At 73.2% G+C, this 55,893-nt stretch carries 56 protein-coding genes (2 of these 56 cut by a window edge); 34 read left to right on the forward strand and 22 right to left on the reverse strand.

The window, feature by feature from the left end:
• A partial coding sequence (locus PV410_RS32390; RefSeq protein WP_500329318.1) for a LysR family transcriptional regulator occupies positions 1-852 on the reverse strand: 852 nt, incomplete at its 3' end.
• A gap of 30 nt (positions 853-882) precedes the next feature.
• Between PV410_RS32390 and PV410_RS32395 the strand changes: the two genes are divergently transcribed.
• A complete protein-coding gene (locus tag PV410_RS32395; protein WP_500329319.1) occupies positions 883-1,779 on the forward strand; it encodes a serine hydrolase in 897 nt (298 codons plus the stop codon).
• Between the two features lie 83 nt (positions 1,780-1,862).
• Positions 1,863-2,867, forward strand: a complete 1,005-nt coding sequence (locus tag PV410_RS32400; RefSeq protein ID WP_500329320.1) for an MBL fold metallo-hydrolase — start codon at positions 1,863-1,865, stop codon at positions 2,865-2,867.
• Between the two features lie 29 nt (positions 2,868-2,896).
• On the opposite strand, the gene PV410_RS32405 is transcribed toward PV410_RS32400, so the two are convergent.
• Positions 2,897-3,403, reverse strand: a complete 507-nt coding sequence (locus tag PV410_RS32405) for a DinB family protein (protein ID WP_500329321.1) — start codon at positions 3,401-3,403, stop codon at positions 2,897-2,899.
• An 81-nt stretch (positions 3,404-3,484) separates the two neighbouring features.
• Here PV410_RS32405 and PV410_RS32410 point away from each other — a divergent pair, with 81 nt between their 5' ends.
• Positions 3,485-3,868, forward strand: coding sequence for an ArsR/SmtB family transcription factor (locus PV410_RS32410; RefSeq protein ID WP_500329407.1), 384 nt, complete (start codon positions 3,485-3,487; stop codon positions 3,866-3,868).
• Positions 3,865-4,020 carry a DUF6126 family protein gene (locus PV410_RS32415; protein WP_499509460.1) on the forward strand — a complete coding sequence of 52 codons (156 nt, stop codon included), beginning with the start codon at positions 3,865-3,867 and terminating at the stop codon, positions 4,018-4,020. Before PV410_RS32410 ends, PV410_RS32415 begins: the two co-directional genes overlap by 4 nt.
• 13 nt (positions 4,021-4,033) lie before the next feature.
• Here the strand turns inward: PV410_RS32415 and PV410_RS32420 are convergent, their stop codons facing one another.
• Genes PV410_RS32420 through PV410_RS32430 form a run of 3 tightly spaced genes read right to left on the reverse strand, consistent with a single transcriptional unit; the run spans position 4,034 to position 6,575 of the window.
• Positions 4,034-4,444, reverse strand: coding sequence for an ATP-binding protein (locus PV410_RS32420; RefSeq protein WP_500329322.1), 411 nt, complete (start codon positions 4,442-4,444; stop codon positions 4,034-4,036).
• Positions 4,445-4,455: 11 nt separating this feature from the next.
• A complete protein-coding gene (locus tag PV410_RS32425; protein WP_500329323.1) occupies positions 4,456-4,902 on the reverse strand; it encodes a pyridoxamine 5'-phosphate oxidase family protein in 447 nt (148 codons plus the stop codon).
• The gene (locus PV410_RS32430) at positions 4,899-6,575 is read right to left on the reverse strand and encodes a SulP family inorganic anion transporter (RefSeq protein ID WP_500329408.1); all 1,677 of its coding nucleotides are present in this window, start codon (positions 6,573-6,575) and stop codon (positions 4,899-4,901) included. Before PV410_RS32430 ends, PV410_RS32425 begins: the two co-directional genes overlap by 4 nt.
• A gap of 291 nt (positions 6,576-6,866) precedes the next feature.
• Between PV410_RS32430 and PV410_RS32435 the strand changes: the two genes are divergently transcribed.
• The 3 genes from PV410_RS32435 to PV410_RS32445 are packed head-to-tail and all read left to right on the forward strand — an operon-like array spanning position 6,867 to position 8,052.
• On the forward strand, positions 6,867-7,229 hold the full coding sequence (locus tag PV410_RS32435; protein ID WP_500329324.1) for a TetR/AcrR family transcriptional regulator: 363 nt from the start codon (positions 6,867-6,869) through the stop codon (positions 7,227-7,229).
• Positions 7,148-7,399 carry a hypothetical protein gene (locus tag PV410_RS32440; protein ID WP_500329409.1) on the forward strand — a complete coding sequence of 84 codons (252 nt, stop codon included), beginning with the start codon at positions 7,148-7,150 and terminating at the stop codon, positions 7,397-7,399. Before PV410_RS32435 ends, PV410_RS32440 begins: the two co-directional genes overlap by 82 nt.
• Positions 7,400-7,449: 50 nt before the next feature.
• Positions 7,450-8,052, forward strand: coding sequence for a TetR/AcrR family transcriptional regulator (locus PV410_RS32445; RefSeq protein ID WP_500329325.1), 603 nt, complete (start codon positions 7,450-7,452; stop codon positions 8,050-8,052).
• A gap of 314 nt (positions 8,053-8,366) precedes the next feature.
• On the opposite strand, the gene PV410_RS32450 is transcribed toward PV410_RS32445, so the two are convergent.
• The 3 genes from PV410_RS32450 to PV410_RS32460 all read right to left on the reverse strand — a co-directional run bounded on the left by PV410_RS32450 (position 8,367) and on the right by PV410_RS32460 (position 11,055).
• Positions 8,367-9,224 carry a TIGR03620 family F420-dependent LLM class oxidoreductase gene (locus tag PV410_RS32450; RefSeq protein ID WP_500329410.1) on the reverse strand — a complete coding sequence of 286 codons (858 nt, stop codon included), beginning with the start codon at positions 9,222-9,224 and terminating at the stop codon, positions 8,367-8,369.
• Positions 9,225-9,312: 88 nt separating this feature from the next.
• Positions 9,313-10,062 (reverse strand): glucose 1-dehydrogenase, encoded by a 750-nt coding sequence (locus tag PV410_RS32455; RefSeq protein WP_500329326.1) that lies wholly within the window; start codon positions 10,060-10,062, stop codon positions 9,313-9,315.
• A 240-nt stretch (positions 10,063-10,302) separates the two neighbouring features.
• Positions 10,303-11,055, reverse strand: coding sequence for an SDR family NAD(P)-dependent oxidoreductase (locus tag PV410_RS32460; protein ID WP_500329327.1), 753 nt, complete (start codon positions 11,053-11,055; stop codon positions 10,303-10,305).
• A 362-nt stretch (positions 11,056-11,417) separates the two neighbouring features.
• Between PV410_RS32460 and PV410_RS32465 the strand changes: the two genes are divergently transcribed.
• The 9 genes from PV410_RS32465 to PV410_RS32505 all read left to right on the forward strand — a co-directional run bounded on the left by PV410_RS32465 (position 11,418) and on the right by PV410_RS32505 (position 25,351).
• On the forward strand, positions 11,418-14,327 hold the full coding sequence (locus PV410_RS32465) for a M4 family metallopeptidase (protein WP_500329328.1): 2,910 nt from the start codon (positions 11,418-11,420) through the stop codon (positions 14,325-14,327).
• 128 nt (positions 14,328-14,455) lie between these two features.
• A complete protein-coding gene (locus PV410_RS32470; protein ID WP_500329329.1) occupies positions 14,456-15,475 on the forward strand; it encodes a helix-turn-helix transcriptional regulator in 1,020 nt (339 codons plus the stop codon).
• A 112-nt stretch (positions 15,476-15,587) separates the two neighbouring features.
• A complete protein-coding gene (locus PV410_RS32475; RefSeq protein WP_500329330.1) occupies positions 15,588-17,093 on the forward strand; it encodes an aldehyde dehydrogenase family protein in 1,506 nt (501 codons plus the stop codon).
• Between the two features lie 399 nt (positions 17,094-17,492).
• Complete coding sequence (kdpF, locus tag PV410_RS32480; RefSeq protein ID WP_326579416.1) at positions 17,493-17,582, forward strand: K(+)-transporting ATPase subunit F; 90 nt, start codon at positions 17,493-17,495, stop codon at positions 17,580-17,582.
• Positions 17,582-19,246, forward strand: coding sequence for a potassium-transporting ATPase subunit KdpA (gene kdpA, locus PV410_RS32485; RefSeq protein WP_500329331.1), 1,665 nt, complete (start codon positions 17,582-17,584; stop codon positions 19,244-19,246). The genes kdpF and kdpA (PV410_RS32485) overlap by 1 nt, the downstream gene beginning before the upstream one ends.
• Positions 19,246-21,363 (forward strand): potassium-transporting ATPase subunit KdpB, encoded by a 2,118-nt coding sequence (gene kdpB, locus PV410_RS32490; RefSeq protein WP_500329332.1) that lies wholly within the window; start codon positions 19,246-19,248, stop codon positions 21,361-21,363. Before kdpA (PV410_RS32485) ends, kdpB (PV410_RS32490) begins: the two co-directional genes overlap by 1 nt.
• Before the next feature lie 19 nt (positions 21,364-21,382).
• Positions 21,383-22,006: a potassium-transporting ATPase subunit KdpC gene (kdpC, locus tag PV410_RS32495; protein WP_500329333.1), complete on the forward strand. Its 624-nt coding sequence runs from the start codon at positions 21,383-21,385 to the stop codon at positions 22,004-22,006.
• A 100-nt stretch (positions 22,007-22,106) separates the two neighbouring features.
• Positions 22,107-24,671 (forward strand): sensor histidine kinase, encoded by a 2,565-nt coding sequence (locus PV410_RS32500; protein ID WP_500329334.1) that lies wholly within the window; start codon positions 22,107-22,109, stop codon positions 24,669-24,671.
• A complete protein-coding gene (locus PV410_RS32505; RefSeq protein WP_500329335.1) occupies positions 24,668-25,351 on the forward strand; it encodes a response regulator in 684 nt (227 codons plus the stop codon). Before PV410_RS32500 ends, PV410_RS32505 begins: the two co-directional genes overlap by 4 nt.
• A gap of 109 nt (positions 25,352-25,460) precedes the next feature.
• On the opposite strand, the gene PV410_RS32510 is transcribed toward PV410_RS32505, so the two are convergent.
• Entirely contained in the window at positions 25,461-26,246 is a 786-nt protein-coding gene (locus PV410_RS32510) for a GNAT family N-acetyltransferase (RefSeq protein WP_500329336.1), read from the reverse strand.
• Between the two features lie 192 nt (positions 26,247-26,438).
• Positions 26,439-27,257, reverse strand: a complete 819-nt coding sequence (locus PV410_RS32515; protein WP_500329337.1) for an SDR family NAD(P)-dependent oxidoreductase — start codon at positions 27,255-27,257, stop codon at positions 26,439-26,441.
• Positions 27,258-27,698: 441 nt separating this feature from the next.
• On the opposite strand from PV410_RS32515, the gene kdpB (PV410_RS32520) reads away from it, so the two are divergent.
• Positions 27,699-29,843, forward strand: a complete 2,145-nt coding sequence (gene kdpB, locus PV410_RS32520) for a potassium-transporting ATPase subunit KdpB (protein WP_500329338.1) — start codon at positions 27,699-27,701, stop codon at positions 29,841-29,843.
• 9 nt (positions 29,844-29,852) lie between these two features.
• Here the strand turns inward: kdpB (PV410_RS32520) and PV410_RS32525 are convergent, their stop codons facing one another.
• The 4 genes from PV410_RS32525 to PV410_RS32540 all read right to left on the reverse strand — a co-directional run bounded on the left by PV410_RS32525 (position 29,853) and on the right by PV410_RS32540 (position 32,829).
• Positions 29,853-30,851: a cation diffusion facilitator family transporter gene (locus tag PV410_RS32525; protein ID WP_500329339.1), complete on the reverse strand. Its 999-nt coding sequence runs from the start codon at positions 30,849-30,851 to the stop codon at positions 29,853-29,855.
• A 195-nt stretch (positions 30,852-31,046) separates the two neighbouring features.
• Entirely contained in the window at positions 31,047-31,634 is a 588-nt protein-coding gene (locus tag PV410_RS32530; RefSeq protein ID WP_500329411.1) for a DUF305 domain-containing protein, read from the reverse strand.
• A 47-nt stretch (positions 31,635-31,681) separates the two neighbouring features.
• A complete protein-coding gene (locus PV410_RS32535) occupies positions 31,682-32,332 on the reverse strand; it encodes a thioredoxin-like domain-containing protein (protein WP_500329340.1) in 651 nt (216 codons plus the stop codon).
• A gap of 104 nt (positions 32,333-32,436) precedes the next feature.
• Positions 32,437-32,829 carry a hypothetical protein gene (locus PV410_RS32540; protein WP_500329341.1) on the reverse strand — a complete coding sequence of 131 codons (393 nt, stop codon included), beginning with the start codon at positions 32,827-32,829 and terminating at the stop codon, positions 32,437-32,439.
• Positions 32,830-32,931: 102 nt separating this feature from the next.
• Here PV410_RS32540 and PV410_RS32545 point away from each other — a divergent pair, with 102 nt between their 5' ends.
• The gene (locus PV410_RS32545; RefSeq protein ID WP_500329342.1) at positions 32,932-33,474 is read left to right on the forward strand and encodes a GNAT family N-acetyltransferase; all 543 of its coding nucleotides are present in this window, start codon (positions 32,932-32,934) and stop codon (positions 33,472-33,474) included.
• Between the two features lie 109 nt (positions 33,475-33,583).
• On the opposite strand, the gene PV410_RS32550 is transcribed toward PV410_RS32545, so the two are convergent.
• The 3 genes from PV410_RS32550 to PV410_RS32560 all read right to left on the reverse strand — a co-directional run bounded on the left by PV410_RS32550 (position 33,584) and on the right by PV410_RS32560 (position 35,348).
• A complete protein-coding gene (locus tag PV410_RS32550) occupies positions 33,584-33,811 on the reverse strand; it encodes a hypothetical protein (RefSeq protein WP_500329343.1) in 228 nt (75 codons plus the stop codon).
• Between the two features lie 83 nt (positions 33,812-33,894).
• Complete coding sequence (locus tag PV410_RS32555; protein WP_500329344.1) at positions 33,895-34,551, reverse strand: DUF1707 SHOCT-like domain-containing protein; 657 nt, start codon at positions 34,549-34,551, stop codon at positions 33,895-33,897.
• A gap of 254 nt (positions 34,552-34,805) precedes the next feature.
• The gene (locus tag PV410_RS32560) at positions 34,806-35,348 is read right to left on the reverse strand and encodes a universal stress protein (RefSeq protein WP_500329345.1); all 543 of its coding nucleotides are present in this window, start codon (positions 35,346-35,348) and stop codon (positions 34,806-34,808) included.
• 237 nt (positions 35,349-35,585) lie between these two features.
• Between PV410_RS32560 and PV410_RS32565 the strand changes: the two genes are divergently transcribed.
• The 8 genes from PV410_RS32565 to PV410_RS32600 all read left to right on the forward strand — a co-directional run bounded on the left by PV410_RS32565 (position 35,586) and on the right by PV410_RS32600 (position 44,420).
• The gene (locus PV410_RS32565) at positions 35,586-35,996 is read left to right on the forward strand and encodes an SAV_915 family protein (RefSeq protein ID WP_499509435.1); all 411 of its coding nucleotides are present in this window, start codon (positions 35,586-35,588) and stop codon (positions 35,994-35,996) included.
• A gap of 13 nt (positions 35,997-36,009) precedes the next feature.
• Positions 36,010-37,347 (forward strand): diaminopimelate decarboxylase, encoded by a 1,338-nt coding sequence (lysA, locus tag PV410_RS32570; RefSeq protein WP_500329346.1) that lies wholly within the window; start codon positions 36,010-36,012, stop codon positions 37,345-37,347.
• Between the two features lie 211 nt (positions 37,348-37,558).
• The gene (kdpB, locus tag PV410_RS32575; RefSeq protein ID WP_500329347.1) at positions 37,559-39,718 is read left to right on the forward strand and encodes a potassium-transporting ATPase subunit KdpB; all 2,160 of its coding nucleotides are present in this window, start codon (positions 37,559-37,561) and stop codon (positions 39,716-39,718) included.
• Positions 39,719-39,720: 2 nt separating this feature from the next.
• The gene (locus PV410_RS32580; protein ID WP_500329348.1) at positions 39,721-40,563 is read left to right on the forward strand and encodes a potassium-transporting ATPase subunit C; all 843 of its coding nucleotides are present in this window, start codon (positions 39,721-39,723) and stop codon (positions 40,561-40,563) included.
• Positions 40,560-42,188 carry a potassium-transporting ATPase subunit KdpA gene (gene kdpA, locus PV410_RS32585; RefSeq protein ID WP_500329349.1) on the forward strand — a complete coding sequence of 543 codons (1,629 nt, stop codon included), beginning with the start codon at positions 40,560-40,562 and terminating at the stop codon, positions 42,186-42,188. Before PV410_RS32580 ends, kdpA (PV410_RS32585) begins: the two co-directional genes overlap by 4 nt.
• Before the next feature lie 39 nt (positions 42,189-42,227).
• On the forward strand, positions 42,228-42,779 hold the full coding sequence (locus PV410_RS32590) for a dihydrofolate reductase family protein (protein WP_500329350.1): 552 nt from the start codon (positions 42,228-42,230) through the stop codon (positions 42,777-42,779).
• 64 nt (positions 42,780-42,843) lie between these two features.
• Entirely contained in the window at positions 42,844-43,629 is a 786-nt protein-coding gene (locus PV410_RS32595; protein WP_500329351.1) for an alpha/beta fold hydrolase, read from the forward strand.
• Between the two features lie 347 nt (positions 43,630-43,976).
• Entirely contained in the window at positions 43,977-44,420 is a 444-nt protein-coding gene (locus PV410_RS32600; protein WP_500329352.1) for a VOC family protein, read from the forward strand.
• A gap of 65 nt (positions 44,421-44,485) precedes the next feature.
• On the opposite strand, the gene PV410_RS32605 is transcribed toward PV410_RS32600, so the two are convergent.
• Positions 44,486-45,106, reverse strand: a complete 621-nt coding sequence (locus PV410_RS32605) for a TetR/AcrR family transcriptional regulator (protein WP_500329353.1) — start codon at positions 45,104-45,106, stop codon at positions 44,486-44,488.
• Between the two features lie 203 nt (positions 45,107-45,309).
• On the opposite strand from PV410_RS32605, the gene PV410_RS32610 reads away from it, so the two are divergent.
• The 3 genes from PV410_RS32610 to PV410_RS32620 all read left to right on the forward strand — a co-directional run bounded on the left by PV410_RS32610 (position 45,310) and on the right by PV410_RS32620 (position 47,595).
• Complete coding sequence (locus PV410_RS32610; protein ID WP_500329354.1) at positions 45,310-46,224, forward strand: LysR family transcriptional regulator; 915 nt, start codon at positions 45,310-45,312, stop codon at positions 46,222-46,224.
• A gap of 104 nt (positions 46,225-46,328) precedes the next feature.
• Positions 46,329-47,042 (forward strand): SDR family NAD(P)-dependent oxidoreductase, encoded by a 714-nt coding sequence (locus PV410_RS32615; RefSeq protein ID WP_500329355.1) that lies wholly within the window; start codon positions 46,329-46,331, stop codon positions 47,040-47,042.
• 64 nt (positions 47,043-47,106) lie between these two features.
• On the forward strand, positions 47,107-47,595 hold the full coding sequence (locus PV410_RS32620; RefSeq protein ID WP_500329356.1) for an ATP-binding protein: 489 nt from the start codon (positions 47,107-47,109) through the stop codon (positions 47,593-47,595).
• 39 nt (positions 47,596-47,634) lie between these two features.
• Here the strand turns inward: PV410_RS32620 and PV410_RS32625 are convergent, their stop codons facing one another.
• Positions 47,635-48,516: a GNAT family N-acetyltransferase gene (locus tag PV410_RS32625; RefSeq protein WP_500329357.1), complete on the reverse strand. Its 882-nt coding sequence runs from the start codon at positions 48,514-48,516 to the stop codon at positions 47,635-47,637.
• Between the two features lie 434 nt (positions 48,517-48,950).
• On the reverse strand, positions 48,951-50,228 hold the full coding sequence (locus PV410_RS32630) for an MFS transporter (protein WP_500329358.1): 1,278 nt from the start codon (positions 50,226-50,228) through the stop codon (positions 48,951-48,953).
• A 149-nt stretch (positions 50,229-50,377) separates the two neighbouring features.
• Between PV410_RS32630 and PV410_RS32635 the strand changes: the two genes are divergently transcribed.
• Positions 50,378-51,136 (forward strand): site-specific integrase, encoded by a 759-nt coding sequence (locus PV410_RS32635; RefSeq protein ID WP_500329359.1) that lies wholly within the window; start codon positions 50,378-50,380, stop codon positions 51,134-51,136.
• 60 nt (positions 51,137-51,196) lie between these two features.
• On the opposite strand, the gene PV410_RS32640 is transcribed toward PV410_RS32635, so the two are convergent.
• Positions 51,197-52,030, reverse strand: coding sequence for a class II fructose-bisphosphate aldolase (locus PV410_RS32640; protein ID WP_500329360.1), 834 nt, complete (start codon positions 52,028-52,030; stop codon positions 51,197-51,199).
• A gap of 131 nt (positions 52,031-52,161) precedes the next feature.
• Here PV410_RS32640 and PV410_RS32645 point away from each other — a divergent pair, with 131 nt between their 5' ends.
• Complete coding sequence (locus PV410_RS32645; protein WP_500329361.1) at positions 52,162-52,950, forward strand: DeoR family transcriptional regulator; 789 nt, start codon at positions 52,162-52,164, stop codon at positions 52,948-52,950.
• A 168-nt stretch (positions 52,951-53,118) separates the two neighbouring features.
• Positions 53,119-54,039 (forward strand): SIS domain-containing protein, encoded by a 921-nt coding sequence (locus tag PV410_RS32650; RefSeq protein WP_500329362.1) that lies wholly within the window; start codon positions 53,119-53,121, stop codon positions 54,037-54,039.
• Positions 54,040-54,149: 110 nt separating this feature from the next.
• Here the strand turns inward: PV410_RS32650 and PV410_RS32655 are convergent, their stop codons facing one another.
• Positions 54,150-55,130 carry a ricin-type beta-trefoil lectin domain protein gene (locus tag PV410_RS32655; protein WP_500329363.1) on the reverse strand — a complete coding sequence of 327 codons (981 nt, stop codon included), beginning with the start codon at positions 55,128-55,130 and terminating at the stop codon, positions 54,150-54,152.
• A 172-nt stretch (positions 55,131-55,302) separates the two neighbouring features.
• On the opposite strand from PV410_RS32655, the gene PV410_RS32660 reads away from it, so the two are divergent.
• A protein-coding gene (locus PV410_RS32660; protein WP_499509416.1) for a sigma-70 family RNA polymerase sigma factor crosses the window boundary here: on the forward strand, positions 55,303-55,893 show its 5' portion. The gene runs 3 nt beyond the window's last position; only the first 591 of its 594 coding nucleotides appear in the window; it begins with the start codon at positions 55,303-55,305; its stop codon lies beyond the right edge, outside the window.
• Position 55,893 carries a 1-nt sliver of a hypothetical protein gene (locus PV410_RS32665; RefSeq protein ID WP_500329364.1) on the forward strand. 1,169 nt of this gene lie beyond the right edge of the window, so a 1-nt sliver of its 1,170-nt coding sequence is all that appears in the window; only part of the start codon is in view: it crosses the right edge, with 1 base visible at position 55,893; its stop codon lies beyond the right edge, outside the window. Before PV410_RS32660 ends, PV410_RS32665 begins: the two co-directional genes overlap by 4 nt.

A 55,893-nucleotide genomic window follows, 5' to 3' on the forward strand; every position in this document is an offset into this window, starting at 1 on the left:
GCGCGGGGCCGCGGGGTGCGCGGAGGGGCCCGCGGGCCAGGCGCCGCCGATCCGGCGGGCGAGGGGGCGTCCGGACAGCGGCCGCCAGGCCACGCGTGGCTCCCTGCGGGCGGCGGCGCCCTGGTCGAAGGCGATGCCGCCACCCGCCGCGACGAGGGCGAGCAGGAACTCCGGGCTCGAGGCGTGCCGGACGCCACCGGGGACGAAGCCCGCCGCGCGGCAGCCCTCCAGCAGCCGGTCGTACCAGCCGGGAGCCTCCCCGCGCGGGAACACCACGAGGTCCTGGCCGGACAGATCGGCGAGGGACACCTGCGGACCGCGGGCCACCGGCGAGGCACGGGGTAGGACGACTCCCAGGTCGAAGGCGACCTCCGGGCCGAGCCGCAGTCCGGCCGCCTCCACCGGGCGGTGGACGAGGCCGACGTCGAGGCCGCCCGCACCGAGGAGCCGCAGCTGCTCCGCGGTGGTCGCCTCCCGCAGATCGACCGCCAGACCCGGGGCGTGTTCCGTGCACGCGGCGAGCAGCGCGGAGGCCACCGCCGCCGTGGTGCCGGTGGGCACGGCCGCCCGCAGGGTGCCCAGGCCCCCGTCGGCGGCACGCCGCGCCAGGGCCCGCAGGCGGTCCTCACGGGCCAGGAGTTCCCTCGCCTCCTCCAGCAGCAGCGTCCCCGCCGAGGTCAGCGCGGTACGGCGTCGCGACCGGTCGAACAGCTCCGCGCCGAGTTCCCGCTCCAGCGCGCGCACCGCCTGGCTGACCGGCGGCTGTGCCGTGCCCAGCCGGTCGGCGGCGCGGCCGAAGTGCAGTTCCTCCGCGACGGCGACGAAGATACGCAGGTGGCGCAAGAGATCCACGATCAAGGACCCTACGCGAGGAGGCTGTTGATGGTCGAGGAGGACATCCGGGAGGTGTTCGCGGCGGCGGGCGCCGAAGGGGTGCTGCACGCCGTACCGGTCGGTGCAGGGGCCGGCGACACGGCCGAGGTCGCCGTCGGCGCGGACGAGCCCGTGGTCCTCGCGTCGGTCGTGAAGATCCTCGTGGTGCTGGAGTTCGCCCGCCAGGTGGCCGCCGGCCAGCTCGACCCCCGTGAGCGCGTAAGGGTCACCGCGGCCGACCGGCTCGGCGGCTGGGGCACGGCGGGATGCGCCGACGACGTCGAGCTCTCGCTCCGCGATCTCGCCCACTTCGCGATGTCGGTCAGCGACAACACCGCGGCGGACCTGCTGCTGGCCCGGATCGGACTGGACACCGTACGGCTCCTCACCGAGGAGCTCGGACTCACCGGCATCCGGCTCGTGGGCGGTCCCCGGGACGTGCTGGAGTCGATGCTCGCCGACGTCGGGGCAGGCACCGAGGCGGAGTTCGCGGCCCGTTGGCCCGCCCTGCCGGAGGACCGGAAGCGACGGCTGGCGGTCCTGGACCCCACGCGGACCAACGCCGGCACGCCCCGGGAGATCACCCGGCTGCTCGGGCTCGTCTGGCGGGACGAGGCCGGCCCGCCGCAGGCCTGCGCCTGGGTCCGGGAGCTGATGGGCCGGCAGGTCTTCCGGCACCGGATGGTCTCCGGCTTCCCCGGCGAGGTGACGGTGGCCGCCAAGACCGGCACGCTGCCCGGTCTGCACCTGGAGGCGGGGGTCGTCGGCCACCCGGACGGCGGGCGCTACGCGGTCGCCGTCTTCGCCCGCACCCGCGAACTGACCGCGGTGCGCCCCGCGGTGGACTCCGCGATCGGCGCCGCCGCCCGGATCGCGGTGGACTTCCTGCGGGCCGAACGCCGTTGACCTGCGCTCATAGCGGATCGCGTATCAGGCGTGCGGAATTCCGGTCTTGGACGCGGGCGACTCGGCCTTGATCTCCTGAGGCCATGAGCGACGACAGGGACGTACGAGACGTGAAGAGGTTCGGACGGCGCACGATGCTGCGGGGCGCCGCACTGTCCGCGGCCACCCCGCTGCTGCCGGGCACGGTGCCCACGGCGGCAGCGGCGGCACCCGCGGCCCGGCGCGGGGCCCCGGACGCCGGTGCGGCGACCTTCCGCTGGCTGGGCACCGCGGGCTGGCGCATCGACGTCTCCGGCCGGACCGTGCTCTTCGACCCTTACGTCACCCGGTTCCCCACGGGACTCTTCACCGGCGCCTTCGACCCCGCCACCCGGCTGCGGACCGACGAGACCGCGGTCCGGAAGCGCGTCGGCCACCCCGAACTCGTCCTCGTCAGCCACTCGCACTGGGACCACGTCGCCGACGTGCCGTACATCGCCGCCTCCACCGGCGCCCGGGTCGTCGGCACGGAGACCACGTACCACCTGCTGGTCGCGCTCGGCGTCGACCCGGCGCGGATCTCGGTGGTGAAGGGCGGGGAAGTGCTGGACTTCGACGGCATCGTGGTGGAGGTCGTCGCGAGCCTGCACAGCCGCAACAAGGGGTACTCCTACTTCGCCCCCGGCAGGCACGCCGCACCGCCCCAGGCCCGTCCGGATACCATCGCCGACCTCCCCGAGGGCGACACCCTCGCCTTCCAGGTCACGGCAGGTGCCGAGGGGCCCTCGGCGTTCCTGATGGGCGCCAGTGACTTCAGCGAGCGCGCGGCCCGGGGACTGCGCCCGGACCTGGCCATGGTCGCCGTACCGACCAGTGCCTCGACGCACCGGTACGTCCCCCGGTTGCTGCGGGCGCTCGGCGACCCCGGTGTCGTCGTGCCCGTGCACTGGGACGACTTCGAGCGGCCGCTGGACCTGGAGCCGAGGCGCGACCCGTCGGCGGACGTCGAGGCCTTCACCGCGCAGGTCCGCCGCGAGTCGCCCGCGTCGCGCGTCGTCGTCCCCGACTACCGCACCCTCTACGGCGCGGACATGCGGCCGGTCCCCTGACGGCCGGTTCCCGGACCGCGCGGGGCCGGTCAGGCCCCCACGGTGCCGTCGACACCCTCGCGGAGGAAGTCCGCGTGCCCGTTGTGACGGCCGTACTCCAGGAGCACGTGCACCATGACCATCCGCAGGGAGACGTCCTCGCCCCAGCGCGGCTGGTGCCCGGTCAGGTCCAGTGACCCGGCCGCCTCCTCGATCCGCCGGGAGTTCTCCACCTCGGCCTCCCAGGCCGTGAAGGCCTCGGCGCGGATGGACGCGCCCGCGTCGTAGGCCGCCTGGAAGTCGATCCTGTCGGACCAGACCATGGGCGTGTCGTTGTCCTCGAACACCCGGCGGAACCAGGCGCGTTCCACCTCCGCCATGTGCCGGACGAGCCCGAGCAGCGAGAGCGTGGACGGAGGCATCGACTGCTGCCGCAGCTCCTCGTCCGTCAGCCCCCGGCACATGGCCAGCGTGGCCCGGTGGTAGTCGAGGAACGCCCGGAGCGTCTCGCGCTCCCCGCCGAGCAGCGGCGGGCCCACGCGGTCGTCGTCGGTCACTGGATGCTCACTTCCTGCGGAGCGATACGATTGAAGAGTTCTTCAATTCGCGAATCCTTACAGAAGGTACGGGTGGTCCGGGTGCAGGTTCCGCTCTACCAGGCCAAGGCTGAGTTCTTCCGCATGCTCGGGCACCCCGTGCGCATCCGTGTCCTGGAACTCCTGCAGGACGGGCCCAAGCCGGTGCGGGACCTCCTCAACGCCATGGAGATCGAGCCCTCCAGCCTCTCCCAGCAGCTTGCCGTACTGCGCCGCTCCGGCATCGTGACCGCCACGCGCACCGGCTCCACCGTGGTGTACGAGCTGGCGGGCGGCGACGTGGCGGAACTGCTCCGGGCGGCCCGCAGGATCCTCACGGAGCTGCTGACCGGGCAGCAGGACCTGCTGGCCGAGCTGAAGCAGACCGAGGAAGGCTCCGCCGTCCGTACCCCCGGCCCGCCCGGGACGACCGGTGACGCCGCGTGAGCGCCGGGACCGGCTCCGGTAGGGACACGGGCGGCGAGAAGTACAAGCAGCGGGCGGTACTGCTGCGCGTCCTCGTCTACGTCTTCGTCACCCACTTCATCGCCGGCTTCATCACCCTGCTGTTCTACCTGGGGAAGCACGCTCCCAAGTGAGGGGCCCACGGGTTCACGCCGTGCGCAGCGGCAGGGTGACCCATATGCCCTTGCCACCGGTGCCGGGGTCGGGGAGCACCGTGGCCGTGCCCCCGCATTCGGCGGTGACCTCGGTGACCATGGCCAGTCCGCCGCCGGTCGCGGCGGCCCGGAGCAGGTCCGGCCGGTGGGGATGCAGGTCGTACATGGCGAGGGCGAGCACCCCGCCGCCCGTCGCGTAGACGACGTCCAGGCTGGGGGAGACCCCGGCGGCGTGCCGGACGCTGTTCGCGACCAGCTCGCCGAGGATCAGCAGGGCCCGGCCCAGCACGGTGTCGCCCGGGCCGACGCCCCAGGAGGTGTAGACGTACTCGCCCGTCCTGCGGGCCACGGTGACGGACAGGGGCGCCGTCGGGAGGGTCAGCACGTGGCGGCGCTGCAGCATGGCGCGAGCGGTCACCGGGTGCCGGGCCGGCCGTCGTCACCGGTACGGGCACCCGCGCCCCCGGGGCCGCCGAGCCGGTGCCCCTGGAGCGTGAGGGGGTGGATCCGCAGCAGCGTGTCGTGCGGACCGTGGACCCAGTCGGTGAGCGCGCGCCGGTGGTGGGCGGCCTCGTGGGCGTCGGCGAGGTCCTGGGCGGGTCCGGTGGCCGTGACCGACCAGCCGGTGCCCGAGGTCCGGTGGAACCGGTCGCAGTGGTAGGTCACGTCGCCGCCCCGCGTGACCGTGGTGAGCGGGACGGGTGCGCGGACGACGAGCGCGCCGTACTCCAGGACGTGGACGGCGGGGCGGACGACCACCGTGCCGCGCAGCGGGTACACCAGGCGGCCGTTGCCGGCGCCTTCCAGCAGCCACAGCGCCTCCGCCCCGGTCAGGTCGGTCATGCGGTACGCGGGGCTCATCCGGCGGCCTCCCCCCGCAGCACACCGGCCCGGTGCAACCGGGCGCGCGCCGCGCGGACGGCCTCCGGGGCCGTGGCGTGCACCAGGTCCGCGTCCCGCAGCGCGTCCAGCACGCCCAGCGCGTCCAGCGCGTGCCGCTGCCCGGGCCGGAGACCGGACGCCAGCACCGTGATGCCGCGGCGGTTCAGCCGGTCGATGGCGTCCTTGAGGACCAGGGCGCCGGTGGCGTCGATGTGGGTGACGCGGGAGAGCCGCAGGATGACCACCGACACGTCGGCGACCTCGGTGAGTTCGAGCAGGGAACGGTGGGCTGCGGCGAAGAACAGGGGCCCGTCGATGCGGAAGGCCACGATGTGCTCGGCGAGCAGGGCGTGTTCCCCGGCGCCGTGCCCCTCCGGCGGACCCTCGTGCAGCGGCACCCGATCCAGCCGGACCTGCCGCGCCACGGCGCGCAGCGCCAGGGCCCCGGCCACCACCAGCCCGATGACGACCGCGTACGTCAGGTCCAGGGCCAGCGTCGCGGCCGCGGTCAGCAGCAGGACCGCGCCGTCGGCGCGGGTCGCCCGGGCCGTCGCCCGCAGCGATCCGACCTCGACCATCCGGATCGCGGTGGCGAGCAGCACCCCTGCGAGCGCCGCGAGCGGGATGCTCCCCACCAGCGGAGCGGCGACGAAGACGATCACCGCCAGGACGGCGGCGTGGGTGAGCGCGGCCAACCGCGAGCCCGCTCCGGTACGGACGTTGACGGCGGTGCGGGCGATCGCCGCCGTGGCCGGCACCCCGCCGAACAGCGGGACGACCAGGTTCGCCAGGCCCTGGCCGAACAATTCCCGGTCCGGGTCGTGGCGCTGTCCGCGCGTCATGCCGTCCGCGACGGTCGCCGACAGCAGCGACTCCAGGGCGGCCAGGGCCGCGACCGCCAGGGCGGGCGCCAGCAGCGAGGGGAGCGCGGCCGGGTCGAGGAACCCCAGGGAAGGCGCGGGCAGTCCGGACGGCAGGTGCCCGATGCGCGCCACGGGAAGGTCCGTGGCCTCGGCGGCGATCGTGACCACGACGACGGCCGGCAACGAGAACGGCACGCGCGGGCGCCACCGGGCACCCGCCAAGATGGCGCCGGCCACCGCCGCCGAGAGTGCGAGGGGCGCCCAGTGGGGGTGGGCCAGGAACGCGCGTACGGCCCGCAGGGCCACGGCCGCGGCCTTCTCGCCGTCCGGCGTGGGCACCCCGAGGGCCGCGGGCACCTGCTGCAGCCCGATCACACATGCGATCCCGAGGGTGAAGCCCTCCACCACGGGCGCCGGTACGTAGCGCATGTACCGGCCGGCGCGCAGCAGGGCCAGCCCGATGAGCAGCGCACCGGCCATCAGACCCACGGTCAGGACTCCGCCGGGCCCGTACCGGGCGACGATGGGGACCAGCACCACGGTCATCGCCCCGGTCGGCCCGGAGACCTGCACGTCCGATCCACCGAACAGGGCCGCCACCGCCCCCGCCACCACGGCCGTGGCCAGTCCGGCCTCCGCCCCGAGCCCTGAGGAGACTCCGAACGCCAGCGCGAGCGGCAGGGCCACCACCGCCACGGTCAATCCGGCGAGCAGGTCGCGACGGGGCTGCCGCCGCATCGCCGTCAGATCGCCCCGCGCGGGCAGCAACGCGCGTACGGGGCCCCACATCCGCCCTGCCAGCCAAGTCACCGTGCGAAGACACCGGCCCCGTCGTCCCTCGCCCCGGCCGGTTGCCGGGGACGGCCCCGCTGCCGTGCCCCGCGCTTCCCTTGACGGCACAGCGGGATCATCATGTAGTGAATTGAAGATTTTTGCAATTTGTGGATCCGATGGATTGGGCCCTCCGGCGGCGGACGGGCGGCGGCGTAAAGGGACCGTTAGGTCAAGAATCCGTGTCATCGACGCCATGGCGCGTCCCAGGAGCTTCGACGAGCGGCAGGTGCTGCGACTGCCCGAGAGGTGTTCTGGGCCCGTGGCTACGCCGCGACGTCCCTGGAGGACCTGACGGGCGCCACGGGGCTGGGCAAGGGCAGTCTGTACGGGGCGTTCCGCGACAAGCGGCAGCTCTTCCTGCGGGTCCTGGACGACCACCGCGCCGAGCAGCTCGACGGGGTCCGGGAAGCGCTGGGCGGCCCCGGCGGGGCGGTCGCGCGGCTGACCCGTCTGCTCGAAGTGCGGCGGCGGGCTACGGGGCCGACCCGCACCGGCGCGGATGCTTCCTGGTCAACAGCACCTTCGAACTGCACGGCCAGGATCCGGACGTGGTCGAACGTTCCCGGACGACCTACCGGGAGGTCGAGGACCTCCTCGCCGCGTGCGTGAAGGAGGCGCAGCGCGAGGGAGACCTGGATCCGGGGGCCGACCCGCAGGAGCGCGGCCGGCTGCTGCCGGCCGGGCTGCAGGGGATGGAGTTCCTCGCCAAGACCCGCATGGACGCTTCGGGGCTGCTGCAGAGCGGCCGGGCGGCGCTGGCCCGCCTCCCGCGCCCCTGACCGGCGCGGTATCATAACGGTCGTTACAGATCGCCGGGCAGGAGGCCACCATGGCGGGAGGACGACCGAGGGCCTTCGACGTCGACGAGGTGCTGGACCGGGCGCTCGAGGTGTTCTGGCGCCAGGGCTACGAGGGCACCGGGATCTCGGACCTGACCCGGGCCATGGGCATCAACCCGCCGAGCCTGTACGGCGCCTTCGGCAACAAGGAGGAGCTGTTCAAGCGGGTCCTCGACCACTACGCCGACGGCCCTGCCCGCTACATCCGCGAGGCGTTCGCCGAACCCGGCGCGCGCCGCGTCGTCGAGCGGCTGCTGCACGGCGCCGCGGACGCCACGACCCGGCCCGACTGCCCTCCTGGCTGCCTCACCGTGCAGGGAGGCCTCGCCGCGTCGCCCGGGTCGGAGAGCGTGCGCGCCGAGCTCACCGCGCGCCGGGCGTCCGGCGAGGCGGCGCTCCGGCTGCGCTTGGAGAAGGCGCGGGCGGACGGGGAACTGCCCGCCGACGCCGATCCGGCCGATCTCGCCCGCTACTTCATCGCGGTGTACCAGGGCGTCGCCGTGCAGGCCGCGGGCGGCGCGACCCGTGAGGAGCTGCACCGGGTCGTCGATCTCGCGTTGGGCGCCTGGCCCGCGGAGCCGGCGGCCGGCTGACCATCGCCGAAGGGCAGGTCCGCGGGCGTGACCGCCAACGGCGGGCTGACCAGGCCCGTGGTCATCGGCGCTGTCCGGGCGACCTGCGGGGGCCCGGACAGCGTCGAGTCCCGACGTGCGGTCGAGGACGGCAGGCTCCTCCGGCTGCACCCCTGCCCGCCGAACGCTGGCTGTCCCGTCGGCCACGGCATCGGTCCCGCCCTGCGGCCCGTGCACGGCGGACTCCACCAGGGCGTCGTGCACGAACCCGCGTCCACCACCATCGCCGACCTCCCGCCACACGCTCGCCCGGCGGCGCCGACCAGCCCCCTGGTTCAGCGGGCGAGGGCGGCGAGTTCCCGCCACTGCGCCAGCGGGAGTGCGGAGTCCGCGGTGATGACGTGGAGGCACACGTGATCGGCGCCGGCCTGGTGGTGGGCGCGGACGCGGGCGCCGATGGCCTCGGTGTCGCCCCAGGCCACGACGGCGTCGATGAGCCGGTCGCTGCCGCCTCCGGCCAGGTCGTCCTCGGTGAAGCCCTGGCGGAGCAGGCTGCGGGCGTAGTGGTCCATCGCGAGGAACGTCCCGAGGAAGTCCCGGGCGGCGGCACGGGCCCTGGCAGGGTCGCGCTCCGGCACGACCGCCTGATAGGGCGCCAGGAGGGGGCCGGGTCCGAGCAGTTCCCTGGCCGCCGCCGAGTGCTCGGGGGTGACCATGAACGGGTGCACACCCGCGGTGCGTCGTCCCGCGAGCCGGACCATCTTCGGGCCCAGAGCGGCCATGACGCGTTCCCCGGCCGGTACGGGGGCCGGGGCTCCGTCGAGCTCGTCCAGGTAGGCGTCCATGTCCGACAGGGGCCGGTAGGGGCGCCCCGCGCCGCGTGCGGCTGCCGCGTCGCTGACGCCGAGGCCGAGGAGGAGCCGGCGGTCGTACCGCTGCTGCAGCCGCGCGTGTCCTGCCGCCATCTCCGCCGCCCGGTGGCGCCAGATGCTGAGCACTCCGACCGCGACGCGCGCGGTGCGGGTCGCGCGGAGCAGCCGTTCGGAGTCGCCGAGGATGTCGCCGCCGCCGAGTCCGGGGATCCACAAGGCACCCCAGCCCATCGTGTCGAGTTCGGCTGCGGCGTCCTCGATCGCTCCCGGATCGGCCGTGCGCAGCTCGATGCTCCAGATCCCTGTTCGTCCCATGTCCATCGCGTGTGTCCCGTCCGTGCTGGTGGTTCCGGTGCGTACGGCTGTCACCGAGGCCTCCCCGCCGTGGACGGGGAGGCCTCGGCGGGGGTCAGACCTGGTTGGTGCCGCCGTCGACGAAGAGTTCGATGCCGGTGATGAAGGTGCTCTCGTCGGAGGCGAGGAAGACGGCCGCGGCGGCGACCTCCTCGGGCCGGCCCATCCGGCCGAGCGGGATCTGGCCTTCGAGGTAGCCCTTGAGCTGCGCCCTCTGCTCCGCGTCCGCGGCGAGGCCGTCGATGCCGGGTGTGTCGATCGTGCCGGGGCTGATGGAGTTGACCCGGATCGAGCGGCCCCTGAGCTCGTTGGCCCAGGTCCTGGCGAAGGAGCGCACCGCCGCCTTGGACGCCCCGTAGACGCCGAAGGCCTCGTTGCCGACCGAGCCCGCGGTGGAGCCGGTCAGGATGACCGAGGCGCCGTCGTTGAGCAGCGGCAACGCCTTCTGCACGGTGAAGAGCAGGCCCTTGACGTTGGTCGCGAAGATCTCGTCGAAGTGCTGCTCGGTGACCTGCTCCAGGGTGGAGAAGCTGCCGCCGCCCGCGTTGGCGAAGATCACGTCGATGCGCCGCCCCTGTTGGGCGACGGCGGCGTAGAGCCGGTCGAGACCGGCCAGGTCGGAGACGTCGCTGTGGACACCGGTGGCACGGGGGCCGATCTCCGCCACGGCGGCGTCGAGCGCGTCCTTGCGGCGGCCGGTGACGAACACGTGCGCGCCCTCGGCGGCGAACCGCCGCGCGGTGGCCAGGCCGATGCCGCTGGTGCCGCCCGTGACGATGGCGGTCCTGCCGTCAAGCTGTCCCATGGTGTTGCTCCGATCGCGATGAGTGATCGCCACAGCCTCCGGTGTAACAAGATCTGTTACGTACTGCCGCAGGGGATGCCCTCCCGGTATTAGCTGCGCCCGCGTTCGGGGTGCCGCGAGGAGGGGTGGCGGTTGGCGAGTTATGTAGTGGTCGATACGAAACTAGGTCGACCTGCGGGGAGTGTCAAGCGCCCCCTTCTGGCGATTTGGACCGCACAGCGGGGCAGAGGACGAGCGGGCTCACACCTGTTGCTGGCCGCCGTCGACGAAGAGCTCCACCCCGGTGACGAAGGTGCTCTCGTCGGAGGCCAGGAAGGCGACCACGTCGGCGACCTCCTCGGGCCGTCCCATGCGGCCGAGCGGCACCGTGCCGACCAGGGTGTCCAGCAGGCGGCGGTTCTGCTCGGGGTCGGGGGCCAGGCTGTTGACCCCCGGGGTCTCGACCGGTCCCGGGCTCAGGGTGTTCACCCGGATGGCGCGGCCCTTGAGCTCGTTGGCCCAGGTCCTGGCGAAGGAGCGCACGGCGGCCTTGGAGGCGCTGTAGACGGTGAACCCCTCCGCCCCACCGCTGCCCGCCGTCGAGCCGGTGAGGATGACCGAGGCGCCGTCGTTGAGGAGCGGCAGCGCCTTCTGGACGGTGAAGAGCACGCCCTTCACGTTCGCCCCGAAGGTGTCGTCGAAGTCCTGCTCCGTCACGTCCTCCAGGCGGGCCAGCCTGCCGCCGCCCGCGTTGGCGAAGAGGACGTCGATGCGCCGCCCCGCGGCCTCGACCTGGGCGAACAGCCGGTCCAGGTCGGCGGGGACGGCGACGTCACCGCGCACACCGGTGGCCCTTCCCGGGCCGATCGCGGCGACCGCGACGCGCAGCTCCGGCTCCCGGCGGCCGGTGAGGAAGACGTGCGCGCCCTCCGCGGCAAGGCGCTCGGCTGCGGCCAGCCCGATGCCGCTGGTCCCACCGGTGACCACCGCGGTCTTCCCGTCGAAACGCCCCATCGCCGGCCTCCAGCGTCGCTCGTGAGCAGTATCCGGCGGCCCGGCCGCCGTCGCACGGCGGGTGCGGGCGCCCGGGTGCCGGCGCCCGGGGGAGTCCGCGGGGCGTACGCGACGAGCGTGTCAGGGCCGTACGAAGCGGCCGTTCCTCCGGAACCGGGACCACACCGGGCACTTCGGCGCCCTCTGCCCGCCCTCCCGCTTCGCATCTGTGCAACTGCGCGTACTCCCCCCGGTTTTCGTCTTGTCACCCGGGTGTGATCACCACGAGGGTGCAGGGCGAGCCGCGGGCGCGAAGGTGCGCCGTGCATCCGATGTCCCACTACCGAGCCCGGGTCACTCCGGGCTGCCGGAGGCATTCGTCCATGTCAACACGCATACGGCCCAGACCGGTTCACCGATCCGGCCGCACCGGCCTGTCCGTCCTGCTCGCCGCCGCCGTCGCCCTGGGCGTCACCGGCCTGACCGGCCCCGCCCACGCCGCCGACCCCACCACCGGCACCGGGGCGGTGCCCGCGCCGCAGCCGGCCACCGACACCCCCGCCCTCGTCGACGGCCTCACCGACGCGGCCGACGCCTCCGTGCCCGCCGCCACCGCCGCCCGCGCCCACCTGGCCGGCCACCGGGACCGCTACCGCATCCCCGCCCCCGACCGCGACCTGACCACCGACGCCGTCACCACCGACGCCGACGGCACCGAGACCGTCCGCCTGGGCCAGAAGTACCGCGGCATCCCCGTCCTGGGCGCCCAGTACGTCGTCCGCATGAACCACAAGGACGGCAAGCGCACCGTCACCGGCACCTCCGGCTCCTACTTCACCGCCCTCGACCTCGACACCACCCGCCCCACCCTCCCGGCCCCCACCGCCGTGCAGGGCGCGGTGCGTCAGGTGCGCGCGGAGCTGGCGAAGGGCGGATACCGTCCCGCGCACGCCAAGAGCGCCAAGGACGACCTGGCCGGCACCGACCGCGGGCTGACCGTGCTGCCCACCGGCAAGGGCGTGCTCGCCCGCCACGTCACCGTGCGCGGCACCGACCCGGCCACCGGCGCCCCCGTGGTCCAGGAGGTCTACGTCGACGCCGCCACCGGCGTCGCGGTCTTCGAGTACGGCGGCCTGCCCACGTTCGCCCCGACCGGCTCCGCCGGCGGCGCCACGCACCGCAGCGGCACGTCCATGCGCAGCGGCACCGCGATGCGGGGCGGCGCGCCCGCGGCCGCGACCGGGTCGACGGGCGTCACCGGCAGCGGCATCCTGCTCAGCGGCACCACCGTGCCGCTGAACCTCAGCAAGGACGCCGGCACCGGTCAGTACCTGCTGCGCGACACCGCGCACATGGCCGACAGCAAGAGCCACAACGTCATCCAGACCTGGGACGCCTCCAGCGTCTGGTACCAGGACGTGTCGGGCCAGTGGCCGGAGAGCGTCGTGCCGTTCGCGATGCCGACCACGAAGGCGCCGCAGGAGATGACCGACAGCGGCGCGGTGGACGCCCACTGGGCGGCCGGGAAGGTGTACGAGTTCTACCACGGCACCTTCCGGCGCGACAGCCTCGACGGCAAGGGCATGGCCATCAACTCCCTGGTCGGCGTGACGGACTTCGGCTCGCCGTTCGTCAACGCGTTCTGGGACCACACCAAGATGGTCTACGGCACCGGTGACGACGAGTACCGCTCCCTCGCCTCCGACCTGGACGTCGTCGGCCACGAGATGACCCACGGCGTGGTCGAGCACACCGCCGACCTCGTCTACGCCGGCCAGTCCGGCGCCATGAACGAGGCCATCGCCGACTACCTCGGCAACGTCATCGACGTCACCGTCAACGGCACCTCCATGACCGACCCCGAGGCCGGCCTCATCGGCGGCGACCTCTGCCGGACGCGGGCACCGAAGGACTGCGCCTTCCGCGACCTCAACGACGGCGCCACCACGAAGGGCTTCCTCGGGCTGCCCCTCGGCTCGTCCTACGACAACGGCGGAGTGCACGTCAACTCCACGATCTTCAGCGGCTCGCTGTGGGACATCCGCGAGAGCCTCGGCGGCGAACTCGCCGACCAGATCGTCTACAAGGCCCTCACCTCCTACATCACGCCCCTCGACGGCTTCGACGAGGGCCGCGACGCCGTCATCGCCGCCGCCAGGTCGCTGCACGTCAAGGGCGACCGCCTGGCCAAGGTGAAGAAGGCCTTCGACGCCCATGGCATCGTCCCCGGCTGGGAGCAGGACCTGGGCCTCGACAGCGATGTGCTGATGGGCAGGCTCGGCACCCTGATGCAGTACGTCGGCACCGGCAACAGCCCCAGCGCCCACGGCGACTGGTGGGCCGCCCCCAGGTCCAGCGCGGACGGCACCGAGCCGTACGCCGTGTGGACCGGCCGCACCGACGGCAAGGGCAAGCCCCGCCGGATCTCCCCGGTCGACGGACGCTCCCACCTCAGCCCGGTCACCGACGGCAAGCGCGTGGTGTGGGTGGCGGTCGGCGACGTCCCCGGCGACGACCCCTGGCTGCACACCTACGACATCCTGTCCGCGCCCGTGGGCGGCGGCGCCGTCAAGACGCTGTACAGCACCACCTCGGAGATCAGCGGTCTGGGCGTGGACGGCGACACGGTCGCCTGGTCCCGCCGTGACGAGGCGACCTCGCTGCAGCAGGTCCTGTACCTGAAGGGCGGCGACACCACGCCGCGTCAGGTGCCGCTCGGCCGGGACTACAACCAGGCGGTCGAGCCCGCCGTCAAGGACGGGCGCATCGCATACATCCACGACGGCATGTTCGACGGCACCTACGGGGTCGTCGTGGAGGTATTCGACACCCGGACCGGGAAGACCGCGGTCCTCGGCGCGCCCTCGCAGCCGGAGTGGATCAGCACGCCGGTGATCACCGCTGCCGGGGTGTACTGGCTGATCGACACCGACTACACCGACGACGACTTCACCACCCTGCGCCGGGCGTCCGTCGACGGTTCCACCGTCACCGACGTCATCGCGGAGAGGGGCCCGCGCCCCGTCCGGGCGTTCGGCCTCACGGCGTCGGACACCGCGGTCACGCTGACCGTGTACGCCTCGTTCTCACAGGTCTTCGACGACTACAACGACTCGCTGGCCAAGCTCTACCAGTTCACCCCGCAGGGCACCCCGCTGGGCCGGGTCTCCTGCAGCAAGGGCCAGCAGTCGAACGCCGCCGCAGGCACCGGCAGCCGCGTCCTGTGGATGGACACCACCACCACGGACACCGACCTGGTGACCCGGGCCCGCCCCGCGGGCACCTGCCGCTGAGCGGCCGCCACACCGCACCACCCCGACGGGGGCCCAGACCGGCGCACGCCGGACCGGGCCCCCGCCGGCCTTTCCGCGAGGCGTACGATCATCACGCGGGGCGCGGACGTACAGGGGTGGCAGGCTGCATGGATGTCTCATCGGGCGGTCCTTGGGCGGGGACGGGGCTGGGCCCCCTGGGCGGCCGGGTCCTGGAGTACCTGGTGAGCCACCCCTCGGCGGACGCCGCCGCGGTGGCCGAGGCGGTCGGCACGTCCGCCGACGAGGCCGAGCGGGCGCTGCGGGGCCTCGAGGACGAACTCCTGGTCATCCGCATCCCCGGCGGTTCCCCGCGCTGGAAGGCCGGCCCGCCGCGCTCCTCGCTGGGTTCCCTGCTCGCCCGCAGGCGGAGCGAACTGGCCCGTACCGAGCTGTTCATGGAGCAGCTCGACGAGCTCTACCGCTCCGTCGCGCACCCCGGCGCGCCGAACCTGGTGGAGGTCCTGGAGCACGGCGACGAGGTCGCGGCCCGTTACGCGTACCTGCTCAAGGGCAGCAGGAGCGAGGTGCTGCACCTGGCCAAGCCGCCCTACGTGACCGGCACCGAGGACGACTCGGGCCACCGGGACCCGGACCGTACCGCCGTCGCCCCGGGCGTACGGCTGCGGTCGGTGTACGAGGCCGACGGCTTCACCGACGAGGTGTCCCTGGAGACCGCGCTGCGCGGCACCGCGGTGGGCGGTGAGTTCCGCCTCGGTACCCGGCTCCCCGTCAAGTTGGCGCTCTTCGACCGGACCGCCGCCCTCCTCCCGCTCCAGGGCGACCGGCCCTCGGCGGGATCGCTGGTGGTGCACTCCCCGGCCCTGATCGAGGTGTGCGCCGCGCTCTTCGAGGGCATCTGGGAACGTGCGACACCGGTGTCACTGGAGAGCCGCCAGGACTGGCCCGTCGCGCGCCGCGAGCGGGAGACCGTGGAGACCGACGAACGGACCCGGGAGATCCTCCACCTCATGGCCACGGGGATGAAGGACGACGCCATCGCCAGGGTGCTGGGCGTGAGCCGCCGGACGGTGCAGAAGCACGTCAGCGAGGCGGGCACCGCCCTCGGCGCCCGGACGAGGTTCCAGATCGCGCTCCTCGCCCATGAACGCGGCTGGCTGGACGGCTGAGCCGGCCGCCCGCGGCCCCGCCCGGCCGTTTGGCCTGCGCTATACGCGGTGTTTGCCGATATAAAACGTTCAATCACTGTATACGGCACGTACGGGTGCAAATCTGGAGTGTATGCGTACTTCGGAGCTGTCGAATCCGTACGGCGCGACCGGCGCACGACCGACCGCGGGCGAGATCGTGGACCGGCCCTGGCACATGCTGATCGGCGGGGAGGCGACCGACGCGGCCTCGGGCCAGACCCTGGACGTGGTCAATCCCGCGGACGAGACGGTGGTGACCCGGATACCCCTCGGCGGCGTCACGGACGTCGACGACGCGGTGGAGGCGGCCCGTACGGCGGCGCCCGCGTGGGGGGCCACCTCCGTGACGGACCGGGCGCGGGTGCTGGTCGCCCTCGCGGAGGCGATCGAGGAGCACGGCGAGGAACTGGCCTGGATCGACACCATGGACAACGGCAGCCCGGTCGCGGTCATGCGGGGCGACTTCCGCGTCGCCGCCGCCCAGTTGCGCTACTTCGCCGGACTCGCCCTCCAGTTGCGCGGCGAGACCGTCCCCATGGCCGACCACGACGCCCTCGACTACACGCTGCGCGACCCCTTCGGCGTCGTCGGGCGGATCATCCCGTGGAACCATCCCCTGATGTTCGCGGCCGCCCGCATCGCCGCACCGCTCCTCGCCGGCAACACCGTCGTCCTGAAGCCCGCCGAGGCGACCTCGCTGTCCGCGCTGCGGCTGGGCGAACTGGCCGCCGGCCTCGTACCGCCCGGGGTCCTGAACATCGTGCCGGGCCTGGGCTCCGTGGCGGGCGAACGGCTGGTGACCCACCCCGACGTCCCGCGCATCGCGTTCACCGGCTCGTCCACCACGGGACGTCGCGTCGAGGCGCGCGCGGCGAGCGCCGCGGTCAAGACGGTCACCCTCGAACTGGGCGGCAAGAACCCGCTGGTCGTCTTCGCCGACGCCGATGTGCACGCGGCCGTGGACGGCGCGATGGCGGGCATGAACTTCACCTGGCAGGGCCAGAGCTGCGGCTCCACGTCCCGCCTGCTGGTCCACCGCTCCCTGTACGAGCGCGTCGTCAAGGAAGTGGGCAGGCGCATGGACGCCATGCGCCTCGGCGACCCGGCGGACCCCACCACGGACATCGGCCCCCTGGTCTCCGAGGAGCACTACCGCAAGGTGACCTCCTACATCCGGGCGGGACTGTCCGACCCCGCCCTCCGCCTCGTCGCGGGCGGCAGCGCCCCGCACCGGCCCGGCTACTACGTACGGCCCACCCTCTTCGCGGCCCACGCCGGCCCCTCCGGGCCGCTGTTCCGGGAGGAGATCTTCGGACCGGTGCTGGTGGCGGCGCCCTTCGACGCGTACGACCAGGCGATCGCCGAGGCCAACGCACTGCCGTACGGCCTGACCGCCAGCGTCTGGACCACCGACCTGCACACCGCCATGGCCGCGGCCCGCGACCTGCGCGCCGGCTACGTGTGGATCAACGCCAGCTCCGCGCACATCCCCGGGACCGCCTTCGGCGGGGTGAAGAACTCGGGCGTCGGCCGCGAGGAGGGCATCGAGGAGCTGGAGTCCTACACCCAGCCGAAGAACGTCTACGTGCGGTTCTGAGTCCGCTCCGCACCACCGGGCCGGACGGCCCTCCTCGCCCCCCGACCCCCGCTGCGGCCGGCCACGCCCGCTCGGGGGTCGTCGCTGCTCCGAGCCCCGCCGACCGCCCCGCCGACGCGCCACGTCACCCCCGTCACCCGTTCCGCCGGGCGGCGTCAAAGTGGCGTCAAGCCGCTCCGGGGCCGCGTCAGGAACCCGCTAACGAAGCCCGTCGGGGGCACTGCGGGGCGCTTCGCTACGTACACCGGTTTTTTACCGGCGCCGCGGGCCCGACCGGGTACGCGGCATCGTCCCCACACGACTTCCGGGGTGTCTCCGCATGCCAGATGTGGCCTTCATCGTCCTCACCGTCGCTGTCTTCGCCGTGCTCGGCCTCGTGGCCAAGGGGGCGGAGCGGCTGTGAGCATCGAAAACGTCGTCGGACTCGTCGTCGCCGTGGCCCTGGTCGGTTACCTGGTGCTGGCACTGATCTACCCGGAGAAGTTCTAGTGAACGACACCCTCGCGGGCTGGCTCCAGATCCTCGCGCTGGTCGGCGCGCTGGCCCTGACCTACCGGCCGCTGGGCGACTACATGGCCCACACCCTCACCTCCGCCAAGCACCTGCGCGTCGAGCGCTTCGCGTACCGGCTCGGCGGGGTCGACGGTGACGCGGACCAGAAGTGGTCCGTCTACCTGCGGAGCGTGCTGGCCTTCTCGGCCGTCTCCGTCCTCTTCCTCTACGGCTTCATGCGGCTGCAGAACCACCTGCTGCTGTCCATAGGCATGCCCGCCGTGACGCCCGGCGTGTCCTTCAACACGGCCGCCTCCTTCGTCACCAACACCAACTGGCAGTCCTACTCCGGTGAGTCCACGATGGGCCACCTGGTGCAGATGTCCGGTCTCGCGGTGCAGAACTTCGTGTCGGCCGCCGTCGGCGTCGCCGTCGTCGCGGCCCTCATCCGGGGCTTCACCCGCAAGAAGACCGACCGCATCGGCAACTTCTGGGTGGACCTCACCCGGATCACCGTGCGCGTGCTGCTCCCGCTCGCCTTCGTGTTCGCGATCGTGCTGGTCGCCGGCGGCGTCGTGCAGAACTTCCACGGCGTCGAGTCGATCTCGACCCTGGTCGGCGACCACCAGAGCATGACCGGTGGCCCGGTCGCCTCGCAGGAGGCCATCAAGGAGCTGGGCACCAACGGCGGCGGCTTCTACAACGCCAACTCCGCCCACCCCTTCGAGAGCCCCAACCCCTTCACCAACTGGCTGGAGATCTACCTCCTGCTGGCGATCGCCACCTCCCTGCCGCGCACCTTCGGCCGCATGGTCGGCGACAACCGCCAGGGCTACGCGATCATCGCCGTGATGGGCGTGATCTGGGCCGCATCGGTCGCCATCATCACGGTGAACGAGCTGCACAGCGTGAGCAGCCAGGCCGGCCACTTGGCGGGCGGCATGATGGAGGGCAAGGAGCAGCGGTTCGGTGTGTGGGGGTCGGCGCTGTTCGCGGCGTCGACGACGCTCACCTCCACGGGCGCCGTCAACTCCTTCCACGATTCGTACTCGCCCATCGGCGGCGGGATGACGATCTTCAACATGATGCTCGGTGAGATCGCCCCCGGTGGTACCGGCTCCGGCCTCTACGGCATCCTCATCCTGGCGATCATCGCGGTCTTCGTGGCCGGACTGATGGTCGGCCGCACCCCGGAGTACCTGGGCAAGAAGCTCGGCGGCCGGGAGATGAAGTTCGCGTCCCTCTACATCCTCACCACCCCGGCGATCGTCCTGATCGGTGCCGGCCTCGCCATGGCGATGCCGGGTCAGCGCGCGGGCATGCTCAACTCCGGTGCGCACGGTTTCTCCGAGGTGCTGTACGCCTTCACCTCGGCCGCCAACAACAACGGCTCGGCCTTCGCGGGCCTGACCGTCAACACCGACTGGTACAACACCGCGCTCGGCCTGGCCATGCTGTTCGGCCGCTTCCTGCCGATCGTGTTCGTCCTGGCGCTGGCGGGCTCCCTGGCCCGGCAGCAGCCGGTGCCGGCCACGGCGGGCACGCTGCCCACCCACCGGCCGCAGTTCGTCGGCCTGCTGACGGCCGTGATCCTGATCGTCGTCGGCCTCACCTACTTCCCGGCCCTGGCGCTGGGTCCGCTCGCGGAAGGTCTGTCCTGATGTCCCTGACCACCCTCGAACCCCCCGCGTCGCCGGGGGGCGCCCCGACCGGGCCGCAGCAGCCGCACCGGGTCTCCGGCGGCATGATGGACCCGAAGCAGCTCCTCACCTCGCTGCCGGACGCGGTCAAGAAGCTCGACCCCCGGGTCATGATCAAGAACCCGGTCATGTTCGTGGTCGAGGTCGGCGCGGTCCTGACCACCCTCTCGGCGATCAAGGACCCCAGCGTCTTCGCCTGGGTCATCACCGTGTGGCTCTGGCTGACCGTGCTCTTCGCCAACCTCTCCGAGGCCGTCGCGGAGGGCCGCGGCAAGGCGCAGGCCGAGACCCTGCGGCGGACGAAGACCCACACCGTCGCCCGCCGGCTGATCGACTGGCGGCCGGGGGCCACCTCGCTCCGTGAGGAGGAGGCCCCGGCCTCCGGCCTGAAGCTGGGCGACCACGTCGTCGTCGAGGCCGGGCAGATCATCCCCGGTGACGGCGATGTCGTCGAAGGCGTCGCGTCGGTCGACGAGTCGGCGATCACCGGTGAGTCGGCCCCGGTCATCCGGGAGTCCGGTGGTGACCGCAGCGCGGTCACGGGCGGCACGAAGGTGCTGTCGGACCGGATCGTCGTCCGCATCACCTCCAAGCCCGGCGAGACCTTCATCGACCGGATGATCGCCCTCGTGGAGGGCGCGGCCCGGCAGAAGACGCCCAACGAGATCGCACTGAACATCCTGCTGGCCTCGCTGACCATCGTCTTCCTGCTCGCGGTCGTCACCCTGCAGCCGTTCGCGATCTACGCGGGCGCCGAGCAGAGCATCGTCATCCTCGCGGCGCTCGTCGTCGCGCTCATCCCGACGACGATCGGCGGGCTTCTGTCGGCGATCGGCATCGCCGGCATGGACCGCCTGGTGCAGCGCAACGTGCTCGCCATGTCCGGCCGCGCCGTCGAGGCCGCCGGCGACGTGAACACCCTGCTGCTCGACAAGACCGGCACCATCACGCTCGGCAACCGCCAGGCCGCGGAGTTCCTCCCGGTCGGCGGTGTCGGGGACGCGGAGCTCGCCGACGCGGCGCAGCTGTCCTCACTGGCCGACGAGACGCCCGAAGGCCGTTCCGTCGTCGTCCTGGCGAAGGAGAAGTACGGTCTGCGGGCCCGTCACGAGGGCGAGCTCGGGCACGCCGCGTTCGTGCCCTTCACCGCGCAGACCCGTATGTCCGGCGTCGACGTCGACGGCCGCCAGGTCCGCAAGGGCGCCGCGTCCGCGGTGACCGCGTGGGTCGCCGAGAACGGCGGCCGGGCCGGCGAGGAGGTGCAGTCCCTGGTCGACCGCATATCGCAGTCGGGCGGTACGCCGCTCGTCGTGGCGGTCAAGGAGGACGGCGCGGCCCGCGTGCTGGGTGTCATCCACCTGAAGGACGTGGTCAAGGAGGGCATGCGGGAGCGGTTCGACGAGCTGCGGCGGATGGGCATCCGCACGGTGATGATCACCGGTGACAACCCGCTGACGGCCAAGGCGATCGCGGACGAGGCGGGGGTCGACGACTTCCTGGCCGAGGCGACGCCCGAGGACAAGATGGCGCTGATCAAGCGGGAGCAGGCGGGCGGCAAGCTCGTCGCGATGACCGGTGACGGCACCAACGACGCCCCGGCGCTGGCCCAGGCGGACGTGGGCGTGGCCATGAACACCGGCACCTCGGCCGCCAAGGAGGCCGGGAACATGGTGGACCTGGACTCCAACCCCACCAAGCTGATCGAGATCGTGGAGATCGGCAAGCAGCTGCTCATCACCCGCGGCGCGCTGACCACCTTCTCCATCGCCAACGACGTGGCGAAGTACTTCGCGATCATCCCCGCGATGTTCGCGATCGCCTACCCGGGCCTGGACAAGCTCAACATCATGCAGCTGCACAGCCCGACGTCGGCGATCTCCTCGGCGATCATCTTCAACGCCCTGATCATCGTCGTGCTGATCCCGCTCGCCCTGCGCGGCGTGCGCTACCGGCCGTCGTCGGCCTCCGCGCTGCTGACCCGCAACATCTGGGTCTACGGCCTGGGCGGTCTCGTGCTGCCGTTCGTCGGCATCAAGGCGATCGACCTGATCATCCAGTTCATCCCCGGCCTCAGCTGACAGAAGAAGGCAACCCATCATGTTCGGCTCCCTGCCCACCGTGGTCCGCAACCACGTGGCCGCCCTGCGGATGCTGCTGGTGTTCACGGTGCTCCTGGGCATCGCGTACCCGCTGGCCGTCACCGGCGTCGCCCAGGCGGCGTTCTCCGACCAGGCCAACGGCTCCAGGATCACCCAGGACGGCAAGACCGTCGGTTCCAGCCTCATCGGCCAGAACTTCACCCTCCCGAAGAAGGACCCGGACGACGCCGACGAGGTCGCCCAGCCGGACCCGAAGTGGTTCCAGCCGCGACCCGGCGGCTACGACCCGCTGGTCACCGGCGCCTCCAACCTCGGCCCGAACGACGAGGACCTGGTGAAGACCATCAAGGAACGCCGGGCCGCGGTCGCCGAGTTCGACGGCGTGGCCCCCGAGGACGTGCCGGTCGACGCCGTCACGGCCTCCGGCTCCGGCCTCGACCCGCACATCTCGCCCGAGTACGCCCGCGAGCAGGTCGAGCGGGTCGCCCAGGCCCGCGGCCTGGACGCCGCCGCCGTGCGCAAGCTGGTGGAGGACCACGTCCAGGGCCGGACCCTCGGCTTCCTCGGCGCGGAGCGCGTCAACGTGGTGGAACTCAACCAGGCGCTCACCGAGCTGAAGTGACGTCCCGTCACCGTCGAACCGCCCGTACCACGCCGCCCGGCGGCGCAGGGAACACCTGCGCCGCCGGGCGGCGTGACACCCGCACAAGGAAGGACTCCCGGTGACGCAGCCAGTCGTCCCGGCCCCGGCCGGCGCTCCCCGCGGACGGCCCGGCAGACTCAAGGTCTTCCTCGGGGCGGCCCCCGGAGTCGGGAAGACCTACCGCATGCTCGACGAGGCACGCCGCCGGGGCGCCCGGGGCACCGACGTCGTCGTGGGGTACGTCGAGTGCCACAAGCGGCCGCTCACGGAGGAGATGCTCGACGGTCTGGAGGTCGTGCCCCGCGCGGAACGCGACTACCGGGGCACCGTCTTCACCGAGATGGACCTCGACGCCGTCCTCGCCCGCGCGCCGCAGGTGGCACTCGTCGACGAGATGGCCCACACCAACATCCCCGGCGGCCGCCACGCCAAGCGCTGGCAGGACATCGAGGTGCTCCTCAGGGCGGGGATCGACGTGATCACCGCCGTCAACATCCAGCACCTGGAGTCGCTCAACGACGTCGTCGAGAAGATCACCGGCGTGCCGCAGCGGGAGACCGTCCCGGACGAGGTCGTCCGCCGCGCCGACCAGATCGAGCTCGTCGACATGCCCGCCGAGGCACTGCGCCGCCGGATGGCCCACGGCAACGTCTACGCCCCGGAGAAGGTCGACGCCGCCCTGTCGAACTACTTCCGCGTCGGCAACCTCACCGCGCTGCGCGAACTCGCCCTGCTCTGGGTCGCCGGACGGGTGGACGAGGCGCTGCAGAAGTACCGCTCCGAGCACGGCATCGGACGCGTCTGGGAGACGCGGGAGCGTGTCGTGGTCGCCGTCACCGGCGGCCCGGAGGGCGGCACCCTCATCCGCCGCGCCGCCCGGATCGCCGCCCGGTCCGCCGGCGGCGACCTGCTCGCCGTCCACATCGTGCGCAGCGACGGACTGGCCGACGCCTCGCCCGCCGCCCTGGCCAAACAGCGGGCCCTCGTGGAGAGCCTCGGCGGCACCCTCCATTCCGTCGTCGGGGACCACGTCCCCGACGCCCTGCTGGACTTCGCGCGGGCCGAGAGCGCCACCCAGCTGGTGATGGGTACCAGCCGGCGCGGGCGGCTCTCGCAGTTCCTCACCGGGCGCGGGGTCGGCGAGACCATCGTGGAACGCTCCGGCGACATCGACGTCCACATGGTCACCCACGAGCGCGCGGGACGCGGCCGCCTCCTGCCCGCCACCGGCAGCTCGCTGCCCACGGCGCGGAAGGTGGCGGGCCCCGTCGCGGGACTGGTCCTGCCCGCCCTGCTCACCGCGGTGCTCGCCAACAGCCGGGGCCATCTGAACCTCACCAGCGAGGCGCTGCTCTTCCTGCTGACCGTGGTCGGCGTCGCCTGCATCGGCGGCGTCGTCTCCGCGCTGCTCGCGTCCCTGACCGCGTCCCTGCTGCTGAACTACTACTTCATACCGCCCATCGGCCGGTTCACCATCGGCGAGACCAACAACATGCTGGCGCTCGCCGTGTTCGCGCTCGTCGCCGTGACCGTCGCGACGATCGTGGACCGCTCGCTGCGGCTGTCCAGACGCGCGGCCAACGCCACCGCCGAGGCCGAGACGCTGTCCTCCCTCGCCGGGAGCATCCTGCGCGGCGACCAGGCCGTCGAGGCCCTGCTGCACCGAACGCGGGAGGCCTTCGGCATGGAGTCGGCCGAGCTCGTGCACGGCTCCGACGGCGGGGCGGTGCCGGTGGACGACCCCGCGGACGGCGTGGTGGCCGTGCCCGTCGGACCGGACGACGTCCTCGTCCTGCGCGGCCGCCGCCTGGCGGCATCGGAGCGGCGTGTGCTCATCGCCTTCGCCGGGCACGTGGCCTCCGCGCTGGAACGGGCCCGGCTTGCCGAGGCCGCAGCGGAGGTGGAGCCCGTCAGGGCGGCCGACCGCATGCGGACGGCGTTGCTCGCGGCGGTCAGCCACGACCTGCGCACCCCGCTGGCCGGCGCCTGGGCGGCCGTCAGCTCGCTGCGCAGCCGGGAGGTCGAGTTCTCCGCCGAGGACCAGGAGGAACTGCTGGCCACCGCAGAGGTGTCCCTGGACCGGCTCAACCGGCTGGTGGACAACCTCCTCGACATGAGCCGGCTGCAGGCCGGCGCGCTCAGCCTGGCCCTCGAGCCCGCCTCCGTGGCCGAAGCGGCCTCGCTCGCCCTCGACAGCCTGGCCGAGAGCACGGTCCCCGTCACCACCCGGGGCCTGGCGGACGTACCGTTCGCGCTGGCCGACCCGCCGCTCCTGGAACGTGTCATCGCCAACCTGGTGACCAACGCCCAGCGGTACGCCCCGGAAGGCACCGCGGTCCTGGTCAGCGCCAGCGCCCTCGGCCCCCGCATCGAGCTGCGCGTCGCGGACCGCGGACCCGGCCTCCGACCCGCCGACCGGGAGAGGGTCTTCGAACCCTTCCAGCGGCTCGGCGACACCGACAACACCACCGGCCTCGGTCTCGGGCTCGCCCTCTCGCGCGGCCTGACCGAGGCCATGGGCGGCACCCTCACCCCCGAGGACACCCCTGGCGGAGGTCTCACCATGGTCCTGTCCCTGCCCACCGCCGGCGGTCCGGCCGACGTGCCCGCCGCCCCCACCGGCGGGGAGGAGGCGCTGACATGAGGCGCGTCCTGATCGTCGACGACGAACCGCAGATCCTGAAGGCGCTGGACATCAACCTGACGGCACGTCACTACGCCGTCGCCACCGCCCCCGACGGCACCACGGCACTGCTGCTGGTGTCCCGGCAGCCGCCCGACGCCCTCATCCTCGACCTCGGGCTGCCCGATATGTCCGGCACCGACATCATCCACGGCGTGCGGGCCTGGAGCCCGCTGCCCATCATCGTGCTGACCGGGCGGACCGGGCCTGCCGACAAGGTCGAGGCGCTGGACGCGGGGGCCGACGACTTCGTGACCAAGCCGTTCTCCATGGACGAACTGGCGGCCCGCCTGCGCGCCGTGCTGCGCCGCCCGCCTGTCCTGGAGGAGCCGGAGACGGTCACCATCGCGGACTACCGCGTCGACCTGGGCGCGTTCACCGTCGAGCGCCGCTCCGGCAAGGGTGCGGCCCCGCGGCTCACGCCCACCGAGTGGCGGCTGCTCGCCCCGCTGCTGCGCAATCCCGGGCGCCTGATCACCGGGCGCCAGCTGCTGCGCGACGTATGGGGCCCGGGCAACGAGAAACGCACCAACTACCTGCGGGTCTACCTCGCCACCCTCCGGCACAAGCTGGAGCCGGACCCCGCCCACCCGCGCCACCTGATCACCGTGCCGGGCATGGGCTACCGCTTCGAGCCCTGAGCCGACGCACCGCACCCCGCCCGGTGGGGGCCCACCGGGCGGGGTGCGTTCGTTGGTCGTCCGCCCGCGTCGCCCGCCTGACCCGCGTCGGAGCGGGCCGGGCCGGCGGTCAACGTGCCTTGACGGCGCGCGTGACCCCACCCGGGCGGCCCGCTGCCGCGGGCCGCCCGACGCCGTAGTGGACGTACTCGCCGAACAGCCGGAAACCCGCCGTCCAGGCCAGCCGCCGGCTGGGCCGGTTCCCGCGCGAGCAGGTCCAGCTGGGTGTGCGACCGCGGGCCGCGACGTCGCCGCACAGGCCCGACAGGCAGGCGAGTGCCAGGCCCTCGCGGCGGTGGCCGCGCAGCGTGACGACCGCGAGGTCCTCGTACACGCCGCCGAGGAAGTACGTGCACGCCAGCGAGACCAGGCGGCCCGAGCGGAACGCCCCCCACGCGTGGCCCGACGCTGCGAGCCCGTGCGCACCGCCCCAACTACGGCTGATCCAGGCGGCGTCGTCGCCCGCGCCGGCCACGGCCGCTCCGTCTCCCGGCGCCAGCCTGCGCACCACCACGTCCCGCGGCGGCAGCCTCCGCGGCACCGGCCGCGACTGCACCCAGATCATCCGCTCCCAGGGCACGATCCGGTCGAACGCCGCCCCCAGGACCGGCAGGAAAGCCGTGCGCGCCAGGACGTAGCCGTCGTTCCCCAGGGCAGCGAGCGCGTCCGGGTCGAGGTACCGGGGATCGCCCTCCAGCAGCACGTGGTCCGCGCACGCCACCGCGACCGCGCGGGGCCCGACCGCCCGGTCGGCCCACCACTGCCCGTTGCCGGTCGCCTCCACGTGCTCCGCGAGCGCCGCGGGCCCGGGCACCCCGGAGGGGAACCAGCCGTCCAGGGAGGGGACTTCGATCACCGGTGATCACACCTTCCGCGTACGCCGTGGTACGTGCTGCGAAACGGACGGCGGTGCGGACCGGGGTCGTCGACCCTGCGGTCCGCACCGCCGTGAGGACATCAGCCCTGGCCGGGCTTGTTGCCGTGGCCGGCGCCCTTCTTGCGCCTGGCCCTCTTCTTGCGGGCACGCTTGGACACGGTGGTCCTCCCCTCAGGCGGTGACGAGCAGGTCGGCGACCTTGCACAGACGGTGCACCGTGCGGTCCTCGACCGCGGTCCGGGCGGCCGGGGCGAGCGTGGCCCGGTCGTAGTAGGCGCCCGGGACGAGTTCGGTCTCCGGGTCGCACAGCCGGGCCACCCGCGCGGCGCCCTCGGCAGCGGGCTCGCCCTCGTGCGCGTACAGCGGCAGCAGACGCGTCTCGCACACCCCCGGGTGCACGCTGACGGCCGTGACGCCGGCCGGCGCGGCCGCCCGGGCGAAGACGGTGAGGGCCAGCTGCGACTGGGCGTACGCGGCGTGCCGCGAGTAGCGGCGGGAACGGTTCAGGTCGCTCCACGCCAGGGAGGCCGACCGGTGCGTCGCGGACGACACGTTGACCACCCGGGCGCCGGGGCGCGCCGCCAGCGGGCCGGCCAGCTCACGCGTGAGCAGGTAGGCCGCGAGGAAGTTCACCTGGAAGGAGATCTCGTGGCCGTCGGCCGTGAGGGTGTGGCGCTCCGGCGCGACGACCGCGGCGTTGTTGACGAGGACGTCCAGCGCGGGATGCAGGCCCCGCACGGTGGCCGCCAGGTGGCGGACCTCGGAGAGCCGGGTGAAGTCGGCCACCGCCAGGCGCAGCCGGACCCGTTCGGTGCCGGCCGCCACCAGCCGCTCCACCGCGTGGTGCGCCGACTCCGTGTCGCGACCGTGGACGATGACCGTGCAGCCCCGCTCGGCGAGCAGCCGGGCGGTCTCCCACCCGATGCCGGACGTCGCCCCGGTGACCAGGGCGGTGCGCGGGGGGACGACGGGGACGAAGGACGCAGACATGGACCACTCCGTGGATCGGTACGCCACATCGCGCCGGACACACGGGTGACGGCGCTCGCGTACGGGGAACAGGGGCGGCCGCCCGGGGCGGCCACGGGAAACCGGTGCCCTCAGGACACCGGCGGGAGGACAGCGCGCGGTACCGGCGGCACCCGATGGGGTGGCCGGTCGTCATGGCGCGGGCCGCTGTTCACGCTCCCCATCCAATGCCGCGGCGGATCCGCGGACAAGGACCGGCGGCGATTCCTGACGGCGCCCTGACGCGCGCCCCGCCCGCTTGCCGTGGCGGCGTCACCTGCGCGCGCACGGGCACGTCAACGCCGCGTCAGAATCGCCCTCCCGTACCGCAAAGGACCTGTCAGGAGCGTGCCGCGGTCCTCCCGGCGACGGTGTGCTGGTGACCGTCCACCGGTGAACAGACCAGCAGAAGGCACCCCGAGCATGCAGCCCCTGGCTCCCTCGACCGACCGCACCCCGGCCCCGCCCACGCAGCCGCCCGTACGCCCCGGCGGCAGGCGCAAGGTGTCCGCAGGCCTGCTGGATCCCCGCCTGCTCCTGGAGGCGTTGCCCGAGGCGCTGCGCAAGCTCGACCCCCGCCGCATGGTGCGCACCCCCGTCCTGTTCGTCGTCGAGACCGGCGCCGCGCTGACCACCGCCTCGGCGGTCGTGCATCCGAGCGTCTTCGCCTGGGTGATCAGCGCCTGGCTCTGGCTCACCGTCGTCTTCGCCAACCTGGCGGAGGCCGTCGCCGAGGGCCGCGGCAAGGCCCAGGCCGAGGCGCTGCGCCGCACCAGGACCGACACCGTCGCCCGGCGGCTGACCGGCTGGCGCCCCTACGGCCGTGACCACACCGAGCAGACGATCCCCGCCGGCGAGCTGAAGCCGTTCGACGTCGTCCTCGTCGAGGCGGGGGAGACCGTGCCGGGCGACGGCGAGGTCGTCGACGGGATCGCCGCCGTCGACGAGTCGGCCATCACGGGCGAGTCCGCCCCCGTGATCCGGGAGGCGGGCGGCGACCGTTCGGGGGTCACCGGCGGCACGAAGGTGCTCTCCGACCGCATCGTCGTGCGCGTCACCTCCCGCCCGGGCCGGACCTTCCTCGACCGCATGATCGCCCTGGTCGAGGGCGCCACCCGGCAGAAGACGCCCAACGAGATCGCCCTCAACATCCTGCTGGCCTCGCTCACGATCGTCTTCATCCTGGTCGTCGTCACCCTCCAGCCGATGGCCGCCTACGCGGACGCGGCGCAGAGCACCGTCGTCCTCGTGGCCCTGCTGGTCACCCTGATCCCGACGACCATCGGCGCGCTGCTCTCGGCGATCGGCATCGCCGGCATGGACCGCCTCGTGCAGCGCAACGTGCTGGCGATGTCCGGGCGTGCCGTCGAGGCGGCCGGGGACGTCTCCACCCTGCTGCTGGACAAGACCGGCACCATCACGTTCGGCAACCGCCGGGCCGCCGCGTTCATCCCGCTCACCGGCGTCGACGCCATGCAGCTCGCGCAGGCCGCGCAGGTCTCCAGCCTCGCCGACGAGACCCCCGAGGGCCGCTCCATCGTCGTCCTGGCCAAGCAACGGTACGGGCTGCGCGCCCCGTCGGAGGGCGAGCTCGGACAGACCCGCTTCGTGCCCTTCACCGCCCGCACCCGCATGAGCGGGGTCGATCTGCGCTGGGAGGACGGCGCGGGCGCCTCCGTGCGCAAGGGCGCGGCCGGCACGGTGGCCGGCTGGGTCACCGGTCGCGGGGGCCAGGTCCCCGAGGAGGCAGGTCACCTGGTGGACGCCATCGGCGCCTCGGGCGGCACCCCCCTGCTGGTGGCCCTCGACGACTGGAACGGCGCGCGGGTCCTCGGCGTCGTCCACCTCAAGGACGTCGTCAAGGACGGCATCCGCGAACGCTTCGCGGAACTGCGGCGGATGGGCATCCGCACGGTGATGGTCACCGGGGACAACCCGCTCACCGCGCGTGCCATCGCCGATGAGGCCGGCGTCGACGACGTGCTGGCCGAGGCGACCCCGGAGGACAAGCTCGCCCTCATCAAGCGGGAGCAGGCCGGCGGCAACCTGGTCGCGATGACCGGTGACGGCACCAACGACGCCCCGGCGCTGGCCCAGGCGGACGTGGGCGTGGCGATGAACACCGGCACCTCGGCCGCCAAGGAGGCCGGGAACATGGTGGACCTGGACTCCGACCCCACCAAGCTGATCGAGATCGTCGAGGTCGGCAAGCAACTGCTCATCACCCGGGGTGCCCTGACGACCTTCTCCATCGTCAACGACGTGGCGAAGTACTTCGCGATCATCCCCGCGATGTTCGCGGCGACCTATCCCGGGCTGTCCGCCCTCAACGTCATGCGGCTGCACAGCCCGGCGTCCGCGATCACCTCGGCGATCATCTTCAACGCCCTCATCATCGTGGCGCTGATCCCGCTGGCGCTGCGCGGCGTCCGCTACACGCCCTCCTCGGCGGGCGACCTGCTGCGGCGCAACCTGATGGTGTACGGGATCGGCGGGCTGGTCCTGCCGTTCCTGGGCATCAAGCTCATCGACATGGCCGTGGTGCAGTTTGTGCCGGGCCTCGGCTGAGCGGGTGGGTCAGTGCCCGTGCGGCCCGGCGCGGTGCACCGGACCGTGCGCCTCGCCGCAGTGGCCGTCCGCCCTACCGGACCCGGCGTCCGGGGCACCGCCCACGGTGAGGAGCTCGGCGGGCGCGTGGTCGACCTGCAGGGTGGTGTGGGTGAGCCCGTAGTCCGCGCCGAGCAGGTGCTCCAGGTCGCGCCGGACGGCATGGCAGTCACCGCCCGGCTCGACCAGGACGTGCGCCGACAGGGCGGGCTGGCCGGAGGTGATGGTCCAGATGTGCAGGTCGTGGACCTCGGTGACGGCGTCGTGGGCGGCGAGGCGGTCGCCCACCTCGTCCGTGTCCAGCCCTGCCGGGGCCGCCTCCAGGAAGATCCGCCCGGAGTCGCGCACCAGCCCGCACCCCGCCTTGAGCATCAGGCCGACCACCACGAGCGTCGCGATGGCGTCGGCGCGGACGAACCCGGTCAGCAGGACGACCAGGCCCGCCACAGCGGTGCCGATGAAGGCGTACAGGTCGTTCAGCACGTGCTGGAACGCGCCCTCGACGTTGAGGGACGTGCGGTTGGCCCGCGACAGGCACCATGCGGCGCCGACGTTGACGACCACTCCGGCCAGCGCGGTGACCAGCACCGGGCCGCCCGCCACGTCGGGCGGTGAGACGAGCCGCCGCACCGCCTCGTACGCCAGCCACGCGGCGAGGAGCAGCAGGGTGATGCCGTTCGCCTGCGCCGAGAGGATCTCGGCGCGCTTGAGCCCGTACGTGAAGCCGCCCCGCGCCGGGCGCGCCGCCAGCCGCATCGCGACGAGCGCCAGCACGATCGAGGCGGCGTCGGTGAGCATGTGCGCGGCGTCGGAGAGCAGCGCGAGGGACCCCACCAGCAGACCGACGACGACCTCGACGGCCATGAAGCCGGCGATCAGCCCCAGCGCGAGCCCCAGCCAGCGCCGGTCGGCGTTCTCGGCCACACCGTGCCCGTGCCCGTGCTCGTGCTCGTGATCGTGCGCGTTCATGGTGCGGCGACCTCCCCGTTCCAGGTACGACACCCGCAGGGAAACACATCGGCACACCGATCGGCAAAGACTGCACCGGTGACCGTTGTCAACTTCGATAAGACGGCGGTGACCTGCACCGACGCGCCCGGCCCCGGCCGCGGGACCGCCGGGGCCCCCGGAGGCAAGCGGCCTCCGGGAGCGCCCCCGGCGGGATCAGGCGTTCGGACTCGCGCCGCGGGCCGCGAGCATGTCCGCCATCAGGCGTATCTCCGCCTCCTGGCCCTGGACCATGCCCGCCGCCAAGCGCCGTACCTGGTCGGTCCGGGCGAGGTCGGCGGCCGCGGCGGCCATCTCCACGCCGCCCTTGTGGTGGGCGGTGAGCAGTTGGAGGTAGAGGACCGCGGCGGCCTTGCCCCGGGCCGCGTCGAGCCGTCGCAGTTCGGTGTCCGTGGCCATGCCCGGCATCAGCGACCCGTCGTGGGGCGCGTAGGCCGTGTCGTGGCCCATCCACGTCATGGGCGGCTTCGACGACGACTTGGGAAGCCCCCAGACGTCCAGCCAGCCGAGCAGCATGCCGCGCTGGTTGGCCTGGGTGTTGATGACGTCGTAGGCGAGCCTGCGGACGTCCTCGTCGTCCGTGCGGTCGCGGACGATCAGGGACAGCTCCACCGCTTGCTGGTGGTGGATCGCCATGGCGCGCGCGAAGCCGGCGTCGGGTGAGTCCGTGGCCGGGGTGCCCCCGCTGCTGGGCCGTGCCGTGAGCAGGGTGAAGGCCAGGGCCGCGACCATGACCAGCGCCATGGCGCCGGCGAGCGCGAGCAGCGGCCTGCCCGCGCCCCGGGCGGCGGTCACGAGGCCTTGCCTCCGGTGCAGGGCGCGCCGGGCTCGGGGGTCTGGTCGCCCTGCACATAGGTGTCGAAGAACTTCGCCACGCGCGGATCGTCGGCCTTGGTGACGCCCAACTGGTGGCCCCATGCGGTGAGGGTGATCGGTGAGGCCTGGTCCGCGTAAGGGCTCATCAGGGAGTACGGGGTCTTCGAGACGCGGGCGCCGAGCGTCTTGACGTCGGCGTCCGACGCCTTGTCGGTGTACGTGACCCACACCGCGCCGTGCTCCAGGGCGTGCACGGCGTTCTCATCGGTGACGGGCTTGTCGTAGACGTCGCCGTTGCAGTTCTGCCAGACGGGGTTGTGGTCGCCGCCGGCGGGCGGGCTCATGGGGTAGTCGACGGTCTTGTCGACGTGGTTCTGCGTGAGCCCGGACCACGTCTTCTCCCCGCTGATGGAGCCGGCGGCCGCGGTCTTCCCGCTGCCGGCGCCGTCGTCGCCGGCGGCGTTGACCAGGTAGACGCCGCCACCGACCAGCGCGACGAGGATGGCCGTGCACGCGGTGACGGTGATGATCCGGTTGCGGCGTTCGCGGGCCTGCTCCTGGCGGCGTATCTCCTCGACGCGCGCACGGCGGTCGGTGGCCCTGGCCTTGGAATGGGGGGAACCCATGGCATGTCCTGATTCCCCGCCGCGTCGGTGACACGGCGGTGCTGGTGAAGGGGCGGATGACGTACGGCGCGCACCGGCGGTCGCCGCCGGTGCGGTCGGCCCTTCTACGTCCGCTGGATCTGGAGCATGTGCAGGTCGAGGGAGCGCACGGTGCCGGGGGACGGCGCACGCAGTCCCGCGGCGGCGGCCGCGGGCGGCCACACCGACGGCAGTTCCGCGCCGGCGAGGTGCGGCAGGGGCGCGGAGCCCAGGGTCACCGGCGTGTGCTCCGCGGGGGAGCAGCCGTTGCCGCGCCTGCCGGGGTCATGGCCGTCCGTGCACACCTCGTCGGCGACGTGCGAGGAGACGAGGGTCCGCGCGGGGCCGTACGGGTCGTCCGGCGCCCCGGAGTGGCCGCAGACCGCGAGGGCGGCGAGCAGCCCGCACAGGACGAGGACAACACCGCTCAGGCGGGCGGGTATCGCACCGCCTCGGCCGGCTCCTCCGTCACTGCGCATCGCGGCAGATCGTACCCGCCGCCACACGCAGTACCCGCGCCGGGTGCGCCCCGGGGGAAACGAAGGTGCAAGGCGCCACGGGGCCCTGCCAGGCTCCTCCGCATGGACGTTCACCTGGAGCCCTGGTCGGAGGCGGACCTTCCGCTCCTGCGGCGGATCAACACCCCCGAGATGCGGCGGCACGTCGGGGGCCCCGAGCCCGAGGAGCGGCTGCTCGCCCGGCACCAGCGCTACCTGGCCCTCCCGGAAGCCGGGCTGGGCCGCATGTACGCCGTGCTCCTCGGCGACGAGCCGGTGGGCAGCATCGCGTACCACCGCCGGGACTGGCAGGGCGAACCGGTCTATGAGACCGGGTGGAACGTCCTGCCGCCGTACCAGGGCAGGGGCATCGCCGCCGCGGCCGGTGCCGCGCTGATCGCCGTCGTGCGCGAGGCCGCCCGCACCCCGGGGGCTCCCCATGCGCTGCACGCCTTCCCGTCCGTGCGGAACGCACCGTCGAACGCCCTGTGCCGCCGCCTGGGGTTCACCCTGCGGGGCGCCTGCGACTTCGAGTACCCCAGGGGCAGCGGGACCTTGATGCGCAGCAACGACTGGCGCATCGAGTTCGGCGCCCCGCGTCAGTTCGTGCGGCGCCGCGCGGTGTGACGTGCCCGGGTCCTTCAGCCGGCCGGGGCCTCGGCGGGGAACAGGATCGGGCTGACGAGGTGCCGCGTCCGCCCGGGCGGGCCCGGCCGGCCCGGCCTGACAACTGGCGTCAACGGCGGTGGCGGGCCCGCCGCTTGGGGGACCGGCGGTCCGTCACCAGGAAGACGACCAACAGCGCCGCGACGACGCAGACCGCCACGGTCTCGGCCGCGAAGATCAGTTCGCTGAAACCGTCGTCCCCCGCCTCGACGGGAGGGACGTAGACCTCCCGTGACGGACCGGTGGAGGGCGCGCCGTAGGGCATGCCGAAGCGCAGGGGCACCATGCGGAGGCTCATCGCCGGTCAGTATCGCGGGCCCCGGCCCGCCGCGGGACGAGACGGCCGGACCGGGGGCGCCCGCACCGTGGCCGCGCGCCGGATCAGCCGGTGAGCGCCGGGAGCGCGGCGGGACGGCGGAAGAGCCACCGCAGGAACGTCCGCCGCGGCGGCCGCGCCCGCACCTGCCCGAACTCCAGCTCACCCACCAGCTCCACGCGCAGGGCCACCGGTGTCGCCGGGCCGGCCGCCGGCCGGATGTCCACCTTGCCGAAGCTGACGGCCAGCTCGTCGGCGTCCACCACGATCCCGGGCCGCGTCACCAGCACCAGGGAGCCGCCACGGACGTCCACGTCGATGCGGAGGGTGTCCTGCGTGATCACGGCGCCGGTGAAGTCGAGCAGCACCTCGCCCCACTCCGACCGGACCTCCATGCGCCGCGGCACGACCCACCGGTCGACGCGGCGGAACGAACCTCCGCGGTGGTCGACCCGGACCAGGTCCTTGACGTCCGTTGCGGCCACGCCCGGCGCCCCCGCGGCCGCCGGAAGGTCGGCGGTGAGCGGTGCCAGTTCGTCGAGCGTACGGGCCGACAGGGCGGCCTCCAGGCGCTCGTCCAGCTCGTCGGCGGACAGCCGCCCGTCGCCCGCGGCCACGGTCAGGACGTCCACCACCCGGTCCCGGTCCGCGTGCGAGGCCCGCAACGGGGGCGGCGCGCCCGTAGCGGACGGTCCACCCGCTGGCGGGATCTCCTCCGGCATGTCCCCACCCCGTTCTGGTCGGCGGCTTCGGTGAGACGCGATACACAGGTCGCGAACTAACGCTATATCGCGTCCTGGCCGCGAGCCAAGCCCGCACCCGCGGACCGCCGTCCACCTCCGCGTCGTGCCGGTCCCGGGCGCGACCCTGGCCGGCGCGTGACCCTGACCGTTTTCCAACCCGCCGCGTGGGTTGCGGGGTTGGACCGCCGCAGGGCCATGCCTGCCCTGCGGTGTTGACCCTCGTGGTGCCGGGCTCAGGGGGTGACGAATCCGTCCCGGCGCCACCTGGCGCCGAACCGCCGCCCGCTCCCGCCACCCCGGGCCGACGGCAGTCCGGGCGCGGACGGCACGGCCAGTACCGGGCAGCGGGCGTGCGTGAAGCAGTGCGCCGCGACGGACGGCGCGAAGAGCCGCTGCCAGGGGCCGTGGGAACCGGCACCGACCACCAGCAGTCCCGCGCCCTCGCCGGCCACCTCCACCAGCGCCGGTCCCGGACGGCCCAGCGCGAGGACCGGACGCAGCGGGGGGTCCAGCGGCAGGTCGCCGTCGAAGGCGGCGTCCAAGGCCATGAGGAGCCGGCGCCGGGCCAGCCGTCGCCACCGGTCGGGGTCCGGCGGGGGCGGCGGCCACCGGTTCTGCGTCGCACCGGCACCGTCCCAGGCCGTCTCCCAGGCGGTGACCACGGTCAGCACGCACTCCCGCCGCCGGGCCTCCTCGGCGGCCCGGCGCAGCGCCGCCACGCTCCCGGGGGAGCCGCTGACGCCGACGACGACGCACTCTTCGCGGACCTCACTCATGCCTTCCATGAAACGCCCGGAAACGCGCGGACCAGGGGTCCTTGTCGCGATCCTGACGCCGCCCGCCCCACCCCCGCGACCCGCGCCGTTAACGTTCGCGCGCTCGCCGTAAACGTCGCGTCAGGGATCGCCCCCACCCCCCAGGCGGCGGGCATAGCGTCCCTGGTGCGTCCCGGAACGCCGGCCCCGGCCGGGGCGCCCCAGGAACCGCAGCAGGTGCCGCAGCAGGAGGAAGCCATGACAGAGCTCATGTACGGGGACGACCCCGAGCCTTCGGATCCGTCCCCGGCCGGACGACACCGGGAGACGTTGTACGTCCCCGTCCGGCCGGGACCCGTGGGATGCGTCGCGCGCATGTTCCGCACGCCCCTGGGCGGCCGCACAGCCGTCGGCTTCACCACCACCGAGCGCCTCACCGAGACGCTCGGCGCCGACCAGCAGTGGATCACCCTGTCGGAATCCGCGCTGCGGTCGCTCGCCCGGCCGCTGGGCGTCACGGCACTGACCGTGGACCCGCAGTTCGCCGCACCCGCCGTGTCGGACGTACCGGAGGAGACCGGTCGCCGGCTCGACCCCCAGACTCTCGGGGTCCTCAGGGTCACCGGCGCGGTCGCGCTGGTCGACGCCCTGGCCCTGTGGATCGGCTGAAAGGAGCGCCGTCATGACTCTCGTCACCGAGCACCTGGAGACCGCGTACCCCGACGCCGACCTGTCGGTGTGGCCCGCGTCCGCCTCCTCCGCCCCCCACGGTGAGGTCACCGTGGGCGGGGTCCCCCTCACGGAGATCGCCGAACGCTTCGGCACCCCCGCCTACGTCCTGGACGAGGGCGAGGTACGCGACCGCTGCCGTGCCTACCGCGCGGCCTTCCCCGACGGCGACGTGCTGTACGCCGCCAAGGCCTTCATGTGCCGTGCCATGGCCCACTGGGTGGACGAGGAGGGCCTCGGCCTCGACGTCTGCTCGGCCGGGGAGCTCGAGCTCGCGGTCGTCACCGGTTTCCCGCCGGAGCGCATCCTGCTCCATGGCAACGCCAAGAGCCCGGAGGACCTGGCCACGGCGCTGCGCCTCGGCGTGGGCCGGATCGTGATCGACAGCACCGGCGAGATCGCCCGGCTGGCCGCCCACGTCCCGCCGGGGGACCGGCAGAAGGTGCTGCTCCGCATCGTGCCGGGCATCGCCGCCGGTCACCACAACGCGGTGCGCACCGGCACCGACGACCAGAAGTTCGGGCTGTCCCTGACCGACGGATCGGCGCAGCACGCCATCGCGCGCGTCCTGGAGCAGCCGCGGCTGGAACTGGTCGGTCTCCACTGCCACCTGGGCTCGCAGATCAGCAGCGTCAAGCCGTACCTCGCGGCCGTGCGCCGGCTGGTCGGGCTGCTGGCCGCCGTACGCAGGCAGCACGGCGTCACGCTGCCGGAGCTGGACCTGGGCGGCGGCCACGCGGTCGCCTACCGGCCGGCCGAGGCGGCGATGGACCTGACGACGCTGTCCGCGCGGATACGCGCCGAGCTCGCCGAGGGCTGCGCGGCCGCCGGGCTGCCGGTGCCGCGGCTGACGGTGGAGCCGGGCCGCGCGATCGTGGGCCCCGCCGGTGTCGCGCTCTACCACGTGCTGTCGGTCAAGCGCACCGGCGGACAGACCTTCGTGGCCGTCGACGGCGGCATGAGCGACAACCCCCGGCCCGCGCTGTACGGGGTGCGCTACAGCCCCCGGCTGATCGGCCGTCACTCCACGGAGGAACCGGCCCTGATGACCGTGGTCGGCCGGCACTGCGAGGCCGGTGACATCCTCGCCTCCGCGGTGCCCCTGCCGGCCGACGTCCGGCCCGGGGACCTGCTGGCGGTGCCGGTCGCGGGCGCCTACCACCTGTCGATGGCGTCCACGTACAACCTCGTCGGCCGTCCGCCGGTCGTCGCGGTCCACGAGGGCCGGGCCCGGCTGCTGGTCCGTCGCGAGTCGCTCGCCGACTTCCGCAACCGCGACATCGGGCTCTGAGCCCCGGGGCCCCCAAGGCCCCACGACCAGGCGTCCCCGACGCCGTCCGAACGCCCTCCGGGCAGGTGATGTCCCCGCGTCCCCCTGCCCGGAGGTGCGCCATGCCCATTTCCGTTCCAAGAGGCCCGGTCCACGGGTCCCGATCCACCAGAAGAGAGAGTCCGGTGAGTGTGGAGTACGCCGTCCGCCTGATCGTCGCGGAGGGAATCCGATGACCACCGCACCCGCACCCGTCAGACCGGACCGTGAAAGCCCCGCGCTTCCCCCGGAGGCCGACGGGAAGCGCCGGGTCGGCGCAGGACTGCTCGACCCCGGACAGCTGTGGCTCGCCTTTCCCGACGCCCTGCGCAAGCTCAACCCGGTGACGCTGGTCCGTAACCCGATCATGTTCGTCACCGAGGTCGGCGCGGCCCTGACCACCGGGCTGGCCCTCGTCCATCCAACCCTGTTCGGCTGGCTGATCACGGTGTGGCTCTGGCTGACCGTCGTCTTCGGCAACCTCGCCGAGGCCGTCGCCGAGAGCCGCGGCAAGGCCCAGGCCGACTCCTTGCGCCGCATGCGCAAGCTGACCACCGCCCGCCGGCTGACGGAGGACGGCGAGAAGGTGGTGCACGCCATCGCGCTGCGCCGCGGTGACACCATCGTCGTCGAGGCCGGGGAGACGATCCCTGGCGACGGCGATGTCGTCGAGGGCGTCGCCAGCGTCGACGAGTCCGCCATCACCGGCGAGTCCGCACCCGTCATCCGCGAGGCGGGTGGCGACCGCTCGGCCGTCACCGGCGGCACCAGGGTGCTGTCCGACCGCATCGTCGTGCGCATCACCCAGGAGTCCGGACGCAGCTTCCTGGACCGGATGATCGGCCTGGTCGAGGGCGCCAACCGGCAGAAGACGCCGAACGAGCTCGCCCTCAACCTGCTGCTCGTCATGCTGACCTTCGTCTTCCTGGTCGCCGTCGTCACCCTGCAGCCCATGGCGATCTTCTCCAAGGGCTTCATGGGCGCCGCCCCCGACAGCGCCGCGATCACCGCCGACGGCGTCACCGGCATCGTCCTGGTCTCGCTGCTCGTCTGCCTCATCCCGACGACGATCGGCGCCCTGCTGTCTGCCATCGGCATCGCGGGAATGGACCGCCTGGTGCAGCGCAACGTCCTCGCCTCCTCCGGCCGCGCCGTCGAGGCCGCGGGCGACGTGAACACGCTCCTGCTCGACAAGACCGGCACCATCACCTACGGCAACCGGCAGGCGAGCGCCTTCCTGCCGGTCGGGGCCGTCGAGCCCGAACGGTTCGCCCAGTCCGCGCTGCTGTCGAGCCTCGCCGACCGGACCCCCGAGGGACGCTCCATCGTCGCCCACGCCCGCGAGCACTACGCGCTGTCCCACCACAAGGCCGACGAGATGGACCTGCCCGACGCCCGGTGGGTGGCCTTCAGCGCCACCACCCGCATGTCCGGGGTGGACCTCCCCGGAGGCAGGAAGCTGCGCAAGGGTGCCGCCGCCGCGGTCGCCGCCTGGGTCCGCGACGAGGGCGGAACGGTCCCGGCGGGCATGGACGTGTACGTCGAGCAGGTGTCCGCCGCGGGCGGGACGCCGCTCGCCGTCGCCGAACTCCCGGCCGGCGGCGGCCCCGCGCGCGTCCTGGGCGTCATCCACCTCAAGGACGTCGTCAAGCCCGGGCTGCGCGAACGCTTCGAGGAGATGCGCCGGATGGGCATCCGCACCGTGATGATCACCGGCGACAACCCGGTGACCGCCCGCGCCATCGCCGAGGAGGCGGGCGTGGACGACTTCCTCGCCGAGGCGACCCCCGAGGACAAGCTCGCCCTGATCAAGCACGAGCAGGCCGGCGGCCACCTCGTCGCCATGACCGGCGACGGCACCAACGACGCCCCGGCACTGGCCCAGGCGGACGTGGGCGTCGCCATGAACACCGGCACCTCGGCCGCCAAGGAGGCGGGCAACATGGTCGACCTCGACTCCGACCCCACGAAGATCGTGGAGATCGTCGAGATCGGCAAGCAACTCCTCATCACCCGTGGCGCGCTGACGGCCTTCTCGATCGCCAACGACATCGCCAAGTACTTCGCGATCCTCCCCGCGATGTTCGGCGGGGTCTACCCGGCCCTCGACGCCGTGAACATCATGCGGCTGCACTCGCCCGCCTCGGCGATCCTGTCGGCCGTCGTCTTCAACGCCGTCGTCATCGTCGCGCTGATCCCGCTCGCCCTGCGGGGCGTGCGCTACCGGCCCAGCAGCGCCTCGGCGCTGCTCACCCGCAACCTGTGGGTGTACGGCCTCGGCGGGGTGGTCGTGCCGTTCCTCGCGATCAAGCTCATCGACGTCGCCCTCGTCCAGTTCATCCCGGGGATCTGACCATGACCGGTACCTCCACGCTGCCCCGCTGGGCCGCGCACCACCTCGCGGCCGTCCGCATGGTGCTCGCGCTCACCCTCCTCGTCGGACTGGCCTACCCCCTCGGCATGACGCTGCTCGCCCAGGCGCCGGGCCTGCGGGACGCCTCCTCACGCGACACGCTCATCGGCAAGGCCTACACCGACGCCCAGGGCGACCCACTGCCCGGCTACTTCCAGTCGCGCCCCTCCAACGCGGGCGACGGCTACGACACCGCGGCCTCCGGCGCCGGCAACCAGGGCGCCGAGAACGTCGTCGACACCCCCGACAGGCCCAGCCTGCTCACCCAGGTGTGCTCGCGCAGCAAGGCGATCGGCGAGCGGGAGCACGTCGACGGTTCGCGCCCCTACTGCACCCCCGACGGCGTCGGCGCCGTGCTCGGGGTCTTCCGCCAGGGCGGCACCACGGGCCGCGTGACCCGCGTCGTCAGCCTCAACCAGCCCTGCCCCGCCCGGCCGTTCCTCACGGCCTACGAGCACGTGGCCGTCCGCTGCGCGGAACCCGGCGCCGACTACACCCGCGCCGTCGTCACCCCCGTACGCGGCGACGCCCAGGCCCGCCCCGAGGTCCCCGTCGACGCGGTCACCGCCGGCGCCAGCGGCCTCGACCCCGACATCAGCCCCGCGTACGCGGGCCTCCAGGCACCCCGCGTCGCCCGCGAGCGGGCGCTTGGCGAGGACACCGTGCGCGCCCTGATCGCGAAGTACACCACCGGCCGCGCCCTCGGCGTGCTCGGCGAGCCCGCCGTCAACGTCGTCGAGCTCAACGCCGCCCTGGACCGCACCCACCCGACGCGCGGAGCGTGAGAGCAGACATGTACGGCTGGATCCAGGCCTCCCTCGTCATCGCCGTCGTGGTGGGCCTCCACGTCCCGCTCGGCGACTACATGGCACGCGCCCTCGAGGGCGGCCGCCACCTGAGACCCGAGCGCGCCCTCTACCGCCTGTGCGGCGTCGACCCCGACAAGGAACAGGACTGGCGGCACTACCTGTTCGCGCTGCTGGCCTTCTCGGCCGTGAGCATCGCCGCCCTGTTCGCCCTGTTCACCCTGCAGGACCGGTTGCCGTGGTCGCTCGGTCGCGACGGCATGCCGTGGAGGCTCGCCCTGCACACCGCCGTCAGCTTCACCACCAACACCAGCTGGCAGAACTACGCGGGCGAGTCCACCACCGGCCACCTCGCCGTCATGGCGGGCCTGGGCACCCAGGCGTTCGCCTCCGGCGCGGTCGGCATCTGCGTCGCGCTGGCCCTCGTCCGGGGGCTGGTCCGGCGCGACACCGACCGGCTCGGCAACTTCTGGGTCGACCTCGTCCGCAGCGTCTTCCGCGTCTTCCTGCCCCTCGCGGTCGTCTCCGGACTCCTGCTGATCGCCCTCGGCGTGCCGCAGCACCTGTCGGGGAGCGACCAGCTCGCCGCCCCCGTCGGCTCCTGGGAGTCCATCAAGCTGATGTCGGGCGACGGCGGCGGTGTCTTCAACGCCAACAGCGCCCACCCCCTGGAGAACCCCTCGGCCTGGAGCAACACGCTCGAGATCGTGCTCATGCTCCTCATCCCGACCGCCCTGATCCGCACCTACGGCCGGCTCGTCGGCAGCCTGAAGCAGAGCTGGACCCTCCTCGCGGTGGTCGGCATCCTCTTCGGCCTGCTGCTGGCCGCCGCCCACCTCGCCCAGAGCGCCCACACCGGCACCGTCGGCGCCGCGGTGGGCGGTCAGACCGAGGGCACCGAGACCCGGTTCGGCGTCCCGGCGAGCACCCTGTTCGGCGTGTCGGCCACCGCCTCGGCGGACGGCGCCGCCAACTCCTCGTACGACAGCTTCTCCAGCCTCGGCGGCGGCGTCCTGCTGGCGGGCATGATGCTCGGCGAGGTCGCGCCCGGCGGCACCGGGAGCGGCCTGTACGGACTGCTCGTGGCCGTCCTCGTCGCGGTCTTCGTCGGCGGCCTGATGGTCGGCCGCACGCCCGAGTACCTGCGCAAGCGGATCGGCACCGGGGAGATGCGGTACGTCGTGCTCTACGCGCTCGTCGCGCCCACCGCGATCCTGGTGTGCTCGGCCATCGCCGTCGCCCTGCCCGGCGGGCGCTCCTCGATGGGCAACCCCGGCCCGCACGGCCTGACCGAACTCGTCTACGCGTACACCAGCAACACGGCCGGCAACGGCAGCGCGATGGCCGGCTTCAACGGCGCCACCGACCTGCACAACCTGCTGATGGTCGTCGCCATGCTGATCGGCCGCTACGTCCCCGTGGTGTTCGTCCTGGCCCTGGCGGGGCGCCTCGCGCGCCAGCGGGCCGGCGTGGTCACGGTCGGCACCCTGCGCCCGCACGGGGTCAACTTCGTCGTCCTGGCCACCGGCGCCGCCCTGATCCTCGCCCTGCTGAACTTCCTGCCCGTCCTGTCCCTCGGCCCGGTGGCGGAAGGACTGCTGTAGTGCCGACGATCGGTCACCCCCCGATGCGAAGCTGAGGGGGTGACGAGGACCCAGTACTTCACCGCGACCAGCCTCGACGGCTTCATCGCCGACCCGGACGACTCCCTCGACTGGCTCTTCGAGGTCGAGGGGGAGGGCTTCGAGAGCTTCAGGGCCTTCTTCGCCGACGTCGGGGCCTTCGCGATGGGCGCCACCACGTACGAGTGGATCCTGCAGCACGACCGCCTCCTGGAGCGGCCCGGGAAGTGGACCGAGTACTACGGCACCACCCCTGCCTGGGTCTTCACCCACCGGGACCTGCCCGCCGTCCCCGGGGCGGACGTCACCTTCGTGCGCGACGACGTCCGCCCCGTCCACCAGGCCATGGCCACCGCCGCCGGGGGCCGGAACATCTGGCTGGTGGGCGGCGGTGAACTGGTCGGCTCCTTCGCCGACCACGGGCTGCTGGACGACCTGATCCTGGGCGTCGCCCCGGTCACCCTCGGCGCCGGTGCACCGCTGCTGCCGAGGAGGCTGACCTCGGCCCGGCTGCGGCTGACGGGCGTCGAGCGGGTCGGCCAGTTCGCCTACCTGACGTACACGACGCGCTGAGGCCGGTGCCGGCACCGGCGCCTGCGATGCGCGGCGCGGTTCGGTTCCGTGCGAGCATCTGCGGATGCTCATACTCGCCGACGAACTCGGACGTCTCGCCTGCACGGTGACGGGGGAAGGCCCGCCCGTCGTCCTCGTGCACGCGGGCGTCGCCGACCACCGGATGTGGGACGGGGTCGTGCCCGGCCTCGCGCAGCACCACACCGTCATCCGCTACGACATGCGCGGTTTCGGCCAGTCCCCGCCACCGGCCGGCCCGTTCAGCGAGCACGACGACCTGCGCCGCGTCCTGGACCACTTCGGCCTCGACCGCGCCCGCGTGGTCGGTGCGTCCTTCGGCGGCCGCGTGGCAATCGACTTCGCGCTCGCCAACCCCGGGCGCGTCCACTCCCTGGCCGTGCTCTCCCCGCCGTGGCCCGGGTACGACTGGTCGCCGCAGATGATCGCCTACGACGAGGCCGAGACCGAGGCGCTCGCAGCGGGCGACCACGAGGCCGCGGTCCGCGTCAACCTGGACATGTGGTTGCGCGGCCCGGCCCGCGGATGGGACGAGGTCCCCGCCGGGGCGGCCGACCGGCTCCGCGGGCCGCTGCGGACGGCGCTGACCCATCAGGGCGCCGTCGAGGCGCACTCACGGGGCCGCGCGGACGGCGACGTTGCCGCACTCTCCGTGCCCACCCTGATCGGCGTCGGCCTCCTCGACGTGGCGGACTTCCAGGACATCGCCCGCCGCTACGCCGCCACGATCCCCGGCGCCACCCTGGCCGAGTTCCCGGCCGCGGCGCACCTCGTGGCCCTCGAAGCCCCCGCCGACGTCACGGCGGCCCTGCTTCCGTTCCTCGCCCGCTAGGCCGTGTCGTCAAATGCCCGCCTGCCCCGCGGCGCCTGGCACGGCACTCCCCCAGCCTTCGGCCGGGGGTGCCCCCACGCTGCGTTGTCGAATCGACCGAGTAGCCCACTACGAGGACGACTCGCCGCCTTGCGATGCACCGCACCAGACGCCGCTGGGCCCGCCCTTCGGGCGGCCGGCGCTCATTTGACGACACGACCGAGCGCTGCCCGCACCGCCAACGCGGTGGCCGTCCGGTCCGCGCCGTCCGCCCGTGGGGGAGCGGGGGTACGGATCATCCCCGCGGGACCGTGGACGTCCGGCGCGCCCCTGCGCGCCGGACGGGGCAAGGGAAGGGAGCAACCCCAGTGGACATGAAACTCGAGGTCGTGGTGGTGCCCGTCGCCGACGTCGACCGGGCCAAGGACTTCTACGTGGGCCTCGGCTGGCGGCTGGACGCGGACCTCACCACCGGCGAGGACTTCCGCGTGGTCCAGGTGACCCCGCCCGGCTCGCCCTGCTCGGTCATCTTCGGCACCGGGGTCAGCTCGGCGGCGCCCGGCTCGGTCCAGGGCCTCCACCTGATCGTGGAGGACGTGGTCGCCGCCCGCGAGGAACTCGTGGGACGCGGGGTCGAGGTGGCCGGACCGTTCCACGACGCCGGAGGGATCTTCCACCGTGCCGGGACGGAAGGACGTGTGTCCGGCCCCGACGCGGAGCGACGCAGTTACTGCTCCTTCGCGTCGTTCAGCGACCCCGACGGCAACGAATGGGTGCTCCAGGAGATCACGGAGCGGCTGCCGGGCCGCTGACCTCCGCCCCTGGTGCCGTACGGTGCCGCACCGCGGTCGCGCGCCGCGCCCGTGGTGCGGAACCTTTACACGGCGGCGACGGCCTTCTGAGGCCCGGTCACGCCGAGGATGGCGAGGCAGTTCGTCCACAGCGGGCTGAGGCGCCCGGTGTCGTTGTACAGCTTGGCGAAGAGCACCTGTCCCTCGAGCTGGGCGACGATCGACGCCGCGGCCGCGTGGGTGTCGGCGACGGTGACGTCGCCGCGCTCGCGGGCCTCGGTGACGACCTCGTCGATCATGTCGACCTGCGTCTCGAAGATCTCCTGCAGCCGTCCGCGGATGGACTCCGTCTGGTTGCTCATCTCCAGCGTCAGGTTGCCGAACATGCACCCGGAGACCGTGCCGCAGGACTGCTGCCCCGCGTGCTGGCTCTCCTCGGTCGCCTCGAACAGCCTGCGCAGCCGCTCCAGCGGTGCCTCGGCGGCGCCCAGGATGCGGGTCCAGTCGCGCCTCTGCGCCGCCCAGTGCTCGTCGATGACGGTCAGGGCGAGGGCTTCCTTGGACTCGAAGAAGTAGTAGAAGCTGCCCTTGGGCACCCCGGCCGCCTTGCAGATCTCGGCCACCCCCAGGGCGGAGTAGCCGCGCTGCTCGATGAGCGTCTGCGCGGCAGTGATGATCTTCTCCCTGGCATCACTTGTGCGTCCCATGACAGCAGTATACGACCGATCGACTATTGTGTCGTCGACCGGCCGGTCCCGCTACTTGTCCCGGTCGGGAATTCCGACCGGCCCCCATCGTGGGCGCGCCGGCGGGACGTGCGCCAGGACCGGTTTCCTCCCTGCTGCGAGGCTGCGACTCCCACACGCCCCCCGTGACGGAGATCCGGCAGGCCAGGCCCTAGCATGGCGGCGTGGAGCTGCGTCAACTTCGGTATTTCGTCGCGGTCGCCGAGGAGCTGAACTTCGGGAGGGCGGCCGAACGGCTCCTCATCGCCGGGCCCTCGCTGTCCCAGCAGATCAAGGCGCTCGAACGCGACCTGGGGGTCAGGCTCTTCGACCGCGACCGCCGGTCGGTGTCGATCACCCCCGCGGGCTCGGCGCTGCTCCCGCACGTCCGGGCGCTGCTGGAGCGCGCCGACGACGTGGGGCGCCGCGCCAAGCAGCTGGCCGGCTCGGAGGCGGTGCGGCTCGGCTACACCAACTGGCTCCCCGCCGACCTGGCGGCCCGTGCGTCCGCGGTGGCCCGGCTGCACGTGGACGCGTGGGTCGGGCCCTCCCACACCCAGGCCGCCCGGGTGGCCGAGGGCGGCTTGGACCTCGCGATCTGCTGGGTGCAGACGGCGGACCTGGAGCGGTGCGGCCTGCGGTCCCGGCTCCTGGGCGCGGACCTGCTCTACGCGGTCTCCACCGGCGACGACACCAGTGCCGTCCGGGCCGAGGACACCGTCGTCCTCCTCGACGACGACACCACCACCTGGCAGTCGTGGAACGTCTACGCGGAGCGTTTCGCCGCCGACACGGGGGCCCGCACGATCCGTATCTCCGACGGCGGTATCACCGGCAGCGGATTCTTCGACCACGTCCGCCGCTGCCGCGGACCGGTCGTCAACTCCCCGAAGGGCCAGACCGCCCCGCTCCCTCCGGACCTGGTCAAGCGGCCGGTGATCGCGCCCGAGGTCTACTGGACCTGGTCGCTGGTGTGGCGCGCCGACGAGGTCCGCGACTCGGTGCTGGCCGTGGTGGACGCCCTGGCCGAGGGCGTGGGCGACCTCGGCATCCACGGCCCGGACGTCTGGCTCCCCGACGGCGATCCCTACAAGCGATAGATTTTTGGCGGTATGCCGGAATCGTCGCTCGGTCCTCGCGGTTATAGGTGACCGGTCGGCTACTTCGCCGGCGCAGTCCACACCCCATCCGTCGGGAGCAGGTCATGAGCGTTGAGGGTCAGAAGGTCGCGGTCGTCACCGGTGCGTCGCAGGGCATCGGTGCCGGTCTGGTCGAGGCGTACCGGAAGCTGGGGTACGCGGTGGTGGCCACGTCGCGGAACATCGGCGAGTCGGCGGACCCGGGGGTGGCGGCGGTGCGCGGGGACATCGCCGACTGGGACACCGCGGAGCGGGTGATCGCGACGGCGGTGGAGCGGTTCGGCCGGGTGGACACGCTGGTCAACAACGCGGGGATCTTCGTGGCCAAGCCGTTCACGGAGTACACCGAGGAGGACTACCGGGCCGTGATGGCGGTGAACCTGGACGGCTTCTTCCGCGTCACGCAGCTGGCGGTGGAGCGGATGCTCCAGCAGGGCGGGGGACACGTCGTCCAGATCTCCAGCAGCCTCGGGGACCAGCCGGACGCGAAGGTGACGTCGGTGCTGGCGTCCCTGACCAAGGGCGGCCTGCAGTCGGCCACGAAGGCGCTGGCGACCGAGTACGCGACGCAGGGCATCCGGGCGAACGCGGTGGCGCTGGGGACGATCAAGACCCCGATGCACCCGGTGGAGACCCACGAGATGCTGGCGGGCCTGCACCCGGTGGGACGCATGGGCGAGATCGACGACATCGTCGAGGCCGTCCTGTACCTGGAGAGAGCGCCCTTCGTGACCGGTGTGGTGCTCCCGGTCGACGGCGGCCAGAGCGCGGGCCGCTGACGTGCGCCGGCCTCCGCCGTGGTGGGAGGCAGGGCCTTCCGCCGCGGAGGACGCCGGTCGTGGCGTGCCGACCGGCCGTCGGACCAGCTACGGCCTGGAACGACTCCTGGACGTCCTGCCCGCGGCGCCCCGCCCGTGGCGGCTGCGCCACGGGCGGGTGCACGACGCCGTCCTGTGCTTCCCCGTCCGGCACGGCCCGCGCGAGCTCGGCACCCAGCGGCGTCAGGTGCGCAGCCCCCTGGACCTGCCGGAGGTGCCGGAGGAGGCCGCGGACGACGCCCTCCTGGTCGTCTCCGAGCTGGTCACCAACGCCGTCACGCACGGCACCTCCGAACACGGCCGGGGCCTGCCGATCGTCGCCGCCCTCGCGCCGGACCACGGTCTGACGGTCCGCCCCGGCGCCGGTGTCTGCTGGGCCGACCTGCCCCTGGACCGCCCCCGGCGGTGCGGCGCAGGCGGCGACCAGGCGGCATGCGTCGCGCTGACGACGGCGTTCGCCGCGCTTCTGCTCGTCGCGGTCTTCACGGCGGGCTGCCTGCTGCAGCTCGTCTGAGACGGGGCGAGGGAGGAGCCCGCGCCCCGTCCCGGCGCCCTACAGGTCGAGCTGGTACTCGATCGCCCGGTGCGTGGGTCGGTAGCCCAGCGCGTCGTTGATGTTCCGCATGGGCCGGTTGCCGTCGGCGGTGTCGGTCAGCAGACCGTCGAGTCCGGGGTGGCGCTCGCGCGCCTGCCGGATCGACTCGGCCTTCATCCACCGCCCCAGGCCGTGTCCCCGGTGCTCGGGCAGGACTGCGGTGCCGTAGTGCTGGCCGTCGCCCTTGCCGTCGCCCGGGACGACCAGCTCGGTGAACCCGGCGATGGAGCCGTCCGCATCGTCGACGGCCACCACGGTGTGCAGCAACTCCCCTCGCGCCTCGACGGCTTGGGCGGCAGCACGGACCCGGTCCACGTCCCAGGTCACCGTGCCGTAGGCGACGTCGTCCATCGGCATGTCGTCCATGGCCCGGCGTGACGCGGCGAACGTCGTGGCGAGGTCATCGGGCACGGTCCCGTGCCATGACGCCAGCCGGTATCCGGGGTGCGGACGCTCGACGAGTTCACCGAGGGCACTGATGTCCACGTCGGCCATCGGGAGCCGGGCGAACGTCAGCGCGAGGGCCCTGCGGAAACCCCGTGCCAGGAGGAAACGGTCGCCGGGCGAACCGGCCTCGGCCTGGGCGATGACGCAACGCCGGCCGTCCGCCCGGGCAGCCGCCACGGCCGCGGCGAGCAGCCGCGAGCCGACGCCGCGGCGCCGCTCGACCGGATGGACGTGGAGCTTCAGTTCGGTGAGGTGTTCCTGCCCGGGACCGCTGAACAGGCGCAGGAACGCCGATCCGAGAGGAATCGCGTCCGCGTCGCTCGCCAGCCACGCCAGCCGGTAGCCGGACGGGCCGTGAGCGGGGTCGGTCAGTGGGGTGATGCGCATGGACAAGGTGTCTCCGTCGTGAGGAGGTGGGAAAGGGAACGCGGGACCGACTGCCGGGCACTCCTGCACATGTGCCGCACACCTCCTCGTCGACGAAGCCGGCCGGTGACACCCGGTCGGCCGGGGGACGCTAACGGTTCCCGCAGGTCGACGGCAACCCGATTCGGATCCGGCAGCCCGGGACCTCGCGGTCCCCCTCGACGGCTTCGTCACGGCCTCGCCGCCGCGCGTGAGCTCCGCGGTGACGACCTCGACGTCGTCCTCATGGCCGGCGGCGTCACGATCGGCCCGGCGCTCGACGCCGGGCGGTCGACACGCTCACGCTGCACCTTGCCCCCGTCCGGCCGGGCGCCGCACGCCGCTGTTCACCGGCGCAGCGTGACCCCGACCTCGACCGTGACGCACATGACCCACGACCGCCCCTGACGGCCCCGCAGGGCTCAGGACGAGGGGGAGGGGCTGCCCACGCCCTGTTGCTCCCCGCCGGGGGCCGGGGCCGTCGACCCGGGCCGCGGGAGGGCCGCCCGTACGGCGGGAAGCGTCAGGACCAGGGCCACGGCCGCGAGTTGCCAGACCGCACCGAAGCCCAGCACCCCCGCGACGCCGAACAGGACGGACACCGGACCGGCCGCCGCGAGGCCCACCGGCCCGAGCGCGAAGGCGCCGAAGGTGCCGTAGGCGCTGACCCGGGCGAGCGCACTTGGCGGCACCTGGGACTGCGTGGCCGTGGCGTAGAGGGTGCCGCACACGGCCGAGCCGACTCCGGCCGCCAGCGCGGCGGCGCAGATCCAGGGCAGCGGCAGCCCGGTGGCGAGGGCGGCCGACGGCATGGCCCAGCCCAGGGTGGCGGCCGTGCCCACGAACAGCGGCCGGCGGGGCCGGCGCCCCAGCATCGCCACGCCGCCCGCCACTGCTCCCGCCCCGTACAGGGCCATGACCAGGCCCCAGGAGCTCGGCCCGCCGAGATTCCGCTGGGCGACCAGCGGCCCGAGGACGAGGAACGGCGCCCACACGAAAAGGTTGAACAGGCAGACGTGGACCGAGGTGACCCACAGCCAGGTCCGGGAGCGGAACTCCGTCCAGCCCTCGCGCAGCTCCGCGACGAAGGACGAGGCAGGCCCCGCGGCCCGGACGGTCCGCGGCAGCAGGAGCAGGGCCACGACGCTCACCCCGTAGCTCACGGCGTCCACGGCGAGGACCGCGGAGGCGCCCGCGGCCGCCGTCAGGACGCCCGCGATCGCCGGGCCCGCGATCGAGGCCGCCGATCGGGCCACGCCGAGCAGCGCGTTGCCGTCGGAGAGCGCGTCACCCGGCACGATGCGGGGGACGAGCGCGTCGAGAGCCGGGGTGAACAGGGCCTCGGCCGCGCCCCAGACGACGACCAGCGCGATCAGCGTGACCATGTGCGGATCACCGCCGAGGAGGGCCAGGGCGAGGCCGGCCTGGGTGAGGCAGCGGGTGACGTCCGCGGCGAGCATCACCTGCCGGCTGCCCCACCGGTCGGTGAGGACGCCTCCGGCGAGCAGGACCAGCACCAGCGGCAGGATCCGCGCCGCGAGGACCAGGCCGAGCTCGGTGCCCCCGCCGCCGGTCTCCAGGACCGCGAAGGCCAGCGCGACCGACGCCATCGACGATCCGAACAACGATGTGGTGTAGCCGATGAAGAAGCGCCGGAAGTCGCGTTCGCGCAGGACCGCGGGGCGGAGATCGAATGCCATGGGCGCAGCGTGCAAGGGGCGCGCGGCGACACGCCAGGCCCGCGAAAGAAATTATTGAGTCGGGTCGAATCAATTTAGGATGGCAGCAGTTCACACCGCAGGGTGATTTACTGCGGTCGATCTCGGGATCGACAGGGGAGGGGCGTCGCATGACCCAGCCGGTGGAGTACGCCGTCGCTGTCGACCGCTTCCTCGCCGCCTCCGGGCTGGGCGCAGGCTCGCGGCGGGTCTACCGGATCGCGCTGGCCACCTGGGCCTGGGGGCTCGTCGACCGCCCCCTGCCCGTCGGCGGAGGGCGCCGTAACGCCGAGCCCCCGGCGGTACCGCTGGCCCTGCTCGACGCACCGGGTACCGCGGGGCGGCTACGCGAGGCCTTCACGGCACGGTCCGCGGCGGTCGGTGCCCGCACCGCCAACCGTGAACTGTCGGTGCTCTGCAGCGCCGTGACGTGGTGGCGTGCGCAGGGCTGGCTGTCGGGCGACCCCACGCAGGACCTGCGGGCGCTGCCCGTGCCGAAGGCACGCCGAGCCGGGGCCGGACTCGGCGCCGACCAGGTGCGTGAGGTGCTCCGGCTGTCCGCGCCGCTGCGGGAGCAGGCGTTCTGGCATCTGCTCCACGAGACCGGGGCCACCATCGAACGGCTGCTCGCGCTGGACGTCGACGACCTCGACCTGCCGGACCGCCGCACCCGCCGGAGCACCGGGGTGCCGCTGCGCTGGGGGGACGGATCGGCCCGGTTGCTGCCGCTGCTCGCCCTCGGGCGGGTCGACGGGCCGCTGTTCCGCACCGGCCGCGGGCGGCTCTCCTACCGGCGCGCCGCGGAGTTGTTCACCGCCGCCACGCGCCCGCTGGACGTGCGGGGGCGCGGCTGGACGCTCCGCCAACTCCAGGCGGCGGGCCGGCGCTGACCCGTCCGCCGCCCGCCGCCCGCCGCCCGCCGACCAGCGTCCGGCGTCCTGCGTCCTGCGTCAGCCGAGGACCCGCAGGGCGCTCTCGACGGCGGCGGCCATCTGCGTGCGCGCGGAGGAGAGGTAGCGCCGCGGGTCGACGGTGGCGGAGTCGGCCGAAAGGAAGCCGCGCACCGCGCCGGTGAAGGCGATGTTGAGTGCCGTACCGATGTTGATCTTGACCATGCCCGCGGCGACGGCGCGCCGCAGTTCGTCGTCGGGGACGCCGGTGGAGCCGTGCAGGACCAGCGGGACGGTCACCGCACCGCGGAGACGGGCGATCAGGTCGTGGTCGAGCCGTGCCGTGCGGGTCGTCATGGCGTGCGAGCTGCCGACGGCGACCGCGAGGGCGTCGATCCCGGTGGCGGTCACGAAGGCGGCAGCCTCGTCGGGGTCGGTGCGGGCCCCTGGGGCGTGCACGCCGTCCTTGCCGCCTATCTCGCCGAGTTCGGCCTCCAGCCACAGACCGTGGTCGTGCGCCCAGTCCGCCGCGGCGCGCGTGGCGGCGACGTTGCGTTCGTGGGGGAGGGTGGACGCGTCGTACATCACGGAGCCGAAGCCGCAGTCCGCGGCACGGCGCAGCAGGGCCTCGTCGGTGACGTGGTCGAGGTGGAGGCCCACGGGGACCGCGGCCGACTCGGCCACCGCGGCGGTCGCGCGGGCGATCGGGGCGAGGGAACCACCGTGGAAACGGACCGCGTTCTCGCTGATCTGGCAGACCGCGGGGCGTCCGGCCGCCTCCGCGCCGGCGACGACCGCCTCGGCGTGCTCCAGGGTGATGACGTTGAAGGCGCCGATCCCGCGCCGGTCGGCGTGCGCCGCGCGGACGAGTTCGGCGGTGGGGACCAGCGGCATGACGCGGCGACCTCTCGATGGAATGATGTTGAGCGAAGATGATGGTTCGACCTGGAAAAGGCGCAGAAGTGTGCGCTGCCACGCGTGGGCGCGGCGCCGGGCCGGCACACCCACCGACAGGGGGCGAGGAGATGGCGGGACCACAGGCCCGATGGAGCGCGCTGCTGGAGATGCTGACCCGCGACGGGAGCGTCGAGGTCGAGGCCGCAGCAGCCGAACTGGCGGTGTCCGCCGCGACGATCCGGCGCGACCTGGACGAACTGGCCCGGCAGAACATGGTCACCCGCACCCACGGCGGCGCCGTGATCAACGCGATCGCCTATGACCTGCCACTGCGTTACAAGGCCGCCCGCAACGCCCCGGAGAAGGAGCGCATCGCCCGGGCGGCGGCGGCCCTGGTGAAGCCGGGCACGGTGGTCGGACTCAACGGCGGCACCACGACCACCGAGGTCGCCCGCGCCCTCGCCGCGCGCGCCGACCTCGGCGACAGCGGCACCGAGACCGCGCTGACCGTCGTCACCAACGCGCTGAACATCGCCGGTGAACTGGCCGTCCGGCGGCACGTGAAGCTGGTGGTGACCGGCGGTGTCGCCCGGCCGGCCTCGTACGAGCTGATCGGGCCGCTGGCCGCGGAACTCCTCGCGCAGCTCACCCTCGACCTGGTCTTCCTCGGCGTGGACGCCATCGACGTCACCCATGGCGCGGCGGCCCGGCACGAGGGCGAGGCGAGCATCAACCGTGCGCTCGCCCGGCGCGCCGAGCGGGTCGTGGTCGTCGCCGATGCCTCCAAGTTGGGGAAGCGTGCCTTCGCGCGGATCTGCCCGGTCGAGGAGGTCGACGTCCTGGTGACGGACCGGGACGCCCCGACCGCGCTCACCGAGCCCTTCGCGGCGGCGGGCGTGGAAGTCGTCCGCGCCTGACCTGGCCTGCCGTCGCACCGGCCGTCTCCCCCTTCCGCCGTCCCGCCACCGTATGAAGCTGCATGCAATTTTCTGCAGGAAAATTGCTAGGGTCGAGCAACTTCACACATGATGCTCGACCGGGCGTGCTCGGTGTCAAGGGCCGCCGGACAGGGACGGAGTCCATCGATGAGCGAGAGCAGGACCGAGACCGAGATACGGACCCAGCCGGAGTGCTGGCGCCGCGCCATCGGGCTCGCGGACGACGCGGAGACGGCGGCGTGGCGCGCCGCGATGCCCCGGGCCGGTGAACGGGTGGCGGTGGTGGGCTGCGGCACCTCGTGGTTCATGGCGCACGCCTATGCCCTGCTCCGCGAGACCGCGGGGCAGGGTGAGACGGACGCCTTCGCCGCTTCGGAGATGCCGGCCGGCCGGGCGTACGACCGGGTCGTCGCCCTTACCCGGTCCGGCACGACGACCGAGGTGCTGGAGGTGCTGACCCGGCTGCGCGGCACCACCCCCACGGTGGCGGTCACCGCCGATCCCGCCACCCCGGTCATGGAGCTGGCCGGCGCGGCGGTGGTGCTGGACTTCGCCGACGAGACCTCGGTCGTCCAGACGCGCTTCGCCACCACCGAACTCGTCCTGCTGCGCGCCCTGCTGGGGGAGGACCTGACCGGACTGCCCGCCCAGGCGGAGGCGGCGCTCGCCGCGCCGCTGCCCGACGGGCTGCTGGAGACCGAGCAGTTCACCTTCCTCGGCCGCGGCTGGGCCTACGGCGTCGCGCAGGAGGCGGCGCTCAAGATGCGGGAGGCGGCCGGCGCCTGGACGGAGGCGTACCCGGTCATGGAGTACCGGCACGGCCCGATCAGCGTCACCGGGCCCGGCCGGGTGGCCTGGTGGTTCGGCGACCCCGCGGACCTCCCGGCCGGGCTGGCGGGGGAGATCGCCCGCACCGGCGGACGCCTGGTGGCCCTGGGGCGCGACCCGCTCGCCGACCTGGTCGTCGTCCAGCGGCTGGCCGCCGCGCTCGGTGCCGCACGCGGCCTCGACCCGGACGCGCCCCGCCACCTGACGCGCTCGGTGGTGCTGGCGGACGGCCGGGGCTGACGGGCGGGCCGACCTACGACCCCCGACCCCGTCCGCCGTGACGTGAACGCCGTCCCCGCCCCGAGGAGGGTCGGGGACGGCATCACGTGCGGTTTGTCATGTGCGGTTTGTCAGGACTTGTACCACTTTTGGTTCTTCGTCCCGTAGCACGTCCACAGCTGGAGCGGGGTGCCGGCGGCCGTGCCCTTGTCGACCACGTCGACGCACTTGTTCTTGTTCGTCAGGTCGCTGGACGTGTTGAGCCTGAACTGCTGGGCCCAGCCGCCGTTGCAGCGGGCCAGTTGTATGACCGCACCGTCCGTGAACGAGGCGGCGGCCAGGTCCATGCACATGCCGAAGGCGCGTACGGTCCCGTCGGAGCGGAAGTCCCACTTCTGCCAGGCGCCGCCGTCGCAGTCCTGGATCTGCAGCCGGGCGCCGTCGCGGCCGGTGCTGTTCTTCGCGCCGCTGACCGCGATGCAGCGGCCGCTCTGCGAACTGCGGATCCGCACGCCGGGCACGATGGCGGGCTGCTGCGTCTTGCTGGGTGTGGGCTGGCCGGCCGACGAACCCGATGTGGAGCCCGACGAGCCGCCGGAACCGCCGGAGGCCGAACCGCCGCCGGTGGCCGAACCGCCGCCGCTCCCGCCGCTTCCGGTGCTCCCGCCGCCTCCGGTGCTGCCGGGTTCACCGCCCACTGCCGGAAGGCCGCCGCCGGTGCTGCCGGTGCCGCCCGCCGCGCCCCCGCCGTTCGTGCCTCCCCGGGGCCCGGAGGCCGGCGGGACGTTGCCGCCCCCGGCGGGGGAGCCCTTGGTTCCGTTCGTGCCGGGCGACGCCGGCAGGACGCCGCTCTGCGAAGCGCTGGGTTGGACGGCCGCCACCGGGTCGCCCTTGCCGCCCCCGTCGGGCAGCACGTCAATTCGTGCCATCAAGGGCACGACCAGTACCGCGCAGCCGATGACGGCCGACGTGGTCGCCAGAACGCTCCACGCCCGCCTGTCCGGCAGCAGCCGCCGGTGCGGCAGCGAGGGGCGTCGGGCGAAGGTGTCCGCGAAACGGGGCGTGGCCCCGTCGAGAACCTCGGGGTCCCGTGGATCGGGATGGGGAGGCACGTGGTCTCCTGTCGGCTCGGGAATCTGCGCGGAAGCGTAGGGCGCGCGTCCGCCCTTCGATTTCGGCAAGGTGAACAATAGTTTAAGATTTCACCAAGTGTGACAGTGAATGATCGAATATGCGCCAACACTGTGGTCAGAGCATCTCGTTCAGCAGCTTAATCTTTACGCCATGTGTGTGAACGAGTCCGACTGTCGTGAGGGCGAGGCGGACATCCTCGCGGACCACGACACCGGCGGCGCCGACGAACACAGTGCTGTCGCCAGCCTGATCATCGCCGAGCGGGACAGTCTCCGGAGGTTCGTCACCGGCCTCATGGGCCGCGACGTGCATGCCGCGGAGGACGTGCTGCAGGAGACCCTGCTGCGTGCCCTGCAGCGCGCCGGGCGGCTGGACGTGCACGAGCGTCCGGTCCGCATGTGGCTCTTCCGGGTCGCCCGCAACCTGGTCGTCGACCATCGCCGCCGCGACCGCTCCGTGCCCGTCGGCATCACCGCCGCGGACTTCGCGGGCACCGCGCTCGACCACGCCGGCGACCACGCCGGTCTCGTCGAGGACCGGTCCGTGCTCCTCGCCGCGCTGAGCGCCCTGCCGCCCGCGCACCGCGAGGCCGTGGTCCGGGTGCACGTGATGGACCAGACCGGGGCCGACGCCGCCGCCGAGATGGGCGTACCGCGGGGCACCGTCAAGTCCCGGACCCACCACGGCGTGCGGGCCCTGAGGGCCGAACTCGCCCGCCGCGGCGTGGACGGAGTGGCCGCG

This window comes from Streptomyces sp. PA03-5A (assembly GCF_033792725.1).
GTDB lineage: Bacteria > Actinomycetota > Actinomycetes > Streptomycetales > Streptomycetaceae > Actinacidiphila.

Coding starts and splice junctions, on each gene's coding strand:
- PV410_RS32595 (WP_500329351.1), top strand. CDS start 42,844: ATGCTCATACTCGCCGACGAACTCGGACGTCTCGCCTGCACGGTGACG.
- PV410_RS32455 (WP_500329326.1), bottom strand. CDS start 10,062: ATGGGACAGCTTGACGGCAGGACCGCCATCGTCACGGGCGGCACCAGC.
- PV410_RS32400 (WP_500329320.1), top strand. CDS start 1,863: ATGAGCGACGACAGGGACGTACGAGACGTGAAGAGGTTCGGACGGCGC.
- PV410_RS32460 (WP_500329327.1), bottom strand. CDS start 11,055: ATGGGGCGTTTCGACGGGAAGACCGCGGTGGTCACCGGTGGGACCAGC.
- PV410_RS32580 (WP_500329348.1), top strand. CDS start 39,721: ATGACCGGTACCTCCACGCTGCCCCGCTGGGCCGCGCACCACCTCGCG.
- PV410_RS32430 (WP_500329408.1), bottom strand. CDS start 6,575: ATGTGGGGCCCCGTACGCGCGTTGCTGCCCGCGCGGGGCGATCTGACG.
- kdpC (WP_500329333.1), top strand. CDS start 21,383: ATGTTCGGCTCCCTGCCCACCGTGGTCCGCAACCACGTGGCCGCCCTG.
- kdpB (WP_500329347.1), top strand. CDS start 37,559: ATGACCACCGCACCCGCACCCGTCAGACCGGACCGTGAAAGCCCCGCG.
- PV410_RS32470 (WP_500329329.1), top strand. CDS start 14,456: ATGGATGTCTCATCGGGCGGTCCTTGGGCGGGGACGGGGCTGGGCCCC.
- PV410_RS32615 (WP_500329355.1), top strand. CDS start 46,329: ATGAGCGTTGAGGGTCAGAAGGTCGCGGTCGTCACCGGTGCGTCGCAG.
- PV410_RS32630 (WP_500329358.1), bottom strand. CDS start 50,228: ATGGCATTCGATCTCCGCCCCGCGGTCCTGCGCGAACGCGACTTCCGG.
- PV410_RS32650 (WP_500329362.1), top strand. CDS start 53,119: ATGAGCGAGAGCAGGACCGAGACCGAGATACGGACCCAGCCGGAGTGC.
- PV410_RS32560 (WP_500329345.1), bottom strand. CDS start 35,348: ATGAGTGAGGTCCGCGAAGAGTGCGTCGTCGTCGGCGTCAGCGGCTCC.
- PV410_RS32545 (WP_500329342.1), top strand. CDS start 32,932: ATGGACGTTCACCTGGAGCCCTGGTCGGAGGCGGACCTTCCGCTCCTG.
- PV410_RS32465 (WP_500329328.1), top strand. CDS start 11,418: ATGTCAACACGCATACGGCCCAGACCGGTTCACCGATCCGGCCGCACC.
- kdpB (WP_500329338.1), top strand. CDS start 27,699: ATGCAGCCCCTGGCTCCCTCGACCGACCGCACCCCGGCCCCGCCCACG.
- PV410_RS32645 (WP_500329361.1), top strand. CDS start 52,162: ATGGCGGGACCACAGGCCCGATGGAGCGCGCTGCTGGAGATGCTGACC.
- PV410_RS32535 (WP_500329340.1), bottom strand. CDS start 32,332: ATGGGTTCCCCCCATTCCAAGGCCAGGGCCACCGACCGCCGTGCGCGC.
- PV410_RS32540 (WP_500329341.1), bottom strand. CDS start 32,829: ATGCGCAGTGACGGAGGAGCCGGCCGAGGCGGTGCGATACCCGCCCGC.
- PV410_RS32605 (WP_500329353.1), bottom strand. CDS start 45,106: ATGGGACGCACAAGTGATGCCAGGGAGAAGATCATCACTGCCGCGCAG.
- PV410_RS32505 (WP_500329335.1), top strand. CDS start 24,668: ATGAGGCGCGTCCTGATCGTCGACGACGAACCGCAGATCCTGAAGGCG.
- PV410_RS32425 (WP_500329323.1), bottom strand. CDS start 4,902: ATGAGCCCCGCGTACCGCATGACCGACCTGACCGGGGCGGAGGCGCTG.
- PV410_RS32395 (WP_500329319.1), top strand. CDS start 883: ATGGTCGAGGAGGACATCCGGGAGGTGTTCGCGGCGGCGGGCGCCGAA.
- PV410_RS32475 (WP_500329330.1), top strand. CDS start 15,588: ATGCGTACTTCGGAGCTGTCGAATCCGTACGGCGCGACCGGCGCACGA.
- PV410_RS32635 (WP_500329359.1), top strand. CDS start 50,378: ATGACCCAGCCGGTGGAGTACGCCGTCGCTGTCGACCGCTTCCTCGCC.
- PV410_RS32420 (WP_500329322.1), bottom strand. CDS start 4,444: ATGCTGCAGCGCCGCCACGTGCTGACCCTCCCGACGGCGCCCCTGTCC.
- PV410_RS32640 (WP_500329360.1), bottom strand. CDS start 52,030: ATGCCGCTGGTCCCCACCGCCGAACTCGTCCGCGCGGCGCACGCCGAC.
- PV410_RS32450 (WP_500329410.1), bottom strand. CDS start 9,224: ATGGACATGGGACGAACAGGGATCTGGAGCATCGAGCTGCGCACGGCC.
- PV410_RS32555 (WP_500329344.1), bottom strand. CDS start 34,551: ATGCCGGAGGAGATCCCGCCAGCGGGTGGACCGTCCGCTACGGGCGCG.
- PV410_RS32530 (WP_500329411.1), bottom strand. CDS start 31,634: ATGGCGCTGGTCATGGTCGCGGCCCTGGCCTTCACCCTGCTCACGGCA.
- lysA (WP_500329346.1), top strand. CDS start 36,010: ATGACTCTCGTCACCGAGCACCTGGAGACCGCGTACCCCGACGCCGAC.
- PV410_RS32565 (WP_499509435.1), top strand. CDS start 35,586: ATGACAGAGCTCATGTACGGGGACGACCCCGAGCCTTCGGATCCGTCC.
- PV410_RS32525 (WP_500329339.1), bottom strand. CDS start 30,851: ATGAACGCGCACGATCACGAGCACGAGCACGGGCACGGGCACGGTGTG.
- PV410_RS32515 (WP_500329337.1), bottom strand. CDS start 27,257: ATGTCTGCGTCCTTCGTCCCCGTCGTCCCCCCGCGCACCGCCCTGGTC.
- PV410_RS32445 (WP_500329325.1), top strand. CDS start 7,450: ATGGCGGGAGGACGACCGAGGGCCTTCGACGTCGACGAGGTGCTGGAC.
- kdpB (WP_500329332.1), top strand. CDS start 19,246: ATGTCCCTGACCACCCTCGAACCCCCCGCGTCGCCGGGGGGCGCCCCG.
- PV410_RS32550 (WP_500329343.1), bottom strand. CDS start 33,811: ATGAGCCTCCGCATGGTGCCCCTGCGCTTCGGCATGCCCTACGGCGCG.